This is a genomic window from Mesorhizobium sp. B263B2A (genome assembly GCF_020165775.1).
Lineage (GTDB): Bacteria > Pseudomonadota > Alphaproteobacteria > Rhizobiales > Rhizobiaceae > Mesorhizobium > Mesorhizobium opportunistum.
The window spans coordinates 54876-103679 of record NZ_JAIUIU010000022.1; the positions used below are offsets into that span (position 1 = coordinate 54876).

At 64.3% G+C, this 48804-nt stretch carries 47 protein-coding genes and 1 pseudogene (1 of these 48 cut by a window edge); 22 read left to right on the forward strand and 26 right to left on the reverse strand.

Features of this window, described 5'->3' with window-relative positions; translation table 11 throughout:
• Together LB568_RS26825 and LB568_RS26830 are read right to left on the reverse strand one after the other, a co-directional pair.
• Positions 1–68, reverse strand: the start of a protein-coding gene (locus tag LB568_RS26825) for a hypothetical protein (RefSeq protein ID WP_150111203.1). It extends 385 nt beyond the left edge of the window; 68 of the gene's 453 nt are visible here — the first part of the coding sequence; it begins with the start codon at positions 66–68; the stop codon falls past the left edge of the window.
• A gap of 81 nt (positions 69–149) precedes the next feature.
• Positions 150–1703, reverse strand: a complete 1554-nt coding sequence (locus LB568_RS26830; protein ID WP_224731701.1) for a WD40 repeat domain-containing protein — start codon at positions 1701–1703, stop codon at positions 150–152.
• Positions 1704–1863: 160 nt separating this feature from the next.
• Between LB568_RS26830 and LB568_RS26835 the strand changes: the two genes are divergently transcribed.
• Positions 1864–1962: a putative RiPP precursor gene (locus LB568_RS26835; protein WP_210160833.1), complete on the forward strand. Its 99-nt coding sequence runs from the start codon at positions 1864–1866 to the stop codon at positions 1960–1962.
• Between the two features lie 50 nt (positions 1963–2012).
• Positions 2013–2114 carry a hypothetical protein gene (locus tag LB568_RS26840; protein WP_013894328.1) on the forward strand — a complete coding sequence of 34 codons (102 nt, stop codon included), beginning with the start codon at positions 2013–2015 and terminating at the stop codon, positions 2112–2114.
• A 1-nt stretch (position 2115) separates the two neighbouring features.
• On the opposite strand, the gene LB568_RS26845 is transcribed toward LB568_RS26840, so the two are convergent.
• The 7 genes from LB568_RS26845 to LB568_RS26875 all read right to left on the reverse strand — a co-directional run bounded on the left by LB568_RS26845 (position 2116) and on the right by LB568_RS26875 (position 10694).
• Positions 2116–3309, reverse strand: a complete 1194-nt coding sequence (locus LB568_RS26845; RefSeq protein ID WP_013894327.1) for a hypothetical protein — start codon at positions 3307–3309, stop codon at positions 2116–2118.
• Positions 3310–3449: 140 nt separating this feature from the next.
• Positions 3450–4220: an exodeoxyribonuclease III gene (locus LB568_RS26850; protein ID WP_013894326.1), complete on the reverse strand. Its 771-nt coding sequence runs from the start codon at positions 4218–4220 to the stop codon at positions 3450–3452.
• 427 nt (positions 4221–4647) lie between these two features.
• Positions 4648–5331, reverse strand: coding sequence for an alpha/beta fold hydrolase (locus tag LB568_RS26855; RefSeq protein WP_013894325.1), 684 nt, complete (start codon positions 5329–5331; stop codon positions 4648–4650).
• Between the two features lie 88 nt (positions 5332–5419).
• Entirely contained in the window at positions 5420–6544 is a 1125-nt protein-coding gene (locus tag LB568_RS26860) for a tetratricopeptide repeat protein (RefSeq protein ID WP_013894323.1), read from the reverse strand.
• Positions 6541–7446, reverse strand: a complete 906-nt coding sequence (locus LB568_RS26865; protein WP_013894322.1) for a Ku protein — start codon at positions 7444–7446, stop codon at positions 6541–6543. Before LB568_RS26865 ends, LB568_RS26860 begins: the two co-directional genes overlap by 4 nt.
• A gap of 418 nt (positions 7447–7864) precedes the next feature.
• Positions 7865–10366, reverse strand: coding sequence for a DNA ligase D (gene ligD / locus LB568_RS26870; RefSeq protein WP_224731702.1), 2502 nt, complete (start codon positions 10364–10366; stop codon positions 7865–7867).
• A 103-nt stretch (positions 10367–10469) separates the two neighbouring features.
• Positions 10470–10694: a hypothetical protein gene (locus LB568_RS26875; protein WP_041164715.1), complete on the reverse strand. Its 225-nt coding sequence runs from the start codon at positions 10692–10694 to the stop codon at positions 10470–10472.
• A gap of 257 nt (positions 10695–10951) precedes the next feature.
• On the opposite strand from LB568_RS26875, the gene LB568_RS26880 reads away from it, so the two are divergent.
• Positions 10952–11266, forward strand: coding sequence for an EthD family reductase (locus LB568_RS26880; RefSeq protein WP_013894319.1), 315 nt, complete (start codon positions 10952–10954; stop codon positions 11264–11266).
• Between the two features lie 6 nt (positions 11267–11272).
• Here the strand turns inward: LB568_RS26880 and LB568_RS26885 are convergent, their stop codons facing one another.
• Genes LB568_RS26885 through LB568_RS26900 form a run of 4 tightly spaced genes read right to left on the reverse strand, consistent with a single transcriptional unit; the run spans position 11273 to position 16224 of the window.
• A complete protein-coding gene (locus LB568_RS26885; RefSeq protein ID WP_224731704.1) occupies positions 11273–12496 on the reverse strand; it encodes a GNAT family N-acetyltransferase in 1224 nt (407 codons plus the stop codon).
• Positions 12497–12508: 12 nt separating this feature from the next.
• Entirely contained in the window at positions 12509–13753 is a 1245-nt protein-coding gene (locus LB568_RS26890; protein WP_224731705.1) for a GNAT family N-acetyltransferase, read from the reverse strand.
• A gap of 3 nt (positions 13754–13756) precedes the next feature.
• Positions 13757–15058: a hypothetical protein gene (locus LB568_RS26895; RefSeq protein ID WP_224731706.1), complete on the reverse strand. Its 1302-nt coding sequence runs from the start codon at positions 15056–15058 to the stop codon at positions 13757–13759.
• Positions 15055–16224, reverse strand: a complete 1170-nt coding sequence (locus LB568_RS26900) for a glycosyltransferase family 4 protein (RefSeq protein WP_224731707.1) — start codon at positions 16222–16224, stop codon at positions 15055–15057. Before LB568_RS26900 ends, LB568_RS26895 begins: the two co-directional genes overlap by 4 nt.
• A 316-nt stretch (positions 16225–16540) precedes the next feature.
• Here LB568_RS26900 and LB568_RS26905 point away from each other — a divergent pair, with 316 nt between their 5' ends.
• Entirely contained in the window at positions 16541–17710 is a 1170-nt protein-coding gene (locus LB568_RS26905; RefSeq protein WP_224731708.1) for a DUF1972 domain-containing protein, read from the forward strand.
• On the forward strand, positions 17707–18978 hold the full coding sequence (locus tag LB568_RS26910) for a glycoside hydrolase family 5 protein (protein ID WP_224731709.1): 1272 nt from the start codon (positions 17707–17709) through the stop codon (positions 18976–18978). Before LB568_RS26905 ends, LB568_RS26910 begins: the two co-directional genes overlap by 4 nt.
• Before the next feature lie 200 nt (positions 18979–19178).
• Here the strand turns inward: LB568_RS26910 and LB568_RS26915 are convergent, their stop codons facing one another.
• A complete protein-coding gene (locus tag LB568_RS26915) occupies positions 19179–20510 on the reverse strand; it encodes a VpsF family polysaccharide biosynthesis protein (RefSeq protein WP_224731710.1) in 1332 nt (443 codons plus the stop codon).
• Position 20511: 1 nt separating this feature from the next.
• Positions 20512–22641 carry a GumC family protein gene (locus LB568_RS26920; protein ID WP_224731711.1) on the reverse strand — a complete coding sequence of 710 codons (2130 nt, stop codon included), beginning with the start codon at positions 22639–22641 and terminating at the stop codon, positions 20512–20514.
• A gap of 281 nt (positions 22642–22922) precedes the next feature.
• On the opposite strand from LB568_RS26920, the gene LB568_RS26925 reads away from it, so the two are divergent.
• Both LB568_RS26925 and LB568_RS26930 read left to right on the forward strand, forming a co-directional pair.
• Positions 22923–24425, forward strand: a complete 1503-nt coding sequence (locus LB568_RS26925) for a formyl transferase (RefSeq protein WP_224731712.1) — start codon at positions 22923–22925, stop codon at positions 24423–24425.
• A gap of 93 nt (positions 24426–24518) precedes the next feature.
• Positions 24519–25727, forward strand: coding sequence for an FAD-dependent oxidoreductase (locus tag LB568_RS26930; protein ID WP_181176879.1), 1209 nt, complete (start codon positions 24519–24521; stop codon positions 25725–25727).
• A 359-nt stretch (positions 25728–26086) separates the two neighbouring features.
• On the opposite strand, the gene LB568_RS26935 is transcribed toward LB568_RS26930, so the two are convergent.
• Positions 26087–26941 (reverse strand): sugar phosphate isomerase/epimerase family protein, encoded by an 855-nt coding sequence (locus LB568_RS26935; RefSeq protein ID WP_013894308.1) that lies wholly within the window; start codon positions 26939–26941, stop codon positions 26087–26089.
• Position 26942: 1 nt separating this feature from the next.
• Positions 26943–27995 (reverse strand): LacI family DNA-binding transcriptional regulator, encoded by a 1053-nt coding sequence (locus tag LB568_RS26940; protein ID WP_013894307.1) that lies wholly within the window; start codon positions 27993–27995, stop codon positions 26943–26945.
• Positions 27996–28127: 132 nt separating this feature from the next.
• Between LB568_RS26940 and LB568_RS26945 the strand changes: the two genes are divergently transcribed.
• From LB568_RS26945 to LB568_RS26955, 3 genes are all read left to right on the forward strand, one after another.
• Positions 28128–29159: a hydroxyacid dehydrogenase gene (locus LB568_RS26945; RefSeq protein WP_013894306.1), complete on the forward strand. Its 1032-nt coding sequence runs from the start codon at positions 28128–28130 to the stop codon at positions 29157–29159.
• A gap of 710 nt (positions 29160–29869) precedes the next feature.
• Entirely contained in the window at positions 29870–30613 is a 744-nt protein-coding gene (locus LB568_RS26950; protein ID WP_013894304.1) for a helix-turn-helix domain-containing protein, read from the forward strand.
• Between the two features lie 38 nt (positions 30614–30651).
• On the forward strand, positions 30652–31317 hold the full coding sequence (locus LB568_RS26955; protein WP_224731725.1) for a GntR family transcriptional regulator: 666 nt from the start codon (positions 30652–30654) through the stop codon (positions 31315–31317).
• Positions 31318–31383: 66 nt separating this feature from the next.
• Here LB568_RS26955 and LB568_RS26960 read toward each other — a convergent pair whose 3' ends face one another.
• Together LB568_RS26960 and LB568_RS26965 are read right to left on the reverse strand one after the other, a co-directional pair.
• Positions 31384–32385 carry an NADP-dependent oxidoreductase gene (locus tag LB568_RS26960; protein ID WP_224731713.1) on the reverse strand — a complete coding sequence of 334 codons (1002 nt, stop codon included), beginning with the start codon at positions 32383–32385 and terminating at the stop codon, positions 31384–31386.
• A gap of 87 nt (positions 32386–32472) precedes the next feature.
• On the reverse strand, positions 32473–33288 hold the full coding sequence (locus LB568_RS26965) for an oxidoreductase (RefSeq protein WP_224731714.1): 816 nt from the start codon (positions 33286–33288) through the stop codon (positions 32473–32475).
• Positions 33289–33393: 105 nt separating this feature from the next.
• On the opposite strand from LB568_RS26965, the gene LB568_RS26970 reads away from it, so the two are divergent.
• From LB568_RS26970 to LB568_RS26990, 5 genes are all read left to right on the forward strand, one after another.
• The gene (locus tag LB568_RS26970; RefSeq protein ID WP_013894300.1) at positions 33394–33981 is read left to right on the forward strand and encodes a TetR/AcrR family transcriptional regulator; all 588 of its coding nucleotides are present in this window, start codon (positions 33394–33396) and stop codon (positions 33979–33981) included.
• Positions 33982–34195: 214 nt separating this feature from the next.
• A complete protein-coding gene (locus LB568_RS26975; protein ID WP_013894299.1) occupies positions 34196–34501 on the forward strand; it encodes a hypothetical protein in 306 nt (101 codons plus the stop codon).
• Between the two features lie 149 nt (positions 34502–34650).
• A complete protein-coding gene (locus LB568_RS26980; RefSeq protein ID WP_224731715.1) occupies positions 34651–35175 on the forward strand; it encodes a DUF2306 domain-containing protein in 525 nt (174 codons plus the stop codon).
• 219 nt (positions 35176–35394) lie between these two features.
• Entirely contained in the window at positions 35395–37341 is a 1947-nt protein-coding gene (locus LB568_RS26985; protein ID WP_013894297.1) for an acyltransferase family protein, read from the forward strand.
• Between the two features lie 338 nt (positions 37342–37679).
• Positions 37680–38009: a hypothetical protein gene (locus LB568_RS26990; protein WP_013894296.1), complete on the forward strand. Its 330-nt coding sequence runs from the start codon at positions 37680–37682 to the stop codon at positions 38007–38009.
• Positions 38010–38074: 65 nt separating this feature from the next.
• Here LB568_RS26990 and LB568_RS26995 read toward each other — a convergent pair whose 3' ends face one another.
• Entirely contained in the window at positions 38075–38668 is a 594-nt protein-coding gene (locus LB568_RS26995; protein WP_041164146.1) for a DUF6456 domain-containing protein, read from the reverse strand.
• A 267-nt stretch (positions 38669–38935) separates the two neighbouring features.
• On the opposite strand from LB568_RS26995, the gene LB568_RS27000 reads away from it, so the two are divergent.
• Together LB568_RS27000 and LB568_RS27005 are read left to right on the forward strand one after the other, a co-directional pair.
• Positions 38936–39217, forward strand: a complete 282-nt coding sequence (locus LB568_RS27000; RefSeq protein ID WP_023767160.1) for a DUF982 domain-containing protein — start codon at positions 38936–38938, stop codon at positions 39215–39217.
• 57 nt (positions 39218–39274) lie between these two features.
• Entirely contained in the window at positions 39275–39631 is a 357-nt protein-coding gene (locus tag LB568_RS27005; RefSeq protein WP_224731716.1) for a DUF982 domain-containing protein, read from the forward strand.
• A gap of 98 nt (positions 39632–39729) precedes the next feature.
• Here LB568_RS27005 and LB568_RS27010 read toward each other — a convergent pair whose 3' ends face one another.
• Complete coding sequence (locus tag LB568_RS27010; protein WP_013894292.1) at positions 39730–40410, reverse strand: GcrA family cell cycle regulator; 681 nt, start codon at positions 40408–40410, stop codon at positions 39730–39732.
• Positions 40411–41001: 591 nt separating this feature from the next.
• Here LB568_RS27010 and LB568_RS27015 point away from each other — a divergent pair.
• Complete coding sequence (locus LB568_RS27015) at positions 41002–41706, forward strand: XRE family transcriptional regulator (RefSeq protein ID WP_013894290.1); 705 nt, start codon at positions 41002–41004, stop codon at positions 41704–41706.
• Between the two features lie 52 nt (positions 41707–41758).
• Here the strand turns inward: LB568_RS27015 and LB568_RS27020 are convergent, their stop codons facing one another.
• Positions 41759–42061, reverse strand: a complete 303-nt coding sequence (locus tag LB568_RS27020; protein ID WP_013894289.1) for a hypothetical protein — start codon at positions 42059–42061, stop codon at positions 41759–41761.
• A 170-nt stretch (positions 42062–42231) separates the two neighbouring features.
• Between LB568_RS27020 and LB568_RS27025 the strand changes: the two genes are divergently transcribed.
• The 4 genes from LB568_RS27025 (at position 42232) to LB568_RS27040 (ending at position 44455) form a co-directional block, all read left to right on the forward strand.
• Positions 42232–42594, forward strand: coding sequence for a hypothetical protein (locus LB568_RS27025; RefSeq protein ID WP_013894288.1), 363 nt, complete (start codon positions 42232–42234; stop codon positions 42592–42594).
• A 99-nt stretch (positions 42595–42693) separates the two neighbouring features.
• Positions 42694–43290, forward strand: coding sequence for a hypothetical protein (locus tag LB568_RS27030; protein ID WP_224731718.1), 597 nt, complete (start codon positions 42694–42696; stop codon positions 43288–43290).
• Positions 43287–43877 (forward strand): hypothetical protein, encoded by a 591-nt coding sequence (locus LB568_RS27035; protein ID WP_224731719.1) that lies wholly within the window; start codon positions 43287–43289, stop codon positions 43875–43877. Before LB568_RS27030 ends, LB568_RS27035 begins: the two co-directional genes overlap by 4 nt.
• The gene (locus LB568_RS27040) at positions 43874–44455 is read left to right on the forward strand and encodes a hypothetical protein (RefSeq protein ID WP_224731720.1); all 582 of its coding nucleotides are present in this window, start codon (positions 43874–43876) and stop codon (positions 44453–44455) included. The genes LB568_RS27035 and LB568_RS27040 overlap by 4 nt, the downstream gene beginning before the upstream one ends.
• Before the next feature lie 206 nt (positions 44456–44661).
• On the opposite strand, the gene LB568_RS27045 is transcribed toward LB568_RS27040, so the two are convergent.
• The 4 genes and pseudogenes from LB568_RS27045 to LB568_RS33870 all read right to left on the reverse strand — a co-directional run.
• Complete coding sequence (locus LB568_RS27045) at positions 44662–45960, reverse strand: hypothetical protein (RefSeq protein ID WP_224731721.1); 1299 nt, start codon at positions 45958–45960, stop codon at positions 44662–44664.
• Between the two features lie 147 nt (positions 45961–46107).
• Positions 46108–47121 carry an ABC transporter permease gene (locus tag LB568_RS27050; protein WP_013894283.1) on the reverse strand — a complete coding sequence of 338 codons (1014 nt, stop codon included), beginning with the start codon at positions 47119–47121 and terminating at the stop codon, positions 46108–46110.
• On the reverse strand, positions 47118–48203 hold the full coding sequence (locus tag LB568_RS27055; protein ID WP_412033931.1) for a sugar ABC transporter ATP-binding protein: 1086 nt from the start codon (positions 48201–48203) through the stop codon (positions 47118–47120). The genes LB568_RS27050 and LB568_RS27055 overlap by 4 nt, the downstream gene beginning before the upstream one ends.
• Positions 48198–48626 (reverse strand): annotated as a pseudogene (locus LB568_RS33870) (ATP-binding cassette domain-containing protein); the annotation flags it as partial. The pseudogene LB568_RS33870 and the gene LB568_RS27055, both read right to left, overlap by 6 nt.
• Positions 48627–48804 lie beyond the last annotated feature (178 nt).

Sequence of the window (48804 nt, forward strand, 5' to 3'; positions counted from 1 at the left end):
GCGCGATGATCCAGCACTGCAAAGCAAATACTACCGGCAATCCAGCAACAGCCGATCCACCAATTCATCCACGCACCATACAAGACCTATCGTTATTTAGGGATTAAACGGTCACTATGTCCGGCCATCGATGTCTTGACCTTTACACCTCACCCCGGCGCCCCCGCAAACAGCACCACGCCGTCGCCCCCCGTGGCCGGCCAATCCCTGATCGTCCGGTCATAGCCGCCGGTCAGCACCGTGCCGTCGGGAGCAAATGCCACCGCGTAGATCGGGCCGGTCTGGCTGTCGAACATGGCGATCTGGTTGCCGGTTTCCATGTCCCACAGCCTAGCCGTGCCGTCGAGCGAGCCCGACAGCAGGCGCTTGCCGTCGGCCGACAGCGCCAGCGTGTAGACGGTGCCCTCGTGACCCTCGAACCGCTTCACCTCGCGGCCGCTGTCGAGATCCCAGACCTTGATCGTCAGATCGCCGCTGCCGGTGATCAGATGATGTCCGTCGGTGGTAAACACGGCGCCGTAGGTGCCCTGCTCGTGGCCGTGCCAGCTGCGCAATTGCTTGCCGCTGTCGATGTCCCAGAGCTTGAGCGTGCCGTCGATGCTGCCGCTGAGCGCCTGCTTGCCATCGGGCGAGACGGCGACCGCGCTGATCGACCAGCCGTGCCCGGTCAGCACATGCAGCACGGAATTGTTGACGAGATCCCAGACGATGACGTTGCCGGTGTCGTGGCCGCTGACGGCGTGCTTGCCGTCCGGGCTGATCGCCAGCTTGTTGACGCCGCCATTCTGGCCGGACTGGAAGACATGCAGCACGGTACCATCGGCGAGTTTTCTCAGCACGATCTCGCCGTCGTCGCCGGCCGTCAGCGCGCTAACCCCGTCGGGCATGTAGAGCGCCGTGCGCGCCATGTCCTTGTGGACGCCGAGATTGCGGATCAAGTGCTTGCCGCCGACGTCCCACAGCTTGATGACGTGGTCGGTGCTGGCGCTCATGATCGATTGGCCGTCGGGCGCGACCGCCAGCCAGACGACCGCGTCGCGATGGCCGTCGGGCTGGGTTGGGGCCGACGGCGGCGGTGGCGGCAACGGCGCCACCGTGGGCGGCGGAATGACCGCGACCTCCGGCGGCGGCGCGGCGGGAGTCTGCGGTGGAGCGGGTGGCATCGGTGTCGACGGTGGGTTGGCGGCTACCGGTGGTGGAGCCGGAGGTGCCGGTTCCACGGCTGGCGGCGTGCTGGCGACATCCTGGCTCTTCGGTTCATCAGGCTTGGGCTCGGCAAGCCTGGGTTCATCAGGCTTGGGTTCATTCGCCTTGAGCTCGCTGGCCACCCCGCCGCCACCATCATGCCACGGGCCGAGCCGGTCAACAGCGAGCGCCGCCAGCACAACCAATGGCAAGGCAAAAAAGACCTTGCGAAGGCCAGGCCTGCCGGTCTCCCGCACCTCCGCCGTTCGGCCGAACAGAGGCGCGCTGGCAAGGTGCGCCGGCCGGCCTGGCAAAAGACCGGCCCAGAACAGCAACGCGCCGACAAGGCAGGCAAGTGCCGCCACGGAGAAAACCAGAAGCCGCAGGGAGGCCGCATCCTGCGAAACGGAGGCCCGACCCCAGGCGAGGGTAGCGACGAGCGGATAAATCCGCGCCAGGCAGCCGATGGCAACCGCGGCCAGCAGAAGCGCCAGCACCCTGTCAGCAAGTCTGTTCATCGCACCCTCCGCCCGTCCTTTCGAGCCAGATCATCAGCGACATCAATGCACCGCAAAAATGGCGGGAAAGCCCCGCGGCGGCGGCCTTCAGGCGAGCATGATTGACACCAGTCGGCGATGTGGCACACTTCCAAAGGGAATATTCTGGAGAGTACAAGCCTTGAAGAAGATTTATGAGCGGCCTGCTCTGGTCAAGAAAGGCAATTTGAAGTTGATCACCGCCTCGGTCAACGGCGGCGTGGTGGTTTCCGGGCGGTGACTTCGGAACGCATCTGATTTTTTGTGGCGAAATATTGGGGAGACGGAACCATGAAGAAGACCTACGCACGGCCTGCTCTGGTCAAGAAGGGCAATTTGAAACTGATCACGGCCGGGACCAACGGCACGGCCGTGACCTCGAACCCGCAATAGTTCAGCGCGTCAGCACCAAATCGTCCAGCACCATCTGCCAATGATGTCTCGTTGAAAGACGGACACGGGTTATTTCTCTGAGCATCGGGGCGTAGTGCAGAGGTGAAAGCGCCGATAGCGCCAGCGCATCGCTGGCCACCAGTTGCTCACCCAGCCAACACTCGATCAGCGCCATCTCCCCTTCCGACTTTAGCCATGCAGCGCTCAAAAGCACGGAGTGGAACCCGAACGGCGTCTCGCTCCAGAACTCGGCCGGGTAGCCACTGCTGGTATAAGCCACGTGGTCGCCCGAGACATTGCCGTTGACATAGCCTTCGCTGCCCTTGGTGTGGTCCTGCGCCATGGCGTTCAGGTTGCGCCATTGCAGCCCGGCATGGCCGCATGGGATCTTGCGGAAGCCTCGCCCGGTGACGTCGTCGAAGCCGATCGTGCGCAACGCCGACTTGCCAGGCAGCGTTTGCGGCGACATCAGCCCGAGATCGGTCGGATAGGGCGAAAGCGCAAGCTGCCGGTCGAGGCCGCCGCCGGCGATCACCACCGCGTCGGCCTCGTCGGCAAGCTCGAGCCGGAAGGCCGTGTCCGGCGCCAGCGCCCGCCTCTCCAGCTCTTGCCCGCTCGCCATCACCGACAGTGTCGCGGTGCCGTCCGCCGCCATCCTGCCGGCCAGGCTGCGCGGCGGCGCCAGGCCGACCGGCCTCGGCAGGTCCTGCGACACCAGACCGGTGGGCGAGCCCGGCTCCAGCCAGAAACGCTGCGATTGCGTCACGTTGGCACTGGGCGACCGCCATCCCGGTGGCACCGAAACCGAGAACCCGTAGGCGCCGGGTAAGCGGATCGCGGCATTGGCCGAAGATGTCGACATGGCAAAATTGGCAAAGCCAACATTGTTTGTCCTGGCGGAAGCGACAAAGCCGCCTTGCCCGTCGAACAGCCGCACCATGATACCGGCCATCGGCCGGTCGCCCACACCATATTTGCCGTCGCGGTCGACATCGAAATAGACAAAGGACGAGTAGTTGACGGTGCCGGTGCTGCGCCCCCAATCGCCGCGCACGGCATAATCGTTGGCCGGATCGGCCCGGCGAGCCGTGCGGCGACGGGACCGCGCTCGCCGCAACAGCCAGACGACGCTTGCCGCGACCGCGATGATGGCGGCGGCCGAGAGCATGATTTCGACGAGGCCGAAATCATGCATGGCAGATACGCTTCGGTCGGTGATCGCTGTCGATGTTCATGGACAACCAGTCTGCAGGAATACGCAACCTAGCTTGCGATACCGCCGCTGCACAGATGGGGCCGGCGGTGACCGCGTGGTGATGCCGCAAGGCGCGTGCTTCACTTCACCTCCACCCACACCGGCGCATGATCGCTGGCGCCGTCTTGGCCGCGCACGTCGCGGTCGATGCCGGCCCCTTTCAATCGGCGCGCCAGTGTCTTCGACAAAAGGATGTGATCCAGCCGCAGGCCCGCATCGCGCGGCCAGCGGTTCCGCCGGTAATCCCAGAACGTATAGAGCGTCTCATTCGGGTGTTTCTTGCGCAGCGCGTCGGTCCAGCCTTGCTCGAGAAGTGCGGCAAAGGCAGCCCGGCTCTCCGGCTGCACCAGCGCATTGTCGTCATAGGAGCGGGTGGCGTAGATGTCGCGCGGCTCGGGCACGATGTTGTAGTCGCCGGCCAGCACCACAGGCAGGCCGGTGTCGATGAGTTGTTCGGCATGTGCGTTGAGCCGCTCGTGCCAGGCGAGTTTGTACTGAAATTTCGGCCCCGGCCGCGGATTGCCGTTCGGCGCGTAGAGGCAGGCAATGACGATGCCGTTCACCGCCGCCTCGATGTAGCGGCTCTGCTTGTCCCCATCGTCGCCCGGCAAAGCATCGCGGGTCAGGATGGGCTCAGCGCCCCGCGCCAGGATGGCCACACCGTTCCAGGTCGGCTCGCCCTTCCACACAGCGCCATAGCCGGCATCGGCGAGCGCGGTGCGCGGAAACTGCATGTCGCGCGCCTTCAATTCCTGCAGGCAGACGACATCGGGTCTGGCGGCAGCCAGCCACGCCAGCAGGTTTTCGAGCCGGCTGTTGATGTTGTTGATGTTGAAGGTAGCGATCTTCATTGGGAATTTAAATGATGTCGATGGGAACCCTTCATAAAAAGAATAACATCGGGGAAAATTAGAGCTTCAAAAAGAAGAATTATCGAATATACCGCAGATTCAAATACTCCGTATGACTTGTCGAACATGACAAATATCGATGATACCCCGATAAAATAAACCACAACAGAGAACCGCTTGAACCGAATTATCTGATTTGAGTCAGACATAAACCAAAAATAATTCCTATATTCTTCTGAGTTATTCATTACAATATAAATGTATATAAGTGACAAAATGAATGATGCGTATTCGATAAATAGTAAATGACTTACGTCTAAATAGGACATCGCCGCAAGGAAGACGCAACATAAAATTAACAACGCCATTGCAAAGAAGGCGCTACCTGTTTGCAGCCTGCCTTTCCCATATACTATGTAGAGCAAAATTACCTCTTCTGATCTCTACCTGTACGAAAATCCGCTCGGTTGGCCAATGCGCGCGCCTCCCAATCCCTCACTGTCTCCGCCAGCGTCCTCAAATGATCGGCTGTCGAAAGTCCCGAAACACTCTTGCGCGGCTTCAGATCGTGGTCGCCATCCTCCAGCCAGACGACCTCGATGCTGTCGGAAAGCCCATAGCCCGCCACCTCGTCCGGCGTGCCGAACTCGTCGCGCGTGCCCTGGAAGATCAGCGTCGGTGTCTTCAGCCCGATGAGATGCTTTGTCCGCAACTGCTCGGGCTTGCCAGGCGGATGGAAGGGATAGCCGAGACAAACCAACCCGACGATCTCGCCCTTGGCGAACATCTCGTCGGCGACCATCGAGGCGACCCGCCCGCCCATCGACTTGCCGCCGATGATCAGCGGCCCAGTCACACCCCTGGCGCGAAGATCGGCGATCGCCTTGATGTATTCCGGGTTGACCGTCTCGGCGCGCGGCGGTGGCTTGCGATGACCGTAGCGGCGGGCCGCCATATAGTGGAACTCGAAGCGCGCGACCTGCAAGCCAGCGGTGGCGAGCGCCTTGGCGGTGGCGGTCATCGAAGGAGAATCCATCGACGCGCCGGCGCCATGGGCCAGCAGAATGGTGACGGGGGCGGTGTCGTGGCCGTCGAAGAGGAAGGTGGTCATGGGGTGAGTTCCAGCGCGACGGCGACGCAGCCGATCTCCCCCCTTGCGGGGGGAGATCGGCTGTTATCGCGGCCTTCGCCAATCATGATCATCCCGCCGTCCGCGCCAGCTGCATATCCACGAACTGCACGCCCTTGGCGGCCACCCCAGCCCATTCCGACACCGCATCAAGCTCCAGATAGCGCACCCAGAGCCGGCGTGCCTCCAGCAGATTGCCGGCGTCGAATTCCAGCCGGGCGAGGTTGAACACCGGGTCGGCATAAGTCTTGTCGAGCGCGATCGCCTTCTGCAAATGCCTTCGCGCCGAGGCCTCGCGGCCCTGCTCGCTCATCAGCCCGGCGAGGTTGAACCAGGCTTCGACGAAGGCCGGGTCGAGTTTTATGGCCCGGGCGTAGTCGTGTGCGGCCTCCGCCGCGTGGCCGCCGGCGCGCAGGCAGTTGGCGCGGTTGAAGGCGGCGATGGCGTCGCTCGGGTCGATGGCGAGGCAGCGCTGGTAGAGTATGGCGGCCCCGTCATGGTCGCCGCCCTCCTCCGCCATTTCGGCCTCGGAAAATAGTTCCTCCAGCGTGTCGTCGCCACTGGCGGCAGCGCCGAGATCGAACAGCAACTGCCCGTCGAGTTCGCTCTGGCCGCCTTCGAGATAGATCGCGTCGGGTCGGCCGTGCTGTGAACCGACATTGAGCGACTTGGCGGTCAGCGAAGCGACCGGACCGGATCGGTGCACGGAGCGCGCGATCGCCCCCCAAGTCGCGCCGCCGGCCACCAGCCCGGCATATTTGCGCGCCAGGATCAGGTCGCGGAAGGAATAGGGTTCCGCGTCATGCTCGAAGGCATCGAACAGCGAGAGCAGGTGAAGATCGGCGCCTGACAGCCGCGATTGCTCGATCAGCGATTGCCTGGACAACGAGGACGCCTCCGGTGCCGTCATCAGCCCGAGCAGGCGCAGAAAGCCGTTTTCGCTGATCAACGTTCGCCCAGCCACGCGCTCGGCGGCGACACGGCGCTCGATCTCGGCATCGCCCCCTTTCGTCAATCCGGCCTTGGCAAGAAGTGTACGGCCAAACACGACATGCGTGGTGCGCCGGGTGATGCCGCGCCTGAGCTGGCCGTGCTGGCGCTCGACCTCGCGCGCGGCGAGCCGGAGCGGAAACGCCGCCAGCGCGCCAACGGTGCCGAAGACGGCGCCTGGAACCGAAACGGCGGGTGCCGTCATTTCTTGCTCTTGCCGACCGCCTTCAGCAGATTGGCCTTCAGCGGATTTTCGGCCGCACCGCCCGCTGCCGCTTTCTTGGCGGCCGGCTTGGCGACTTCATCGGCCTTGCTCTTCGACTTGGCCGGCGGCTTCGACTGCGAAAGGCTGGCCTTCAGCGCATCCATCAGGTTGATGACATTGCCACGCTCGGGGGCTGCCGCGATGATCGGCTTGTGCCCTTTGAGCTTCTCGCGGATCATGCCCATCAGGGCGATCTCGTAGCGGTCCTCGTAATTCTTCGGATCGAAGGTGGTTTCCTTCTGCTTGATCAGCGCTTCGGCGAGCTCGAGCATTTCCGGGTCGGGCTTGCCCTCCGGGATATTGCCGAAATATTCAGCCGTACCGCGCACTTCGTTCGGGTTCCTCAAGGTGCACACGAACATGCCGTTCTCGCGCGCGCCGATCGTCACCACCCGCTCGCGGCTGGACAGAACCAGCCGCGCGATGGCGAGCTTGCCGGACTTGCGCATCGCTTCGCGCAGCACCGCGAAGGTTTCCTCCGCCATCGCGCCATCCGGCGCCAGATAATAGGGCGCATCCTGGTAGATGACATCGACCTCGTCCTCGTCGACAAAAGCCTCGATGTTCATCGTGTGGTTGGATTCGATCCTGACCGCGTCGAGGTCGGCGTCATCGATGATGATGTACTGCTTGTCCTCGTACTCGTAACCCTTGACCAGGTCCGAGCGCTCGACGAGCCCGAGTTCCGGATCGACCGGCTTCATGTTGATGCGGTTGTGAGTCTTCTTGTGCAGCTGGTTGAACGAGATGCGTTCGCTGGCACTGGTGGCGGGATATAGCCGCACCGGACAGCTCACCAGACTGAGCTTGAGATAACCCTTCCAACTTGCCCTGGGCGCCATGATACACTCCTACGCGGCCATGCACTGACAAAGAACTACAGCGCTTTCCGTCCGAAGGACGGTTGGCGCCGTGGAAATCCTACACCGACCCCACACGATACCGGCAAATCCCTGACGAAATCTTCCGGGACGTCTTTGAGGTCGTTGGGGAGAGAATAATTCAAATTGTCGGAACCGTCGATGGACTGGGCGAAACCATGCTCTGCTGGAGGGACAGCACCCCCCTCTGCCCTGCCGGGCATCTCCCCCGCAAGGGGGGAGATTGGATGTCGCGAATGCCTTCGCCAATCTCCAACATTGAAAAACTGGCACTACCGGCGACGCTGCCGATCTCCCTCCTTGCGGGGGAGATGGCCGGCAGGCCAGAGGGGGTGTGAAGGATCGCGACGCTTCTGACCTGCGCTCCTAGCTAGCAGCACTACCTTACCGGCTGGAACACCGGCAAATCCCGCGCGAACTCCTCGATCTCCGCCCAGGGATCACCCGACGTCTCCAACAACCCCGGCAGCGAGGAATAATTCAGATCCTGCGGCGCATCGATCGCCTCCAGGTCGCCCCAGCTCACCGGCGTCGAGGCAGGCAGGTTGGTGCGCGCGCGCAGCGAATAGGGGGCCGCCGAGGTGTGGCCGCGCGCGTTGCGGTGGTAGTCGATGAAGATGCGCTTCTTGCGGTTCTCCTTGCCCATGGTGGTGGTGAAGGTGTAGGGCGCCGTCGCCGCCAGATGGGTTGAGATGGCGCTGGTTGCCTGGTGCAGCTTCTTCCAGTTCTGCTTGCGTGTCACCGGAACCGTGATGTGGATGCCGTTGCCGCCCGACGTCTTGGCGAAGGGTACCAATCCCAGCCGCTCCAGTTCGCCCTTGATGTGGACGGCGGCCTCGACCACCTCGCGCCATGAAATCCCCTCGCCCGGGTCGAGGTCGAAGACGATCTGGTCGGGCTTGTCGAGGTTGGCGCGATGCGTGCCCCAGGTGTGGAACTCGACGACGCCGAACTGCGCCAGCGCGAGGTAGCCCTTGGCGCCTTCGACCGAGAGGTAGGATTTGGTCTCGCCCTCGGAATTGGTCGCCTCGAACGTCGCCACCGAAGGCGGCATGCCGGTGAAGGCGTGGCGCTGGAAGAAACAGTCCTTGGGCAGGCCGGTCGGGCAGCGCACCAGCGACACCGGACGGCCGAGAATATGCGGCAGCATGAAGTCGCCGACCAGCGCGTAGTAGACGGCGATATCGAGCTTGGTCGGCCCGGTCTTGCCGAACAGCCGCCGGGTCGGGTTGGTCACCCAAATGGTGGCGAGGTCCGCCTCCGAGATCAGCCTTTTGCGCTTGGCCGAAACCGGCGTCGACAAGCCGACATCCCGCAGGCCCCGGAACACCGCGTGGCGCAGCGCATTGTCTGATGTGCGGTTGGCATAGTGGATGTGGGCCGAGAACAACGGCTTCACCCAGTTCATCTCGCGCATGATCTCGCGCGGCACGCCTTCCGGCGCGGTCGCGCCCAAGGTCAGCGTCTCCAGCCGGGCGAGCAGGTCGGCGGCGGTTTCGGCATCGAAACCGGTACCGACCTTGCCGCGATAATGCAGCTCTCCGTCCTCGAACTCGGCAAGGCCAAGCGCGGCGAGCCCCTCGGCCGCGTCGGATATGGTGAAGCCGGCGATGACGAAATCCCCGGTCTGCAGCGCCTTGGTCTTGGTCCAGCTCTTGGTGCGGCCGCTCTGGTAGGTTGCGGTCGCCCGCTTCGAGACCACGCCTTCCAGTCCGAGCTCCGAAGCCTGGTCGTAAAGCCCCTGCCCCGAACCTTCGACATGGTCGGAGAACTGGATGGCGGAGTTGGCGCCCAGCCCGCCGAGCAGTTCGGCCAGCAGCGCCTTGCGCCGAAGGAGCGGCGCCTTCATCAGGTCCCAGCCATCGAGATGCAGGAGATCGAAGGCATAGAAATGCAGCTTGCTGCCGGCGCCCTCGGCCAGCGCATCCTGTAGCAGCGCGAAGCGGCTGATACCTCGGCCATCGAGCACGACGATCTCGCCGTCGATGATGGCCTCGCGGCAGGGCAGTTTGGCAAAGGCATGCGGAAGATCGCCATAGCGCTTCGTCCAGTCGAGGCCCGCGCGGGTCATCAATCTCACCGCTCCGTCGGTGAGATGCGCCATGGTGCGATAGCCGTCGAACTTGATCTCGTGCAGCCAGAGCTCGTTTGTGTTCTCGGCGAGGCCCTCGCCGCCCGGCGGCTTCGGCACCTGTGTCGCCAGTTGCGGCTCGATGCGGCTCAGCGCCCGCGCCTTGACCGCGCCGGGCAGCGTGGCCGGCTTCAGCGACCCGGGCTTGGGCGCGGATCTGGCCGCCGGTTTCGCGGCCGCCGCCAGTTCCTCGATGCGCAATCCGGATTTCACGCTTTCCGGCCGCGCTTCCAGGATGTCGAGTGCGGTATCGGAGGCAAGGTCGCGCTCCTTGAACAGCAGCCAGTTTTTCTTGTTCTCATCCTCGCCGGGCTTGGGCTTCAGCCTGGTCAGCATCCAGCCGCCATTGAGCTTTTCGCCGGCCAGCCGGAACTTGAAGGCGCCTGTCCCGAGGCTCTTCTCGACATCGTCCATCGGCGCCCAGGTGCCGGTATCCCAGACGATCATCGGCCCGCCGCCATACTCGCCCTCGGGGATGACGCCCTCGAAGTCGATATATTCGAGCGGATGGTCCTCGGTCTCGACGGCCAGCCTTTTGTCGGCGGGGTTGAGCGAGGGCCCGCGCGGCACCGCCCAGCTCTTCAGCACATCGCCGACCTGCAGCCTGAGATCGTAGTGGTCAGCGGTGGCGTGATGCTTGTGGACGACGAAGCGGTTGCCGTGAGCGGTGATCAGCCCGCCCGCCGGCTCCGGCGTCTTGGAGAACTCGCGCTTGGCGCGATAGGTCTTCAGTTTCGGAGACGTGGTCATGGCGTGGAGCGAAGTATGGCAACCAAGTGCCAGCGCCTCGTTCCGTGCTGTCCCGCCGGCATTTCAGATTTCCCAGCGTAGTGCGAAGAAACGGCAGTCACGCTCAATCGTCAGCAGCCGGCGTCAGCTCGAGCTCGGCCGGGGTCAATCCTTGCTGCAGCTGGCTCAGCCGGAACTCATCCACCCAATAGGCCTCGCCGTCGACCAGCACCCGCGCCCGGTAGGCGCCGTCCGAAAAGCTCTGCGCGGTGATGTAGACCTTGTGGCGGTCGAGCGCCTTGCGCACCGCGGCGCGCTTGGCATTCTGGCCGGTGACGGGACTGAACATGACGCTGCCCTCGGTCGCCCTGACACGCAACACGACCGCTCCCGCGGCCCGGCGACTGGCCTCAAGGATGACGGAGACGCACGGTCCTGTCAATTTCGCGCAGCTCAGCAGAGTTTTCCCAGGCTTTTGAAGAGGTTTGGGCCTCGGCCTGAATCAAAACATGAGACCGCTGTCGAAATCCGTTCCCTAGGAACGACAGTGGTGCGGCGGCGATGAACATCGCGGCGCCGATTACGCCAGACAATGGGAGCACCACAATGGCCAAGATGCTTGTCATCTACAAAACCCCCGCCGATCCGGCTGCCTTCGATCGGCATTATTTCGACATCCACGTGCCGCTGGCCAAGCAGCTTCCCGGCTTACAACGCTACGAGATCAGCCGGCGGCCGATCGTGAATGTCCTGCAGGGCGAGGTGCCCTACATCGTGGCGACGCTTTATTTCGACAGCCTGGAGGCCATCCGCTCGGCCTTTGCCAGCGAGACCGGCAAGGCCTGTGCGGTGGACCGGCGCAAATTCGCCGGCGACGATGACCTGGTGACGATGCTGCTTTTCGATACCGAGCCGCTATGAACCGGTTCAGTCCTTCAACCGCCGCAAACGGCGCATCGCGCCCTGCACGGCCTTGAACAGCCCTGGCCGGGAGCGAATGAAAAGCTCGGTCTTCCCGCGCAGCCTGATATAGGCCGTCGAGCCCCTGCCCCGCAGCGTTATCGGTATGCACAGCTCGGCCAGCGCCGAACTCGACGCGCCGATATGCTGCTTGTAGCCTTGGCCGCCAACCGACAGGTCGAAATAGTCGAGCCCTCGCGCACGGCTCCACATCATCAGCTTGCCGATCATGGTCAGGCCCGGCGCAGCGTTGGCGACCGCGTCCTGATCGATCCCGAGCAAAAGGGCGTGCATGGTGCCCTTCCTGATCAGCGCGTACATGACGGCGAGATAGTCTTGACCGGCACGCAGCCCGAAGACCCGCACCGATCCGTCGGCCAGGCCCCGCAGGGCCGCGTCGCGGTAGAAGTCGACGACCGGCGCCTGGGTCAGGAGGTCGAAACGCCCGAGCTCGCGAAACCGTTTCAGCCGCAGTTCGAGGAGCTTGTCGAAGAGTTCCTGCGTCAGCGCCGGCGTGTCGGCCTCGACCAGCGCGAGCCCGCCCATTTGTTCGAAGCGGCGGCAATGCTTGTGGAAATTCTTGGCGAAGGACGATTTGCAGATGCGCTTGACCAGCGTCTCCGGTTCGCCGTGCAGGGCGAGGCCCGAGGTGATCTGGATCGAATTGCGCGCCACCGAGAGCAGCGCCAGCGGATTGGCGGCGCCGTGAATCTGCTGCGGGATGCCCGCGATGTGGATGCGGTCTGCCGGCGGCAGAACCGAGCGGATAGTGGCCCAGGCTGCGTCAGCGCCTTGCGTGGTCCATTGTCTCTTGTCCGCCAGCAGCGGTGCCGAATAATCGCATACGCCGCGGCTCAGCCATTCGATCACAGTGTGGCCGAGTGCCCGGCGCCGCATCAGCGGCAACAGCATGACAGGCGCGCCGGTGGCGGCGTCGTTGACTTCGACGACGAGCAACTCGGCGCCCTTGGGCATCAGCCGTTTGGCGATCCCTTCCACCCAGGCAAGGCTCTGGTGGCCAGTACACAGGCCATGCGCCTCAACGAGCAGCCATAGCAGCCTTACGGTGTCGAAGCTGGTGTGCAGCCGGGCCGTAAAGCGCTGGGTTGCAGCAGCACCGGCGACAGTCGGAGAAGGCGAGCCATCGGGCAAATCCGCTGTCGGAGTCGTTCGCATCGCGTAGCTTGCCACATGCTTCTCCTGTCATTGCGGCTCGCTGGATCCCCCACGCAAACGCCGCAAGCCTCGCATCAGTCCCTGGGCCGCCTTGAGCAGCCTTGGGTTGGAGCGCACGAAGGCCTCGGCCCGGTTGCGGAACTCGATGGCAGCGCCCGCGACACTGCCCCGCATCGTAACCCCCTGGCGAAGCTCGGCCAGCACCGAACCCTTGGCGCCCATATGTCCCTTGTAGCCCTGGTTGCCGACCGACAGATCGAAATAATCGAACCGCCGCTCGCGCGCCCAGCCTATCAGCCTGCCCATGATCAAGAGGCCAGGTGAGACGTTGGGAACCGCATCCTGGTCTATCGCTATCAGCAAAGCGTGAACAGTGCCTTGATGAACGACCAGATATTGAGCGGCGATCAGAGCCTCGCCAACCCGCAATCCGAACAGCCGCACCGATCCGTCAGACAGGCCCTGCAGGGCGGCTTTGCCATAGAAATCGACAACCGGCTCTTGCGTCAGCAGGTCGAAACGGCCCATTTCGCGAAAGCGGTTGAGCCGCATCCGGACCAGACCGTCGAAGATGAGCTCGACCAGGGCGGGTGTGTCGGCCTCGACAAACTCCAGGCCGCCGAGCCGTTCGAGCCGGCGCCAGTCCTTGCCGAATTCCTTGACGAAGGATGGCCTGCACAGACGCTTGAGGACGGTTTCCGGATCACCGTCGATGGCGAGCCCATATGTGGTCTGCATGGAATCGCGCGTGGCCGCGAGCAAGGCCAGTGGATTGGCGACGCCGTCGATCCGCCGCGGAATTCCCGCGATGTGGACGCGGTCCGCCGGCGGCAGCACGGAGCGCACCGCCGCCCACGCGGCCTGCGCGGATTGTGCGGTCCACACGCTCGCGTCCGCCAGCAGCGGCGCCGAATAATCGCAGACGCCGCAGCTCAGCCACTCGATCACCCGATGGCGGAAGGCTGGCCGCAGCATCAGCGGCACCAGCATCAGGGGCGCGCCGGTCACCGCGTTGTTCACTTCGACGATGAGCGCCTCCGCGCCGGCCGGCATCAGCCGCGCCACGATCCCCTCGACCCAGGCAAAATGCTGGTGGGCGGTGCAGACACCATCCGCCTGGAAGCGCAGCCAGAGCGGTCTGACCGCCTCCAGGCTTGTGTGCAATCGCGCCGTGTAGGCGTCGTTCGCAGGGACAGCGGCGGGTTGGGAGACCTGTCCGTCGGGCAGGCCGTCCACCGCAGCAATTTGCACTGCCTCGCCTGTCAAATCCATCTCCTACCGCTTTGCCGCGGCGAACGGGACCGCTCGCCGCCACGTGCCCGGCCGGCTGTTGCGCTGCTGGTCTGGGTGCTCGATGTTCCACATGCGATGACGCACGAAATACCATGATGCCACGAGCACGAATGTCTCCGAGATCGCGGAACCCGCCAGCGACCAAGGCGGAGAGGCTATGGCCAGCAGGATCGCGATCAGCGCCAGGCCGACGATCGCGCCGCCCGTCGTGATGAACGCGACGATGCGGAAATCGCCGAGGATCTCGAGCACGATGCGGGGCATTATGTAGAGCATGATCGGGACAAAATTCGCGATCACGAACACTCCGATGAACCCCACCGAGGCATCCTGTAGGGCTTGGGATTTTATCATCGGCAAGACCGCCATGATGGCGCACCCATAGATCAGGCCGCCGAGCCCCATGACGAGCGACCAGATTTTTGCCTGCGCCCAGACACGGGCCGTTTCGTTGTTGCGCATCAGCTTCGCCAGCTCCGGCTGCGTCATGTTCACGAAGGCAAGACTGATGATGCGCAGCGGGGCAAACAGCACCAGCACCGCCGCCAGCGGAGCATAGGCTGCAGGCCCGGCAATGCCGGCGACCAACAGCGCCAGGCATTGGCCCTGGATGTTGGTGGTGGTGGCGCTGAAACCCGACCACCGCAGCTGGGGCCAGAGCCTTGCATAGCGCCGCCGCGTCGGCATGCGGAAGCTGATGCGGATCGTGCGGCGCGCCAGCCGAACCAGGACGACGATGCCAAACACATTCGCCGCGGCGAGAGCATAGAACACCGTCTGCAGCGCGCCCTGGGCGAACCAGATGGTGAACCCGGTCAGGACGGTGCCGGCGAAGGTGAAGGCGGCGTCGCTGATGGAGACGACCACCTGCTGGCGACGGGCGAAGAATGCCGTGCGCATGTGGCTGCGCAACGACCATGCGCCGACAAAGCAGCCGGCGGCGATGCCGCTCGGATCGCCCAGGACGCGCATCAGGATCGCGGTGCCAACGGCCATCAGCAGCGCCACCACCACCGCCGCCGTCCCGAAGGCGACATCATGGGCGTCGACGCCGGCGCTGTTGGTGCTTTTGCTCATCCAGATCGAGGCGGGAACTGCGGTGAGCGATCTGATGTAGGACAGGCCGACGCCGCCCATCACCATGCCAATGGCGAACAGGCCGTAGCCTTGTGCCGACAGCATGTGCAGCAGCGTCAGGTTGAGGGCAAAGTGAAAGCCGCTCTGCATCGCCTCGCCGCCGACCATCAGCACGAGGCGCCGCACCAGATGGCCCGGGAATCTCACGATCGTGTCTCCGCCTGGCGGCTGCTTGCCGCCTTGCCCGGCCTTGCTATGGTCGCCTTCAGCTTGTCGGCGGCGATCGCCGCGATCGCGGCCGCCGCGACCGGTTCGCTGAAGACCGCCTCGTAGCGCGCGCGGCCTGCGGCGACAAAACCGCGCCAGGCCTCAGGAGCAAGGATGATCTCCTGCAATTTCTTCGACAGCGCCGCTGCGTCGCCTGGCGGCACATGCCAGCCGGTCTCGCCGTCGCTGACCACCTCGACCAGTCCACCGATCGCCGACACCAGCGGCGGCCGGCCATAGGCCATCGCCTCGATGGCGACGCGGCCCAGCGATTCGGGGCGTCGCGACGGCACGGTGACGATGTCGGCCCAGCGATAATGCTCCGAAGGGTCGGGTATGAAAGGCAGGACGCTGACACGCCCGGTCAGGCCCATGCTACCGACCAGGTCGGCCAAGGCGCGCTCGCGCTCGACGCTTTCGAAGGCACCGCCGACCAGTCGCACCTCGATCCTCGACTTAAGCTCCGCCGGCATCGAGGCGATCGCTTCGAGCAGCACTTCCTGGCCCTTGATCCGGTTGATGCGGCCAAGCAGCAATACCCGCAGCGGGCGCTTGCCGTCATAGGTCATCGCTTCGGCCGCCGGCGGGCCGGCAACGCCGTTGTAGACGACGTGCGAGCGCGCGGATTTGGGCTCACCGAATGCGGCGCGGGTTGCGCGCGAGTTGAAGATGAGATCGGCATGGCTCCAGTGCATCAGGCCGACGAGGATCCGGCGCATGGCGCCTTCGGGAATTTCATGGATGTGCAGCACCGCCTTGCTGGGCAGGAAGCGGGCGGCCAACGCGTAATCGGCGACGATCGAGGTGTTGACGTAGGTGAGATCGCAATTCCTGAGCCGCCGCCATGCTCTCAGCACGGCAACCGGCAGTCGTGCCATCTCGACGGTGGCAAGGCGCGCGATGGCCTGGCGCCTCAGCACCCATAGCGGCTCGAAGACGATGCGGCTGGCATGCGGTTCGAGGATCCCTAGGATCGGGCCGCTGCGCGGCAGCACGACTTCGATGTCGGCGGACGGAAATGCCGCGCGCAACGCAGCGACGCTCTCCGCGAAGCTGCGGTCTGAACCATAGAGTTCATATCCCTGATGAACGCAGGCAATCCGCATCTTTGTATCCCGCCAGGTGCTGCACCATCGCATTGACTGACGGCGTGCAGAAACCGCTACGCAAAAATCATGCCTGGCTTGATCTGCCCGGCCGCCGGCCAACCAACCATTGCACTGCCTCGTTTCGATGCAGCTACGCACAGAAGGGTTGACCGAGAATGAAACAATCACCGGTCCAACACTGTTTTTTTACAACCCGAAGCGATGATCACCTGCCCAAACGCGAAGATTGTGGGATGGCACGGAAGTTGCCGGTCTCTAATTATTAATGCAGCAATTGCTAATATAAAGAACCTCTCTGAAAGCGCCAACAGCCATGAAATCGGAAAAGCCTTCCATCCTGATCCTGGGGACCCGCGGCATCCCCGCGGCCCATGGCGGCTTTGAAACCTTCGCCGAGAAGCTAGCGCTTTTTCTTGCCGGGCGCGGCTGGAAGGTCGGCGTCTACTGCCAGGAGGAGGTCGAGCGGGTCGACCGGAGGATGCGCACCGAAACCTGGCGCGGCATCGAACTCATTCACATCCAAGTCGCCTCGAAGGGACCGCGCGCGACGCTGGAATTCGATTGGCAATGCGTGCTCGACGCCGCCCGGCGGCCCGGCGTATGCCTGGTGCTCGGTTACAATGGCGCGGTCTTCCTGACCTGGCTCAGGTTGATGCGGCGCAAGATCATCACCAACATGGACGGCATCGAGTGGCGTCGCCCCAAATGGGGGCCGGCGGCGCGCGCATGGTTCTGGCTCAACGAGTGGATCGGCGCCTGGGCCTCGCAACGCCTGGTCGCCGACCATCCCGTCATCGCCGACCATCTGGCGACGCGCCGGCCGCGCAGTGCCATCACCACCATCGCCTATGGCGCCGACCCGGTGACGGCGGCACCGGAGGCGCCGGTTCGTGCGCTCGGCCTCGAGCCCGGCAAATACCTGATCTCGATCGCGCGCATCGAGCCCGACAACAACATCCTGCCGATCGTCGAGGCCTTCTGCAGCCAAAAGCGCGACATGAAGCTGGTGGTGCTGGGCACGCTCTCCGACGAAATCCCCTATCATGTCGCCATCCGCAAGGCGGCGAACGCCTCTGTGGTCCTGCCGGGCGCCATCTACGACCAGGCGACGGTGAAGGCGCTGCGGTATCACGCCCGCGCCTACCTGCATGGCCACACGGTCGGCGGCACCAACCCTTCGCTGGTCGAGGCACTGGCCGCCGGCAACATGGTGATCGCCCACGACAATCCGTACAACAGGTGGACCGCGGGTGCCGCCGCCATCTTCTTCAAGGATACGCAGAGCTGCGCCGAGCGGATGCAGCAGGCGCTGGAGGACGACACCCTGGTCAAGGCCTGCGGTGAGGCAGCGAGGACGCGCGCCCGCGAAGCCTTCCGCTGGGACGATGTCCTGGTCGCCTACGAGAACGAAGCCTACCGGCTGCTCGGCGTAACCGCTGCCGAGAGGGTCGCGATCGACCATCCCTCGGCCGGCGCGGTATGACGGGCTGGTCCCGACGGCGGGTTCTCAGGACGGCGCTGTCGCTGGCGCCGGCAGCAGTGGCGCTGGCGCCGCTTTCGTCGGCAACGCCCGCCCTCGCCGCCAGTGGCGAATGGCGCTTTCGCCGTGGCGTCAACGCCTGGCCCTGGTTTGCGCTGACGCGTGAATTTCCGGCACCGCGCACCGACTATGCCTGGCCGCCGTTCCAGTCGCAGCGGCCGGTGCCGACACCAGAGGATCTTCGCCGGCTACGCAAGACCGGGCTCGATTTCATCCGCCTGCCCGTCGATCCCGGTCCGTTCCTGGCGGCTGACGCCGCCACGCGCGGCAAGTTGCTGGACATGCTCGACGCGGCCGTCACCGCCACGATCGACGCCGGTCTCGGCATAATCGTCAACGTCCAGGCCAATGGCGCCACCCACTACTGGAACCCCGACCGCATGGTCTCCAGCACCGCCGCGCCCGCCTTCGATCTCTATCGCGCGCTGATCGGCGAGCTTGCCGGCAGGCTGGAGCGGTTCACGCCGGGCATGGTGGCGCTGGAGCCGGTCAACGAACCGCCGCAATCCTGCGATTCCAACGTCTGGTCGCAGATCCAGCTTTCCCTTCTGACGGCGGCCAGGGCATCGTCCGCGTCCTTGCCGATGGTCGTCACCGGCGGCTGCGGCTCGATGGTGAGCGGGCTGGCCGCGCTCGATCCCGAACCGCTGGTTCCCTTCGAGCCGATCCTGTTCACCTTTCATTTTTACGAGCCCTATCTGTTCAGCCACCAGGGCGCGCCGTGGATGCGCGAGCCCGTCTACCGCGCGCTGAACAATGTGCCATGGCCGGCCTCCGCCGGTTCGCTCGACGCGACTCTGGCCTCCGTCAGGGCACGCATGGCCAGGGATACCGAGACCTCCGAAGCGGACAAGAAAGCCGCCTATGCGGAAACCGAGCGCGTGCTGAAGGTCTATTTCGACGCCCGGCCCGACCGCTGGTTCATCGACAGATATCTCAGCCAGGCGCGCGACTGGGCCGACAGCCATGGCATTGCACCGGAACGTGTCGTCCTGGGCGAATTCGGCGCACTGCGCACCGACGCGCGTTATGTGGCAGCACCCAATCCCGATCGCGCCCGCTACATCGCAGATGTCAGGCAGAGTGCCGAGTCGTTCGGCTTCCCCTGGGCTTTCTGGGACCTCTTCGACGGCATGGGCATGATGGACGACACCACCCGCGCGCTCGACCCGGCGATGGTCGAGGCGCTTGGGTTGAGGATGCCAGAGTAGGCGTCTTTCTAAATACGGTTGAGTTCCTTGACGCCCCCCTCTGTCCTGCCGGACATCTCCCCCTCAAGTGGGGAGATTGGCGGTTTTGGCGCCGGCTCGTTGCTTTGCAACATAGGCGATTGGCGAAAGCCGGTGCAACATCCGATCTCCCCACTTGAGGGGGAGATGTCCGGCAGGACAGAGGGGGGCGCCGTAGGGCGCTACCTTCGCAACCCCGGTGCGCTCCGCCCCACCGCAACCCACGCCGGCCTGTACAGCACCAGCGCGATCGCCACGAACTTCGTCATGAGCGTTGTCTTGGACGCCAAGCTCTCGGAGGTGTTGAGCAGGATCAGCCAACCCAGCATCGGCAGCCAGATGCCGGGATGGCAGCGGCGTGCGACTTCGTGCATGAACAGGGTGAAGCCGAATAGCATCAGCAGGGTGAAGAAGGCGCCCTGGTAGAGGATCAGGCGGATGATCGGGTTCTCGATGCCCTGCTCGAGGCCGTTGATACGGCGCATGCTTTCGAGAAGATCGATATCGGGTCCGACGATCAGATCGCGCAGTTCCAGATGCTTGAAGAGCTCGAACATTTCGACGCGGGCATTGGCGCTGCCGCTGTCCGACACGAAGCGCTCGAGCAGTGCGTCGAAGAAGCCGTAGGAGAACAGCATGGCGAACACGACCGGCAGCAGCGAGGCAAGCATGACCGCGAGGGCAGCGCCGGGCAGGCTGATGCGTCCTCGCCGCAGGTAAGCCACGCCAGTGAAAAGCAAATAGATGGCGCCGAGAACAATCGTCGTCACCATCGCCGAACGCCCGCCGAACGCGACCAGCGCGGCGAATTGCAGCCCGACCAGCCCGAGCCGCATCGGCATCGACAGCGATCGTGAGCCCGAAAGCAGCGCCAGCACATAGATCGAGGTGATCGTGGCATTGGCCAGCGGATGCCCCTGGAGGGCGGTCGAGCGCAGGTCGGAAACGAACACCTCGCCGTCGAGCCGGTAGGGGAAGATCAGCGTCTTGGTCGCGAATTCGAACAGAGCCAGCAGTGCATTCGCCGTCATGATCGCATGAACGACCGTCTGCATCCGGGCGAAAGTCCGTTCGTCGTTCTCGCTCAGCATCATCACCAGCAGCGCCGGTGTCACGAACGTATCGATCATGCCGGCCATGCCGGGGCGTTGCCTGACGATGACGATGATCAGCAAAAAGATCGAAATGACTGCCAGCAATGCGCTGGCCGGCCGCCTGTCGGCGACATGAATGGTGTAGCCGACCGGGTTGCCGAATGTGCATGAGCGCCAGACAAACGCCAGCACCAATACATAGGTGGACGGGTGGATCTTGGTCGCCGGATTGCCGATCAGGCCGTCGTAATTGTAGCCCACCAGCCATAGCATGCCGCCCGAGACGGCGAACAGCAACGCCACCGTCGCGACCAGTCCGAAGCGGGTCACCCAGTCTACGGAGTTGCCGGCGCGGGGCGCGGCGGCTTGACCAGCTTCTGTCCAGCTGGCTGCCGGGTTGGTGGCCCGGACGGCAGCCATGTCAGGCCGCCTCGTCGACCAGCATCGCGCCTGTCGGCAGCCGCCCCATGACGGAAATGGCCTGCGTGGCTGCCGTGACATCGCGCATCGGTGTCGAATTCAGCGTGGCGACGAGCAGGATCTCGTCGACCATGGACACCAGCGGCGAGGCGTTGAGATTGTCGGCCAGCGCGCCGCCATCGATGACGACGAGCTCGAAGCTGCGGCTCGCCTGGGCCAGCATGTGCTGCGCGAAATAGACGCCCTGCGCCTCCTGGAAGACCGCGGTCGGCCGACCCCTGCTCAACACCGCGACATTGCTGCCGGGCCTGTACTGGCTCAGCGCCTCGAAGGCGTATTCGCCGCGCAGCACGTCGAGCAGGCCGGGTTGCGGGTCCTTCTGGTGGCTGCCGGCATTGACATCGATGAACAGGACGCGGCTGCCCCGGGCGGCCGCTGCATTGGCGAGCAGGCGCGCCACCCTGCCGCGCTGCGCGGCGTCCTCGGGCGGCGACGTCACCAGGATGGACGGCACCAGCGGCCAGTTCGGCGGACGCCGGCCGGAAGAGAACATGCGCCGGAGCGCCAGCCCCGCGACCGCATCCATCTTCTGGCTGGCCGGTGCGGCCGCGCCGCCGAAAGGCCACCAGCGGCGGCCGCCCGACTTTGCCGGCAGCACACCCAGCACCGGGGCTTCGATGGCCGATTGCATCTGGTTGCTGGAAAGCACCGTCGGCGAGGCATATTCCGCGATCAGCGCCAGGCCGGTGCCCAGGCCTAGGCCGCCGAAGATCGCGCCGACAAGCAACAGAGCGAGAGGCGGCCAGCTCTTCTTCAGGGCGGGCATGGCCTTGGAGATGATGCGCGCATTGGTGCTGTCGACATTGACCTGCTCGCGCGTTTCCTGCGCCCGCTGCAGATAGGTGGCGTAGACGGAGCGCAGCGCCTCGAGATCGCGCTGCAATTCGCGCAGCTTGACCGAGGCCTGGTCGGTATCGAGCGACTTGCTCTTCATGCCGGCGACCTTGGCTTCGAGCGCCTGCTGGTTGGCCAGCGCCCGCTCGTAGTCGGTCTCGGCGGCGGCGCCGATGCGGCCGAGTTCACGCGCGATGAGCGCACGCGTGTCGCGCAGCTGCTGCTGCGCCGCGATCATCGAAGGGTGGCGTGGCCCGAGTTCCGTGCCGAGCTGCGAAACCTGGTCGACAAGCGTTGCCTCCTGCGCCCGCAGGCTCGAAATCACCGAGGAACGCATCGCCTCGGAGGTTGCCTCCGGCGCACCGCCGGACCTGCGCAGTTGGTCGACCTGCGCCTTCAGCGTCGCGGTGCGGCTCTGCGCCGCCGAAAGCTGCGTGTTGATCTCGGTCAGTTCCTGGTCGCTGACCAGATTGCCCGCCGCCATCACCATGTTGTTGGCGGACTTGTAGGCCTCGACGGCGTTTTCGGCCTGCTGGACCCGCTTGCGCTGTTCTTCCAGCCGCGCGCCGATGGAATCGGAAGCATCCGTGGCCATCTTCGCGCGCGCGGCGGCCTGATCGGCCAGGTAGGCCTGCGCGATGGCATTGGCGAGCTTTGCCGCCTTGTCGGCGCTCTTGGCCGTGACGATCACGTCGAGGACCAGCACTTTGTCGGCCCGCTTCACCGCCAGGACCCGGCGCAGCGCATCGAGCGTCTTCCCCGTCTTGTCGGTTTCGGCCGATCCTGAACCTAGCAAGCCGCCGAGCAAACGGCTCAGTAACCCGCCCTGCCCGTTAAATTCGGGATCCTCGGTCAGGTTGGTCGCCTGGATGGCCCTGAGCAACACGCCCGTCGATTGGACGACGCTGACCTGGCTTTCCACGATCGTGATGCCGCCGTCAGGGGGAACACGGCTCGGATTGACGTCGTTGTTGACCACCTGCAGGTCTTGCGGATCGATGATGATTTCCGCCACCGAGCTATAGAGCGCTGGCGTGAACAACCCATAGAGCAGTGTCACGAGGGTGAGCAGCGCGGCGGTCGCCAGGATAAGGAAACGGCGGCGCACCAATATGCGCTTCACGTCACCGAGTTCGACGGTCGAGGGTGCATAAGACGCCGCCGGAACTGCCTCCGGAGCATATTGCATCACCTCGGGAGCGTGTTGTTGCGGCATCGAGAGCAGGGATGATTGCAAGGGTCGCTCCGACAACACTCCATCTGCCTGCAAAGATCAAATTGCGGCGTGGTTCTAGCTATTCCTCCAACTGTTAAAACACTGTTAATTATATTGGGAAGTCTTAAGATTTTTGGCACGAAGTTTGCGTAGTAAAGGCACGGGTGTGTTGACACGGCGCGGGCGAGCGGGAAGCGAATGGAAATGGGGCAGATTTTCACCCGACCCCGCCCGTCCGGCAATTTCTCATGCCCAATTTTCGATCAGCCAGATACCGAACGTCAGAATGCTAGGGGTGCGACATGCAGGTGAGCCTGCGCCTGGACAGCGAGGGCCTGCGTGCCTCTCACCTGAACCTGCTGCAGCGCCTGGCGGCGCTGGCGCAGGTTTCCGTCGACGTCAGGCCAGCCGAAGGCGGCATTCCAGGCAGCGCCGCGGCGCTGTTTCAGCTTGAGACGGCCATTCATCGCCTGCCCGCCAACGGGCTGGCCAAACGCTTGCCGCTTTCGGCGCTCGCGCCCTACCAGGCGACGCAGCCCTCCGCGTCACCGGACCTGGTGATCGACCTTTGTGGTGACGTGCAGCTGGAAGGAACACGGGTCTGGCGCGTCACCTATGATAGCGTTGCCGGCGAAGCCGCGCTACTGGCGCTGATCCTCGACGGCCGCACGCCGACTGCCCGCATCGAGGAGAATGACACCACTATCGCCGAAGGACGCCTCGGCACCGAATATGGCGGCATTGCGCTTGCTTCATTCCAGGACATGCTGGCGCGCACGGCAAGCCTGATCCTGGCAGCAATAACGGGGGCGACGCGGGCCGCCTTGCCGGTCCTGCCCGAGCCAGCGCAGGCTGGCGTCCCACCGCAAATACCCTCTACCGCCAAGCTCGGCGTCAGGGCGGGCAAGGCGCTGGCGCGGCGCATCGTCCAGAAAATCTACCACCTCTGCTACAACGCCCCGCACTGGAAGGTCGGCTGGCGCGAGACCGGGGGGCGGGATCTGTTCGACCTGCGCGCGCATCCGGCAACCGGCTGGCAAGTGCTGCCCGACGACGGCAGCCGCTTCTACGCCGATCCGTTCCCGATCCTTTACCAGGGAAAGGTGACCCTGTTCGTCGAGGACTATATCCACCGTCTCGGCAAGGCCATCATCTCCGCCGTGCCGTTCGGCCCGTCAGGCCCGGTTGGCCGACCGGAGCCGGTGCTCGACCTGCCCTACCACCTCTCCTACCCCTTCGTCTTCGAGCGCGACGGCGAGGTCTGGATGGTGCCGGAAAGCTGCGCCAACCGCACGGTCGATCTCTACCGCGCCACCGCCTTCCCGGGCGGATGGGTCAAGGAAGCGACGCTGCTGTCCGACATCGTGGCCAGCGATGCCACCCTGGTCGAGCATGGCGGGCGCTGGTGGCTGTTCGCCACCGTCCGCGATGGCGGCGGCGCGTTCTCCGACGCGCTGCATCTGTGGTCGGCGCCCGACTTTCGCGGGCCGTGGACACCGCACCCCAAAAATCCCGTGCTGATCGATATCGCCTCGGCGCGGCCGGCGGGCCGCATGGTCAAACGCGGCAACGACCTGCTGCGCCCCGTGCAGGACTGCCGCAGGAGTTACGGCGCGGCCCTTGGCATCGCACGCATCGCTCACCTCGATTTGAACGGCATGGAGCAGGTTGTCGAGACGGTCTTAACCCCTGGTGCGCTATGGAGTGGCCGCAAGTTGCACACGCTCAACGAGGCGGGCGGCCTGGAATTCATCGATGGCTCGGCGATCGCGCCGCGCTGGAAACAAGGAGGCGGCCGTCATTGACCCTAAACATTGTTACTACCAGCCACTCCGCTGGTTGCTTGAGGTTGATTTGGCTCGGCAAGATATTTCCACCACGGATTGTGGATACGAAAGATGACCAGCGGAAAGGGCAGTGAAATGACGATCGCCGAGGCTGACGCGGCCGAAGTCGACGTGGCGATCGTAGGCGCCGGAATGGCCGGCACCAGCCTGGCAATGCTGTTGGGAAAAGCCGGACGCAAGGTGGCGCTGATCGACCCGCACCGCGTTCATCACGACGAGTTCCGGGCCGAGAAGATCGGCGCGGATCAGATGCAGCTGTTCGAGAAGCTCGGCCTCGACAAGACCGTCATGCCGCTCGTCACCCCGTTTTCCGATCTTTATGTCTTCCGGCTCGGCCAATTCTTCGCACGTGAAAAGAAGTGGGAATACGCATTTTCCTATGGCTCGCTGATCAACGGCCTGCGTGACGCCTTGCCGCCGCAAGTGCCATTGACGGTTGGTAAGGTAACCGAGGTCTCGACCGGACCGGACCGGCAGCGGCTTGTGCTGGCCGATGGCTCCGTCATCAATGCCCGCCTGCTGGTGGTGGCCACCGGCTACAGCGAAGCGGTGCGGCGCGCCATCGGCGTGGAACGCATCGAGGAATCGAAGGCGCATTCGCTCTCGATGGGATTCGACCTCGCCATCTCGCCGCGTGATTGCGCCTATCAGGCCATCACCTGCTACGGCAGGCGCGCCGAGGACCGTGTCGCCTATCTCACCATCTTTCCGATCGGCAACAAGATGCGGGCGAACATGTTCGTCTATCGCACCGTCGCCGAACAATGGACGAGGGATTTTCGCGCCGATCCGCAGAAGATGCTGTGCGAACTGATGCCCGAAATATCGGCGCAGTGCGGCAACTTCGAGGTGGCAAGCCCCGTCGAAGTCAGGCAGATCAATCTGAGCACGACGCAAGGCCACCGCCGCGACGGGGTCGTCTTCATCGGCGATGCGTTCTGGACGACATGCCCGACGCCGGGCGTCGGCATCGGGCGGGTCATGGTCGATGTCGATCAGCTCCATTCGGTCCACATTCCGCGCTGGCTGGAAACACCAGGCATGGCGGCTGACAAGATCGACGCTTTCTATGACGACCCGGTCAAGGTGGCTTCAGATGTGGCCGGCATGCGTGTAAGCGTCTACGCCAAGCGGATCACCACCGAAACCGGGCTGGAATGGCGCGTCCGGCGCCTGCGCAACAACACCGCGCGCCAGCTGATGATCATCGGCCGCAAGGTGCGCCATCTGGGATCACGGCGGCAGCCCGGCATGGCGTGAGCGGCTCCTGTCTCGCAGTAAAAGGCGGCGAGGTGTCTTTCCTTCTCCCGTCCCTACGGAGCTCCCCTTGGTGTCTCAGGATGCGTCACGCCATCACCAAAAGCAAAAGGCGCGATCGACCGATCGCGCCTCGCATTTCGAAAGGCCAATGCGCCAAGCCGCTCAGGACGGCTGCTTCGAACCTGGAGACAGGGTTGACTGGGCTATGACGGCCGAAAGCCGTTCACGTTTCTGCCAGCTTGGCTTCTCGTATTTCTTCATCCGATAATGCCCTCCGCGTTGAACACCGCGCCAGAAGAACCGCTTCGCCACGTCGTGTCAATCGTGTCAGGATAGACTCACAGCTTCGATCGATGACCTCACCCCAGCTGCAGTCCCGCCTTCCTCGCTTCCTCGCGCAGGAATGGCAGCCCTACACCAATCACATCGTCGGGATTTTCCGCCACCGGCCGCCACACGGCGAGCCCGCCGGCAATGTCGACATCGACATGGTTCATGCTTTCGAGTGTGATGGCGCCGCTATAGCCAATGTCCGATATGGCCTTCATGCAGGCCGCCCAATTGAGCATGCCGCGCCCCGGCACGCCGCGATTGGCTTCCGAGACATGGACATAGCCGAGATACGGCGCCGCCGCCCGGAAGCCGGCCTCGAAACTCTCCTCCTCGATATGCATGTGATAGGTGTCGAGATGGATGAAGATGTTGTCGGCGCCGACGCGCTCGATAATCTGCGCCGCGTCGATGCCGCGGTTGATCAGATGCGTCTCGTAGCGGTTGCAGGGCTCGATGCCGAGCTTCAGCCCATGCTCCCTGGCGGCCCTGGCCGCGCGGACCAGGAACCGGCACATGCCGTCGATCTTTTCTTCGGTCGGCGCGCGTCCGGACGTCTTGCCGATCGTGCCATAGGTGACGCCGCCAAGTGCTCCACTGCCCACTGCTTCGCAGACCGCGAAGGCCGGCTCGAGGAAGGCCAGCGCCTCGTCCGGCCGTGCAACCACGTCGAGTGAAGCCGGCAGGCCAAGCGACGGAATAAGCTCGACATTCCAACGCTCGGCGAAAGCGCGCGTGCGCAGAGTGTCGATCTCTTCAGGGCGCAGCAGCGGGATTTCCAAAAGGCCGATGCCGAGCCCCTTCAGCCGCTCCATCTGCGGCTCGATCAGGTCCAGATCCCAGACCGGCGCAATGGCAAATGTGTGCAGTCCAAAAATGTTCATCTCAGCCTTCCCCGGAATGCGGGACGTTACCTGGCGAGCCAACGGATTCCCGCATCAAGACCCGGCAAGGCTCGAGCCGCGCCGTCGGCGGCCCCTCCTTGCCTTCAATCCTGGCGAACAGCGCATCCATCGCATGGCCGGCGATCTGGCGCACCGGCTGCACGACGGCGGCGATGGCCGGCCATGTCACCTGCATCCATTCGGCGTCGTCGAAGCCGATCAGCGAAATGTCGTTGGGGCAATGCCAGCCACGCCGGCGGAATTCGGACAGCGCAACCAGCGTGCCCTTCAGGAACAGCGAATAGACGGCTGTCGGGCGTTCGCCTTTTGCAAAATAGTCGCGCAATTGTGCCCGCAGCGGTTCGACATCCGTTTCGGCGAGCACGACATCGATGCGCACATCCGGCGCCAGTTTGAGCGCCGTGGCGCGAAAGCCATCGAGGCGGGCGCGCACCGTCGCCGCCTGTTCGCCGAGGCCGACCACCAGTATGTGACGATGACCCTTGCCGAGAAGGTCGCGCGCCACCTCGGCACTGGCCGCGGCACTATCGGCGGAGACCGTATCGAAGGCGTCGTCGGAGAGCACACGGTCGATCAGCACGCCGGTCATGCCGTTGGCCTTCATGAACGCGGCCGCCGGGCCATGCTCGTTGCGCACCGGCGCCAGCACGACGCCGGCGACCCGCCAGTCATGCATGCGGGCGAGAATTTCTGTTTCGCGCGCCTCGGATTCGCGGCTCGACGCCGCCACCAGCGTGTAGCCGCGCTGCTCTGCCAGGCTTTCCAGTTGGGTGACCATCTGGCCGAAGAATTCGCTTTCGAATTCAGGCATGATGGCGCCGATGATGCGGCGCTTGGCCCGGCGCATGTCGGAGGCCAGCGGATCGACGCGGTAGCCCAGTTGCTCGACGGCATCGAAGACACGCTGCGCATTTTCCGGCTTCACCGTGGTGACGCCGGCCATGACCTTGGAAACGGTGGCCGCGGACACACCGGCGCGGCTTGCCACGTCGTGGATCGACGGACGCCGCTGCTGGGCCTGCCTGTACACCATTATCGTCCTCCAGGCCCCGCATTTACCTGCTTTCGAAATAAATAAATCGATTTTTCGCAGTTGTAAATCGTTTCACTGGCGGTATTTTGCTCGCCGAGAAACGCGATGAGGATCGCGTCGGGAGGAATCGTCATGCCGAACAAAGATTTGCCGCTGGTCATCAGCGCGCCGGAACCACGCACGCTCGAGCTGATCTTCACGCCGCCGCAGTTGGCACGTCTCAAGGCGAACTACCGCGTCGTCGAGACGACCGCCGACGGTGTCGCCAAACTGCCGGCCGATGTTTTGGCCGGGGCTCGCTACATAATCGGCCAGCCGCCGATCTCGCCCGAGACGCTGGACGCCATGAAGGCGCTGCGCTGCGTCTTCAATGTCGAGACCAACCTCATCAACAACATGCCCTACGAGACGCTGTTTGCCCGCGGCATCCATGTCGTCACCACCGGTCTCGTCTTTGCCGAGCCGGTGGCCGAGCTTGGCCTTGCCATGGCGCTCAACCTTGCCCGCAACATCGTCGATGCCGACCTCGCCTTCCGGCAGGGCAAGGAGCTATGGGGCGGCGACGGCAACCTGACGGCGCGGCTGCTTTCAGGCGCCGATGTCGGCATCATCGGCTTCGGCGATCTCGGCCGCGCGTTGAACCGCCTGCTGTCGGGTTTTCGTACCCGCACCAAAGTGTTCGATCCCTGGCTGCCGCCGTCGATCCTGATCGACAACGGCGTCGAGCCGGCCTCGCTCGACGACGTACTGTCGCAGAGCGACTTCGTCTTCGTCGTCGCCTCGGTGACCTCCGAGAACCAGGGCTTTCTGGGCAGCCAGGCCTTCGCCAGCATGCGCAAGGGCGCCGCCTTCATCCTGCTCAGCCGCGCTGGCGTGGTCGACTTCCCCGCGCTGATGGCGGCGGTCAAGAGCGGCCACATCGTCGCCGCCAGCGATGTCTTCCCCGAGGAACCACTGGCGCAGGACCATCCCGTCCGCGCCATCCCCGGCTTCCTGCGCTCCGCCCACCGCGCCGGCGCGCTCGACATCGCCTTCAAGCGCATGGGCGACATGGTGCTGGAGGACATGGACCTGATCGACCGCGGCCTACCGCCGCTGCGCTCCAAGCGCGCCGAGCGCGAGACGGTGTCGAGGATGCGCTCGAAGCCGGCGGACAGGAACTAGGCCAAGACGCGGCAAGCAGACCGACGAGAACGAGATCACGGCCACGACCACCGGCTTTGCGGCTGCTGTGCGCACGCGGCCCGGATCGCGACAAGGTATCGAATTTCACGCCGAGATGCCCTGCCGCTGGAACCTTTCTCCGGCCTTTGCGTTTTCCAGGCGGATCGTCTCCCATTCGATCCGTCACTCCTCCAATCAACACCCCGCCAGGCCTCGCCTGGCGGGCGTCTCTTTATTTTAGGGGCGACTTGACAACAACCGGACGCAGGGGCTTACGTCAGGCGTATCGGGGCATGGGGGATTCAAATGAAAAAGACCTACCAGAAGCCGCTTCTGGTGAAGCGCGACAGGCTGTCGGCCGTCACCGCGGTCGCCTGTCCGATCTCGGTATGCCCGCACTGAATCGAAGACTTGGCGATCGAAGACTGGCACTGGCCGGCTGTAGAAAACCCGTTTCCGCGAGGTAGCAGGCTTCTGATGGAACGATCGTTCCGCTGCGCGGTTCTTTAAAGACAGCCGGGCGAAGGCGAGCCCGGTCTACTCCAGAAGGCCCGCCACGAGTCGCGTCGGTGGCGGGCCTTTTCGTATTGGCCTGCCCGTCGTGCGGTATTGGTCGAAGGTCCCCATTCGCGGCAGCACGATCTTGTGCGAGATTGAGGAAATATAAGCAACTTCTGAATAATGGTTCGGACGTCTGTCGGGGCGGTGTCGTGCCAATCCGCAAGAATCTTGCCGCAAATCTCAGACGCTTGGTCAGCGGCCATGCGTCGGTGAGCGCTGTATGCCGCGGATTGAACATGAACCGCTCGCAGTTCGAGCGCTACCTGCAAGGCAAGAGCGTGCCCAACCGGGCCACGGCGCGACTGATCTGCGACTATTTCCGCATCGAGGAGGATGAACTGTACCGGGCGCCGGACGTTGCAACGCCCGGACATCCTGCCCTGCCGCCGCTCCACCAGAAGCTCTACGAGAACATGGTGCAAGGCCCTTCTCCCGCCATCGCAGGCGGCACCTACTTCACCTATTTTTCGGTTCCCGACCGTCCCGACCTTCTGATGCGGTCGGTCACCTTCGTGCGGCGCGAGGCCGAACTGGTGACCTTCAGGCGCGTGACCCGGTGGGCCGAAGGCCATCGCCAGGGCGGAGCGCAGGCGCCGGGCTGGCACTATGGCGTGGCGATCTCGCGCCTGAACTGGATCTATTTCGCCGGCATCAACCGCCGCCAGACCGGCGAACCGTCGATCGTGGCCGTTCAGTGGGCGCCCTTCTCTGAACCGGTCCTGGTCGGCAACGCCTTCATTCTGACTGCGGCGGGGCCGGTCTGCGTGCCGGTCATCATGCGCCAGCAGGTTGGCAGGATCAGCCTGAGGCAGGCGCTGCAGATGTCCAGAATGGTCAGCCTCGATGACCCAGGCGTCGACCAGCTTGTGGTAAGCCTTGTGCGTGAGCGCTAGAGTAGCATTGCTGGCCAATGAGAACACAAGGGTTCGCGATGCTCAACGCCTTCGACTATGGCGGCAAGGAAGCCGATACAGTGCATGCGCTGGAGGAGGACATCATCTTCGGCCGGCTGGCGCCGGGTGAGCGGCTGGTCGAGGACGTGCTGCTCGCCCGTTTCCCTGTGTCTCGCCACACCATCCGCCAGGCGCTTTACCAGCTGGAAAAACTCGGCATCGCCACGCGTGAGCGCAACAAGGGCGCCATGGTGCGCAGGCTTTCACCCGACGAGGTGCGACAGATCTACGAGGTGCGCGAAATGCTGCAGCGCCAGGCCGCGCTGATGATCCGCTTGCCGGCCAGCGATGCGCTGATCGCGGAGCTGATGGAGATCCATGAGATCTATGGCGGCCATATCGATAACGGCTATCTGCGCGGCATCCACGAGGCCAATGACCGCTTCCACCTCACCATGTTCTCGGCCTGCGGCAACGCCTATCTCGTCTCCTCGATCGAGCACTACATGCGCCTCAGCCTGCCGGTGCGAGCCAATTCGCTGGCCGACAGGGAAAAGCTGGACATCTCGCGAAAACACCACTGGATGATGATCGAGGCGATGAAGCGCCGGGACAATTGGGTGCTGGCGCAGCTCTGCGTCGACCATCTGCAGCCGAGCAAGACGTTTTATCTCCAGGAGATCGAGACCGCGCCGGCCGGCTGAAGCAACGCTTTCGTGCCCGCAACTGCGCAAAGACAAGGAGGCAGAGCGGTTCGCCGAACACTCTCTTTATCTGATCTTGACGACGACCTTGCCCTTGGCACGCCCGGTTTCGACATAGGCCAATGCCTCGTTGGTGTTCTCGAACGGAAAAGTCCGGTCCATGACGGGCCGTATGATGCCGGATTCGATGAGCGACGTGATCTTGCCCAGCTGATCGCCCTGCGCCCACATGAACAGGAACGAATACCCGACACCAGCGCGCCTGGCCTTGCTGCGTATGCCGCGGCTCAGCAAGCGCAGGACCAGCTTCAGGACCATGTTCAACCCCTGCTTGCTGGCAAATCCGGGATCCGGCGGACCGGAAATGGAGATGAGTTTGCCGCCCGGTTTCAGCACATGCAGGGATTTTTCGAGCGTCTTGGCGTCCTGGCTGTTCAGGACGACGTCGTAGCCTTGCAGGACGTTCTCGAAATCGTCTTTCTTGTAGTCGATGACGATATCGGCTCCGAGGCCTTTCACCAGATCGGTACTCGCCGCGCTCGCTGTCGTCGCGACGATCGCACCGAGATGCTTTGCAAGCTGGATGGCGAAGGTTCCCACGCCACCGGAACCGGCCTGGATAAACACTTTCTGGCCTTTCTTCAGCCCGGCTGTTTCGACCAGAACCTGCCAAGCGGTCAGGCCCACGAGCGGAATCGAGGCGGCTTCTTCCATGCTGAGGTTTTTAGGCTTCAGCGCCACGTCGGCTTCATCCATCGCGATAAATTCGGCGAATGCGCCGATCCGGCCGTCGCGCGGCCGGGCATAGATCTCGTCACCGGGCTTGAATTTGCGGACTTTCGATCCGACCCGAACGACGATCCCGGCCACGTCATGGCCCAGGATGAAGGGCGGGCGATAGGGCAAAATCAGCTTGAACTCACCATCCCGGAGCTTGGAATCGAGAAGGTTTATACCGGCGGCGTGAATTTCGACCAGGACATCATTGCCCCGCAACGCGGGCTCCGGCATTTCGGCGAGCCGCAGGGCACCCTTCTTTTGATACTTGTCGACAACAAAGGCTTTCATCATGTTTTCTTTCTAAAATGATTTCGATGGCCGGCGCGAAACAGACCGGGCTTGCGTGTCGCACATGCGTTAAGTCACTCGCTTCGTTCAGACAGGCAGGCGAAATTGCTTGCGCAAGATTTTGTCGAACATCGCGGCCGGCGCGAACCGGCGCAGCATGCTGACCTGTCGCGCTGCCTGGCCGGCGGTGTAGCGCCGCCGCGGATGCCTGTCGGTCGCGGCCCGCAGAACCACCTTCGCCACGACGTCCGGGGGATCCGCCTTGGGCATCACGTCGCGAAGCAATGCCTCGAGCCTTGCGCGCGCCTCATCATAGTCCTGCAGGACGGAATCGGGCTCGAATCCGTTCTGGTCGAACACGGTGCGCACGAATGCCGGTTCGATGACCGAAACTCGTATGTTGAAGGCGCGTACCTCGTGGTCGAGCGATTCCGAATAGCCTTCGAGCGCGTGCTTGACGGCTGAATAATGGGCCGAATACGGTGCCGGGACCAGTCCCAGGATCGAGCCGATATTGATGATGCGCCCTTCGCCCAGCCGGCGCATCGACGGCAGCACCGCGTGGGTCATGCGCATGACGCCGAACAGGTTGACGTCGAACAGGGCCTGCGACTGCACGACAGAGGATTCTTCCGCGCCTCCCAGCAGCCCGACACCGGCATTGTTGACCAAGAGGTCTATCCGGCCGGTCTTGCCGAGGACAGTTGAGACCAGGGACGCGACAGACGCGTCGTCGGTCACGTCGCAAACCAGCATCGATATCCCGTTCGAACTCTGGCTGGACGCCTTGCGGCTGGTGCCGAAGACAGTGAAGCCGGCGCGTGCCAAAATCTCGGCGCTGGCACGGCCAATTCCTGAGGAGGCGCCGGTCACCACAGCGGTCTTTCCCGAATTCCGGTTCATTCTAAAGGCTCCAAACGTAAGGTCTTGCCTGTGATCGGCAATTGAATTATGATCGTAATATCACATTATGCTCATAATGCAATAGGAAAACGGGAAGGAACCATCATGCGCTATGACAAAGGCCGGAAGGATGCATCACGCAGCCGGATCATGGAGGTCGCTTCCCACCGCTTCCGAGGCGACGGCATCGCCGCCTCCGGCTTGGCCAGCATCATGAGCGACGCCGGGATGACGAACGGCGCCTTTTATCCGCACTTCCAGTCCAAGGCCGACCTCGTGCGCGAGAGCGTGGCCTCGGCCCTGGAGGCTCAGTCGCAGCAATTACAGGAGGTGCTTGCCTCTGGTGGCCTGGAACTGGCCCTGGCGTTGTATCTGTCGCCCGAGCACCGCGATCATCCGCAGACCGGCTGTGCTTCCGCCGCGCTATTACCGGAGATCGCGCGTCAGCCGCCGGAGACACGCGCTTTCTACACCGAAAGGCTGCTGACCCTGGTGCGCCAGTTGGCGAAGGACCTGCCGCCGGGCATCCGTGATCCGGAAGGCGCGGCGCTGGGCGTCTTCGCCGCGCTCATCGGCGCCCTTCAATTGGCCCGCGCGGTGGAAGGAACGGAATTGTCGGACCGCATTCTAGCGGCGGGAGCCGATGCCGCGCGCACGCTGGCTCAACCGCAGCCGAAGGGCGAAGAATACTAGAACTGGAATGGCGGCTGTCAGGCGACAACATCCCGCGCGCTGGTGCCACGGCGATCACTTGCAAACGAACGAAAAAACCGTCGAAAGGTTTCCAAAATATATTTCGATAAATCCCCACCGCTTCCGGCATGTCATCGGAACTTTCCCTATCCTGACCCCGTTCCGAACCTGACCGTTGCTATACGGTCATAAGGCAACAGGGAAGGATCCTACCATGAACATCAAGATGATCTGTTTTGGCGCCATGACGCTCTCGATGGTCGCTGGCTCGGCTCTTGCCGCAGGCAATACCGGCACGTCCGCTCTCGACGACCCGGCCAAGATGCAGCCCTTCTACACCGACTCCAGCATGAAGACGCTGCGCAGCAATGATGACTTCGTCAAAGCCTGGAAGGCCCTGACGCCGGAAGACCAGACCGCGATGATGACGGCCTGCGCCGACGAGGCCAAGAACGCCAACCCCACCAACACCCATCCTGAATTCTGCAGCAGCGTGAAGCTGAATGGCGGCAGCAAGTAACGCAGCCTATCGAGCAGGAACAGCCCCGTTCGCGGGGCTGTTCCTGTTCCTCTGACAGCCGGAATGTCGAGCGGTCCCGGTCACGCCTTGCCGCGGCTTGCCCCTCCGGCACCGCGTCGGCCATAATCCGCATCTCGCGGAGAACACCGATGTCGCTCACCCCTTTGCTCCACGCATCGCCCGTCATCCAGCTCCATGCGCTGATCGCCGTCGCCGCGTTGCTGCTCGGCGCCATGCAGCTCTGGCGCACCAAGGGCGACCGGCTGCACCGGGCACTCGGCCGCGTCTGGATGGCACTTATGGCAACAGTCGCCATCTCCGGCCTGTTCATCTGGACGATCCGGCTGTGGGGTCCGTTCAGCCCGATCCACCTTCTGTCTCTGTTCGTGCTGGTGATGCTATGGCGCGGCGTGCGCGCCGCGCCAGGCGGCAACATTGCCGCGCACCGCCGCATCATGCAGGGCACTTACATCATCGGCCTCGCCATCACCGGGCTTTTGACCTTCATTCCCGGCCGCACCATGTACTTCGTCGCCTTCGGCCCGGAAGGCGCAACGCCTGGGAAACTGGCCGTCTTCGCCGCGCTTGGCGTCGCGGCGGCGGGCGCGGGTCTCTATGCCGCGCGCAGTGCCAGGACAGCGAGCGAGCTCCCGCCCGCGCCGACACGGAACTGACCCGGGCGAACCGGTTCCGGGACAATGTGGCAGCCTAGTCACAGGCGTCGATGAGCCTTGCCCCTTCGCCGCCGCCGCGCGCTCGCCGGCAGGTCATCCGATCCATTCCCGGCGCCTCCCCTTTTTGGCCATGTTGCGCTGCGAAAAATTTGTTGCATTGCGATAGCAACCGGTCCGGCCGACAATGGCAATGGGCTGGGCTTGCACGAAGGAGGCCTCGTGTCGGCATCGTTCCGGCCAGACATACAAGGGTTGCGCGCGCTCGCCGTCGGCGGCGTCGTTGCCTATCATTTCGGCGTTACGGCGCTGCCCGGCGGCTTCGCCGGCGTCGACATCTTCTTCGTCATTTCCGGCTGGCTGATCACCACGCATCTGATGCAGGAGATCACGGAGACCGGCAGGCTCGACCTCTGGCGCTTCTATGCCCGCCGCGCCCGGCGCCTTCTGCCCGCCGCCCTGTTCGTCATCCTGGTCACGCTGGCTGTCGGCTACTTCATCCTGGCGCCGCAGGAACAGGCGCTCTATTCGCGCGGCGCCATGTATGCCAGCGCCTACGCAATCAATCTGTGGCTACTGCGCTGGTCATTCGACTATTTCGCCGCCGATGCCTTGAGCAACCCCTTCATCCACTTCTGGTCGCTGTCGGTGGAGGAACAATTCTACCTCGTCTGGCCGACGCTGCTTCTGCTCGCCGCCTGGCTGCGCCCAGGCCGGCGAACCGCCGTGGCGGTGATCGGCGTGGCCGGCCTCGCCTCTTTCGCCGCCTGCCTGTGGCTGACCAGGCTCTCGCCGGCCTGGGCCTTCTATTTCTCGCCGCTGCGCGCCTGGGAGTTCGCCGCGGGCGGCCTGGCAACGCTGGCGCCGACGGCCTTGTGCCGGCCGCAACTGCGGGCCGCGCAGGGCTGGCTCGGCCTGGCGCTGATCGCGGCGGCCTACCTTTGCCTAAGCGAAGACCTGCCCTTCCCCGGCTGGTACGCTCTGTTGCCGGTTGCCGGCACGGTGCTGGTGCTGCTGAGCGGTGCTGGCGAACAGGAACTGACAGGCTGGCGGGCGCCCGCCGCCGCACTGTCGCTGCCGCCGCTGCAATGGATCGGTGCGCTCTCCTATTCGCTCTATCTCTGGCACTGGCCGGTGATCGTCTATGCGCAAATGCTGGTGCCGGATCTCAGCGCGCCGCAGCGCCTCGGCTGCGGCGCCCTGGCGCTGGCACTGTCGGTGTTCAGCTACCACCTGATCGAGAACCCGGGACGGCGTTTCGGCTGGCTGACGGCGGGCGCCCGGGCATTGGCTCCCGCGCTGGCGCTAACGGGTGCCGGCATGGCGGTTGCCTATGCCAACGCGCATCTGGCCACCCGCAACATCGACCCCGCGCAGCGCGGCATCGAGCAGGCGGCCGAGCAGCCCTCCACGGCGCGCGCGCTCGACAAGAGCTGCCTGCTCGATTTCAACACGGTGAAGCCGAAACCCTGTGCGTTTGGCCCGGCCGACGCCGCCCACACTGTCGTGCTGTTCGGCGATTCGCATGCCGACCACTGGTCGACGCCGCTGGTCGAGGCGGCCAAACGCAACGACACCAAAGTGGTCACCTACCTCAAATCCTCGTGCCGCGCCTCGCGGCTTTCGACCTTCAACGCCGTGCTGAAGCGCTACTACACCGAATGCGACGCCTGGCGCGAACAGGCGATTGGAGAAATCATCCGCCGCAAGCCGCGCCTGGTGGTGATCTCGGAATTCTCGATCGGCAATCTGACCCGCGACATGCCCGACGCCAGCCGCGAAGCCGAGACCGCGCGCTGGCAGGCCGGCCTGCGCTCCACCTTGCAGGCCTTCAGCCAGGCCGGCGTCGAGACGGCCGTCATCCGCGACACGCCGATCAGCGACAGCTTCGCCGACTCCTGCGTGGCCCGCGCCCTGTGGTGGCGCGAGGCACCCTCGCGCTGCGACACGCCAAGGGCCGAGGCCGCCAATGACGGGGTGGCGGCGGCCGAGCGCGCCGTGGTGAAAAGCGTGCCCGGCACGCTCTATGTCGACCTGACCGACCGCTTCTGCGGCGCCACCGAATGCCACGTCTTCATCAACGGCAAACTCGCCTTCCGCGACCGGCACCATCTGGCGACAGCCTTTGCAAAAACGCTGGAAGGACCACTGGAGAAGGCGCTGTTTTAGGGAAGTGGAAGAGCGCTCTTTCCTTCTCCCTGTGGTCGAGCGTTACGCGCATGGGAATATGGAGGCAGCCAAACCTTGGGGGGCATGTTGGCCTCTTGATCCACATCATAACCTTCGCAGTCGGCCTCGTCGTGCTGCGTCGATCTCGGCTGCCAAAGCCAACCGAAATCGACGCGGATTGGGCTCGCTAGCCAAGACACGTTTCTGAGCCGCCCCCCTCACCGCCCCATTGCATCGGTCGCTCCGGTGAACGCCTGGTTCGTCACAGCTGGCGAATTTTCGGAACGAGGCTGCATCTCGGGAGTTTATATTAGGCCAACCTTGAAAAGGAGGTAGCCATGAAGAAGCTCCTACTCGTCTCGGTTATCGCCATTGCTTCGGCGGCGGCGATGATCGCCCCGGCGGATGCGCGCAGTCACGTTTTTATCGGCATCGGCGGCGGCTATAACGATTATTACGGCAACGATTATTACGATGGCTATGGCGGTTATGGCAGTCGCTACGTCTATAGCCCCTACGACGACGACTACGACAACGGCTACAGGCCGGGTTATTTTTATCGGCACCACCGGGGTTATTCCTACAGGCACCACCGTTGCCACATCGAAGTGGTCAGACACTGGCGCCACCACCACAGGATCGTTGAGGAAATCCGCGTCTGCGGCTGACCTGACCTTCTGAAACTGACCCGGCCGGCATCTGCCGGTCGGGTGTTTGCGCCGTTATCGCACGCTCACCGCCCCATCATCATCCCGTAGTGCACCGCCAGCAGATCCAGCCCCACCTTCAAGAGCTTGGTCACAACGTCCCGGCCCTCGTCGGTCTGTTCGGCCAGGCTCTTGATCGACCCGCCGGCACAGCAGACCTTTTGCACCACGGCGGCGACCTCCCAGTGGCCGAGCGCCCTTGTGGCGGCGGCGTTGGCGCGGCCGGCGTCCAGCACGCTGTCGGCAATGCCGCCGCCCTGGCGACCGCCGTCGACGCGTTCGGTCCAGCGCATGGGCTTGACGCTCGCCTGCTGGCTGCACTGGAAATCCTCGCGGTAGCGCTGGCCGGCCTCACGCTGCTGGCGCGACAGCGAGGTGATGCCCGTGAGCGGATCGACATTGCGCACCCGTACGATGCCGCCGGTGGAGGTGAAACCGTCATTCGACACCTCGTAGACGCGCCGTGCCTCCTGCGTTCCGGCGTTCAGCCGCTTGCGGCCGAAGGCGTCATCCCTTAGCGCGAAATCATGGCCGACCTCACGGCGGATGCGCACCTGCTCGGCCTCGCCCTTCGGCAGTTTCGGCACCTGCGGTTTGGCGGCTTTGGCTTTTTTGGGCATTGGTTGGCTCCTTGGGGTTCTTGGGGTGGTTGAAGAGGCTGGCGGGATGATCATCCCGCCGGCTTCGCGAGCGCTTGCGCCCCACGCCTCGCCACCGGTTCGCGCGGTGGAGAAGGACATCGTGTCGCCGACGAAATCGGAGACGGGGAGTGGCGTGAACGGCCGTTCGCTCATGCCCGCCTCCGCGCCGCGCTCATGGTCACGGTTGATGGAACCAGCCTCCAGCCCGCACGTTGTTTCGCGTCGATTCCAAGGAGAGAATTGCCGATGACGGCCTTCATGCCCGTGACGCTGCGCTTCTGCGACAACAAGACCATGTTGGTCGGCTCGGTGGCCGATGCCGCGACGGCGCTTCGGCAGCAATGGCCCGACAAAACCTCGCCCGGCTATCTCGACGCCGCACGGCTGGTGCGGCTGGCGGTCGAGGGCAGTTGCTGCCCGCGCACCGCCTTCGAAGCATTCATCCGCGCCGCCGGGCAGCAGGGCATATTGGTGGCCAGGCGCAGAAGCCGTGCGCATGACTGGCTGGACGCCGCCGCCCGCCCGTGAGGCAGGTCCGACCGCCATGCAACCGCCTGCTGGTGTCGCGCGTTTATGAGCGTCGGCTTGAAAGCCGCGCGCACTGCACGACCGAAGGTGAACGCCGTGGGTACGATGAAAACCGGAGTGCCGCTTAAAGTATGCCTGGACGGCCATGTCGAGGAGATCGACAACGTGGCCGACGCCGCCGATTTCCTGCAACGCTGGCCGATCGAGCGGCGCGGCCACGTCTATCGCAGCGCGCTCAACGCCTGCAGCGCGGCTATCGCCGCGCAGATATCGGAATCCGATGCGATAAAAGTGTTCACAGGCTTTGCCCGTGTCGCCGGCATTTTGGTTGGAGACAACGGTCCAGCGATGACGCTGGAGGCCCGGACAGCGCAAAGCCGCCTGCCCAAGCAGGGACGGCAGATGCCGAAATAGGGCGGCGAGAGTTCGTTCGTGTCGGGCTTGTTTCATTTGAAATCCTCAAATCCGCCGGCTGGCGGACACCTGCACGATTTGCGTTCGCGTCCCTTCGGTCATCCGGGCGTTACCCCGCAAACCCGCCGCTGGAATCGCGCTTGGTGATAGCTGCAATAGCTTTTCAGCGCCTTGGTGCCCATGCCGCAGCACAGCATGTCGGCGCCCGGCCGCCCGCCTGGTGCATCCTTCTCGGGGTCTTCCTCCAGCGCCATGTCCAGCGGTGCGCGGCAGCGGGAAAACAGGCAGTCGATGAACCGCATCGCCACGCCATGCGGCTGACGGCCGATGGGTACGCGCTGCGGCGCTGGCACCTCCAGGCGATAGGCCTCGCCATCGGCGATCAGCATACCCACCTCGCGCACCAACCGACGCGTCGGGAGCCAGGCCGGCGAAGGATCAGGCCTGGTCTGGATTTTGCGAGCGGCGCCGCCCCCGGCCATTTGTGCGTCGGGCAATTTTTCCACGGCAACCTTGCCGGTTGCCCTACTCTTTTCCCGCGTTCGGCCTTGTCGCCTGCTCTTCACCGCAACCCGCTTGACGCTGGCCGGCGGTCCCCCGCGGTTGGCAAAGCCGACCGCACCCAGCATGGCGTTGCGGTGGACGATGCCGATGATGGCATTGCGCGAAACCGGGCTGCCGCGCAGCGCACTGAACGCGGCGGCGATCCTCGAGGCCGAAAGCCCCTCCTTCAGCCAGCGGGCGATCTCCTGCAGTTCGGCGTCTGTATAGCTTGCCATTTCCAGGCTCCATCCAAAGATCCGCCTTCGGCCACGCTTGAAAGCGCGCCGTCGGCCAGGCGTCAGGGTTCCAGCCCGGTCTGGGCCGCGGTCAGGGTGTTCGATGCGAACGCCGGCTTCTCGCCGGCGATCAGCCGAAGCGGATCGATTGCCCGGCGAGGCGCGCAAGCCGCGCCTCGGCCGTCTTTCTATCGGAGGCGGACACCGCCCTGCCCGTTGCGGGCTCCAGCAGGATGACGGTGCCGTCCTGCGTGCGGATGCAGGATCGCCCGGGCAGGACACATGCGTCGAATTGGGGGCCGGAGCCGAGGGGAGCGGCGACTCCGGCCGTTCCGGTCGCCGCTGACGGGCGGACCGGACCCGAGGCTGGTGCAATCAAGCACGGGGCCTCGGGCTTCACTCCGGCCGGGGAGGAGGACGGCCGGAGCGGAAGGGAATGGCTGGCGACTTCAGCCGCCGGAAGCGCCTCGCAAGAGGCCGGCGCTACCGCGCCATCGAAGCTGGACAGGTTTTGCATGACCTGATATAAGCATAACTCGAAAATTGATGCAAGCCATTCTTTCATAGACGAGAGCAGCTTTCATCGCTCACATGGGTGCCATGGCAAAAACGGAACTGTCGATCAAGGTCGGGGCGGCGATCCGCCAGGCGCGCAAGCAACGCGGCCTTGTCATGCGCCACATCGCCGAGCACAACGACACCGATGTCGCCGCCGTCGGCAATTGGGAAACCGGCCGCAATCTGCCCAAGACCGAGAACCTGTTGAAGACCGCCGCCTTCCTGCGCGTCGACCCAGTCGCGCTCGGCCAAGGGCAGGTCGTCTTCCTCGACGATGCCGGTCCGGTGGCCGACGCCGAGATCGTCACCGATGCCGGGCCCCTGCCCGCCGGACCGATGGACATCGAGCTTCTGGGCGCGGCCGTAGGCGGCGACGATGGCGACTTCACCTTCAACGGCGAGGTTGCCGGCTACGTCCAGCGCCCGCCCGGTATCGCGCATCTGCGAAAAGTGTTTGCACTACACGTGCTTTCGGATTCCATGGTGCCGCGCTACGAGCCCGGCGAAATGCTCTATTGCGGCGGCCGCGATGCCGTCCCCGGCGACCATGTGGTGATCGAGACCTTCCCGGAAGAGAACGAGCGCAACGGCAAGGCCTTCATCAAGAAGCTGGTCAAGCGCACGGCGGGCGAACTGGTGGTCGAACAGTACAATCCGCCGAAGACACTGACCTTCAACCGCTACGCCATCAAACACGTATGGCGGGTTATACCGCTCAAGGAATTGCTGGGGTATTAGGCGGGGCGGTTCTTCCTTCTCCCCTTGCGGGAGAAGAACCAGCGCCCCTCCATCAAGCCCGCCTCGTCCCCTCCAGCGGCACCTCGCGGTCGCTCAGCATTTGCGCTTCGCTGCGGACACGCTGGCGCTCGTCGATGAACGCGGCCTGGATCGACACCGCCGTACCCGGCAGCCCGTCGGCGCGACAGGCGGAACACACGATGCGACCCGAAAGCACAGCCAGCGGCGTGTTGCCATTCACCCCGAACCGCTTCAGCTGATCGACCCGCCACCACCTGTTTCGGCCGCAATCGGTGCATTCGACGGAGATCGAAGCGACCTGCGCCATTACTGCTTCCCTGCCCGGCAATGCCATCGCCCCTCCTCGTCTTTTGTTCGTGATTTGTTCTTATATTCCTGCGTTTTGCACGGAGAGTCGAGTCGCACTTTCAAGACTTTCCCAAAAGTTTCCCTTCTCCATATTTTTGAGTTATGCTTATATAAACTTGCAGATGCGAGTCGCCTGCCACAGATCCGGGAGCTATGATGGATGACGCCGATTTCGCCCGCGCCTGCGGCTACACCGGCGACAGTCCTGCCTTGCTCCAGGCCTTCGAGGCGATCCGCCGCAACGGCATCGCGCACGCCCGACAGGATCATCTCAGGCGCAAGGCCGTCATCGACGACCTGAAACAGTCGGAGCTCTTGTTCCTGGCCGCGATAGGCCCGGCGCTGACGGCGCAAGAAGCCATCGAGGACACCGCCCATTTCATCGCCTGCTGGCGCAACATGCCGCGCTGGCGCCAGGAGCGTCGCCTGCCCGATCTGGTCCGGGCCAGGCAGCAGCGGCTCGTGGCGCGCTTCTTCCGCCGCTACGCACACCGTCTGTGGGCGCTCGAAGCAGCCTGAGGCAGGCACGCCTGGACCAGCCATTTGCGGGTTCCATCAGCCGTTTTTTCTTTCTACATTGCCTGCGGGTGGCTGTTCGTTCGACGTGCATAGTTTGGAATGTTCAAGACTGCCCGTTCAAGACTTCAGACCTGGATAACGGCCGGCGCGGGAACCATTGCCGCCCTATTCGTCGCCGGCCTGATGGGAGCCTTCGGCGCCCTGCCCGCCCACGCACCGCCGCAACTGCCACCGGACACCGCCATCGATGCCGGGCGCTGGCGCGTGCAGCCGGTGCACGCCTATGTCAGCCATGCCAAGGTTTATGGCGTGCCCTTGAAGCCCGGCCAGAAGGCGCTGGTGCTGGAAGTCGACATGACCAACCGCACCGCCCAATCCGACAAGGCCTATTTCGACGTCTTCAAGCCGGACGGGATCGACCTGCCCGGCGGTCAGCCGATGGTCGCGCTGACCCGTGATGCGACGCTGACGCCGGAACTGCACCCCGGCATGACCGAGCGCATGGCCTATGTCTGGCCGTTGGCCGGCGACGCGGCCGTCCCACCAACGCTCGCCTTCGGCATTACCGCCGAGATCTTCAAGCCGCGCGACAATCTCTACGGCACGCCCGGCTGGTACAATCCCTACCGGCTCGGCACCGTCACCTTGCCGGTCGCCGATGTGCCGGCGACCGAGACGCCGGGGAGCGGATCATGAGAATCCGCGTCCTCGGCAATCTCGTGATTCTCGCCGCCACGGTCGCGCTGAGCTATGGCATGCAGGTCTCCAAGCCGCGTTATGCCGACCTCACCGCGCCGATCCCGGTCGATGGCGCCATGCACGACACGGTGCGGGCACGCAGCTTCGATGTCCGCCTGGACAAGATCGTCTTTGCTCGCAAGCTCAAGACCAACCAGTTCGGCCAGGAGAAGCTTTTGACGACCGGCGGCCTGTGGGCGGTGGTGACGACAAACCTCGCCGCCACCGGCTCCTCCACCACGATCGCCGACGGCACCTGGCAAGGCCCGACCGGGCTGCGCTACCACCAGACGGAGCGGCTCGGCTATCGCCAGGACATGCCGCCGCATGGTGTCGATCCGGGCCTCGAAAAACGCGGCCTGTTCGTCTTCGAAGTGCCATCCGACCAGATCCGCGGCGCCAGGCTGCTGATCGCCTCGCGCCGGTTCGGCCCGCTCGACGCCCAGGCCCGTATCAGTCTCGACGCCGTGCAGACCGGGGCAGACGGTCAGCCGGCCGACATCGTGCCGGAATTCGATCTGGACGCGCGGCAAGGTGGAACATGACCGCCGTTTCCACCAATGAGGAGCCAGCCACCGCCACCGACGCGCAGGCCGAGAAAAAATGGCGCCGGCTCAGCCTGGCGGCACTTGCCATCCTGCTGCCGCTGACGCTGGCCGAGACCGGCTACGACAGCGTGCGCGCATGGCTGCGCGGCGAGGATCTCGTCGCCAGGGATGTCGACTTCGGCCAATCCGTGCCGTTCGGCGGCAGCGACTGGCGGCTGGCCGACCTGCGTGGCGGCAAGGCCGGCCGCTTGCCCGACCACGCCTTCGCCGTCATCGCCACCTTCTCCGTGACCATAGGCGACACCGACCTGCAGAAGCAGTGGCTGGGCTGCAAGCTGATGCTGACCGACGCCGCGGGGCGCCGCTGGCTGCCCCACTTCATCTCGGGCGTCAGCCTGCCGGACGGCGTCATGAATTGCACCTCGGCGATCTTCTCAGGCGCCAGGAAGGGCGACGTCATCACCATCGGCGACATCTTCATCGTGCCCGAGGATGCCATCAAGACCATCCGCCCCGCCGTCGGGCTGAGCAGTGAGCGACCCTGGTATCTGCGTTTTCAGCGGCCGCCGAAGTAGCTACTTTCTCCCCGTCACTATACGGGGAGAAATGCCCGGCAGGGCAATGAGGGGCAGCGCCAACGCTTCGGTAAACGGCTGATTTGCCAAATGTCGCTGTCAGCGCCGGCTTGCATATCCAAGCTCAATTCTTTCGCGTCGGCGCCGCCCCTCATCCGCCTGCCGGCACCTTCTCCCCGTATAGCGACGGGGAGAAGAACGCTCTTCTACGCCGCGTCAGCCTTTACCGTCCCCGTCCCCTTCGACAGCGAAAACGCCGTCTCCAGCACGGCGGCGAGAAAGCAAATCCGCAGCGGCTCGATCAGGATGCCAGTGGAGGAATCCTGGAACGGACTGCCGAACAGCAGCGTCACGCCGCGCGAGAAGATCTGCCAGACATCGAGCTCGTGCGGGCCGATCAGCCGCGTCGCGCCCAGCCACAGCCAGGCGGCACCCCAGTCGAGCAAGCGGTAGCCGACGACCAGCGTGCACAGAAGCACCAGGCTCGAGCTCACCGTCAGCCGCACGCCGTTGGCGATCGGCAGGTAGCGCGAGCGGTAGCCCTTGACGAAATGCTCGACGAAGTCGCGCAGGAATTTCGGCAGGCCGGCATAGCGCTGGCCGAACCGCTCCAGCCGGCCGTGCACGCGCATCAGAGCGGCGTCGTCGCGCACATCATAGCCATAGATCAGCGCCGCCATGACCAGCCAGATCAGCGGCAGCAGCATGTAGAAGAAAAGGTTCACCGCGACCGTCGACGGCGCGATCGAGGTGATCTCGACCGGCACCACGGGTGCCGCCGTCGCCATCGGCACCGGGCCCGTCAGCCCGTCGACCGACGCCTGCACGGCCGACCAGAAATTGCGGCTCAACAGCCATTGCAGCGCCGAGTCCTTCCAGCGGCTGATCACGTAAAGACCGACGAAGATCCAGTTGGTCTCGCAGATCACCACCACGATCTGCCAGAACGAAAGGGCCTTGGTCTTGCCCTGCATGAATTTGGCCAGCCGGCGGATCAGCCAGGACACCGCCACCGAGACCAGCAGCCAGCGCGAATCGAGCACATCGAGCACATTGGCGCTCTGGCCGAAATCGGCCTGGTCGAGCGTTTCGCGCGAATATTGCCGCACGATGTCGCCAAGGAACCCCCATGCGGCGTAGTAGGCGAAGAACGGCAACAACGCGATGGTGATCATGCGCACCAGCCGCGAGCCGCGCCGGTCCGCGGCATTGTTATGGCTGTCGGCGGTCGCGGCCTTGTCCGCGCTGCGCTGCGCGGCAAGCACATTGGGCAGGCCCGGCCGCAGCACGTGGAACATCGCCACCGTCACCACCAGCCGCGCCAGCGCCACCAGCGTCAGCATGGCGAGCCCGGCGAAATGATTGGCAAGCGCCACCTTCGCCGCCAGTTGCAGCAGGATATCGCCGGCCAGCACGCCTGCCAGCACCAGCGCGACGAGCTGCGGCCAAAACCGCCGCAGCAGCGTAAAACTCAAGCTGATCGGTCTGATGATGTCGGCAAACATGAGGCTCTCTCACGATGCCACCCGCCCCAATTCTTTCTAGCAAAGGACGGTTTTATTGCAAGGAATGCGAGGGAGCCTCCTGGCAAACTGCATGGCGAGACGCCCCCCTCTGACCTGCCGGACAGAGGCCCAGGCGCAAACCTCTCCTCACCGCCTCACCCGCGACTTAAGCCACCTATCGAACGCCACCGCCAGGATCAGGATCAGCCCGATCACGATGCTTTGCGTGTAGGACGACACGTTGTTGAACTGCAGCCCGTTCTGCAGCACCCCGATCAGCGCCGCGCCGACCACCGTGCCGCCGACCGAGCCAATGCCGCCGAACAGCGAAGTGCCGCCGATGACGACGGCCGAGATCACCGTCAGCTCGTAGCCGATGCCGGCAACCGCTTCCGAGGAGTTCAGCCTGGCCGACAGCACGAAGGCGGCAAGCCCGGCGAAGAAGCCGACGATGACATAGACCGAGACCAGGATGCGGTCGACGCGCAGGCCGGACAGCCGTGCCGCCTCGGCATTGCCGCCGACGGCATAGACGGCACGGCCATAGCGCGTGTAGCGCAGCACGATGTGGCACAGGATCGCGGCCGCCGCGAAGATCAGCGCCGGCACCGGCACCGGGCCGATCAGCCCGGTGCCGAACCAGCGCATCGAAGCGTCGAAGCCCGAGATCGGGCCGCCGTTGGAGATGGTCAGCGTCAGCCCGCGAAACACCGTCAGCCCGCCCAGCGTGACGACGAAGGGCGGCACTTTCAGCCTTGTGATGGCCAGGCCCTGCACGCCGCCGGCCGCCGCGCCCACCACGACGGCGGCGAGCAGGGCGGCAAACCACCCAAACCCTTGCGTGCCCGAGGTCGACAGCGACAGCGTGTTGGCGGTGCCGCCCTTGGCGACCACCGCGGCGACCATGCCGCAAAAGGCGAGCAGCGAGCCGACCGAGAGATCGATGCCGGCAGTGAGGATGACGAAGGTCATGCCGAGCGCGATCAGCCCGGTGATCGAGATCTGGCGCGTGATGTTGAACAGGTTGATCGGGTCGATGAAGCTCGGCTTCAGCACTGTGAAGACGACCACGAGTGCGGCCAGGAACAGCAGCGGCCCGAAGCTCATCAGCAGCCGCGCGAAGTTGATGCCGCCGCGCTCGTTCTGTTCCGTCACGCTCATCGTGCCCGCCCCTCGTCTCGCATCTGCCCCTCGTCCTGCCCTGAACCTTGCTTGTCGAGCGCCATCAGTTCCATCAGTTTTTCCTCGTTCGCCTCGACGCCCGGCATCTGCCCGGTGATGCGGCCCCGGCGCATGGTGACGATGCGGTCCGACACCGCCAGCACCTCGGGCAGTTCGGACGAGATCATCATCACCGCGATGCCGCGCGCTGCCAATTGCACCAGGATTTGGTGCACCTCGGCCTTGGCGCCGACATCGACGCCACGCGTCGGTTCGTCGACGATCAGCACTTTCGGGTCGCGTGCCAGCCAGCGCGCCAGGATCACCTTCTGCTGGTTGCCGCCCGACAGGCCTTCGATCGCCTGCTCGGCCGAAGCCATGCGGATCGACAGCATCTTGCGGAAACCGGACAGCGCATCGCGCTCGCGTCGCTCGGCCATGAACCCAAAACCGTTGCTGAAGCGGCCGAGCGAGGCGACGGAGAAATTCGGCAGGATGCCAAGTGCCGCAAAGATCGCCTGGTGCTTGCGGTCCTCCGGTACCAGGCCGATGCCGAGCGCGATGGCATCCGCCGGCGAGGCCGGCGCGATTTGTCGGCCGTCGAGCGTGATGGTTCCCGCAGCGATCCGGTCGGCGCCGAAAATGGCGCGCGCCAGCTCGGTGCGGCCGGAGCCGACGAGGCCGGCAACGCCAAGGATCTCGCCTGCCTTGAGGTCGATGTCGACATCGTCGAGCACGATGGCGTGCGGCGCCTCGGGGTCGCGCACGGTGCGCAAACCGCGCACCGACAGCACGACATCGCCGGCCACCGCGCGCTGCGCCGGCCGCGCATAAAGCTCGGAGGCCGCGCGGCCGACCATCTTCTCGATGATCCTTGGCAGTGCGATCGGCCCGCCCTGGCGGTCGAGATGTCCTGCCAGCCTGCCGTCGCGCAGCACGGTCATGCGGTCGCAAATAGCGGATGCTTCTTCCAGCCGGTGGGTGACGAACATGATGGCGACCTTGTCCTGTCGCAGCCGGTCCATGATCGACAACAGCCGCTGCACCTCGGTTTCGGTCAGCGCCGAGGTCGGCTCGTCCATGATGATCAGCCGGCTTTTCAGCGACAGCGCACGCGCAATCTCGACCAGCTGCTGCTCGGCCACCGACAGCGCCGACACCGGCGTCATCGGGTCGATGGAGAGGCCGACGCGGGCGATGATATCGCGGGAATCCCGCTCCATGCGCTTCCAGCTCACCAGCCCGAACGGGCCAGTCGGCGCGCGGCCGATGAAAATGTTTTCCGCCACCGTCAGCGTCGGGATGAGGCTGAGTTCCTGGTAGATGGTGACGATGCCGAGCCGCTTGGCATCCTGCGGGCTCGACGGCTGGTAGTCGGCGCCATCGAAACTGATATGGCCGCTCGACGGCGGCATGACACCCGACAGGATTTTGAGCAGCGTCGATTTGCCTGCGCCGTTCTCGCCAAGCAGGCCGAGGATTTCGCCGGGACGGATGTCGAGCGAGACATCGCTCAACGCGGTGACCCCGGAAAAATGCTTGTTGACGCCTTGGACGGCGAGCAGGACGGGTGGTGCGGCTTCAACTGGCAAGGGTGGCTCTCTCGACAAAAGTTCCTCTCGACGTCAGCGCTTGAACACCCCCCTCTGTCCTGCCGGACATCTCCCCCGCAAGGGGGGAGAT

Excerpts from the sequence above, each read along its gene's own strand:
- LB568_RS26830 (WP_224731701.1), bottom strand. The coding sequence starts at position 1,703 with ATGAACAGACTTGCTGACAGGGTGCTGGCGCTTCTGCTGGCCGCGGTT.
- LB568_RS26840 (WP_013894328.1), top strand. The coding sequence starts at position 2,013 with ATGAAGAAGACCTACGCACGGCCTGCTCTGGTCAAGAAGGGCAATTTG.
- LB568_RS26845 (WP_013894327.1), bottom strand. The coding sequence starts at position 3,309 with ATGCATGATTTCGGCCTCGTCGAAATCATGCTCTCGGCCGCCGCCATC.
- LB568_RS26850 (WP_013894326.1), bottom strand. The coding sequence starts at position 4,220 with ATGAAGATCGCTACCTTCAACATCAACAACATCAACAGCCGGCTCGAA.
- LB568_RS26855 (WP_013894325.1), bottom strand. The coding sequence starts at position 5,331 with ATGACCACCTTCCTCTTCGACGGCCACGACACCGCCCCCGTCACCATT.
- LB568_RS26860 (WP_013894323.1), bottom strand. The coding sequence starts at position 6,544 with ATGACGGCACCCGCCGTTTCGGTTCCAGGCGCCGTCTTCGGCACCGTT.
- LB568_RS26865 (WP_013894322.1), bottom strand. The coding sequence starts at position 7,446 with ATGGCGCCCAGGGCAAGTTGGAAGGGTTATCTCAAGCTCAGTCTGGTG.
- ligD (WP_224731702.1), bottom strand. The coding sequence starts at position 10,366 with ATGACCACGTCTCCGAAACTGAAGACCTATCGCGCCAAGCGCGAGTTC.
- LB568_RS26875 (WP_041164715.1), bottom strand. The coding sequence starts at position 10,694 with ATGTTCAGTCCCGTCACCGGCCAGAATGCCAAGCGCGCCGCGGTGCGC.
- LB568_RS26880 (WP_013894319.1), top strand. The coding sequence starts at position 10,952 with ATGGCCAAGATGCTTGTCATCTACAAAACCCCCGCCGATCCGGCTGCC.
- LB568_RS26890 (WP_224731705.1), bottom strand. The coding sequence starts at position 13,753 with ATGGATTTGACAGGCGAGGCAGTGCAAATTGCTGCGGTGGACGGCCTG.
- LB568_RS26900 (WP_224731707.1), bottom strand. The coding sequence starts at position 16,224 with ATGCGGATTGCCTGCGTTCATCAGGGATATGAACTCTATGGTTCAGAC.
- LB568_RS26905 (WP_224731708.1), top strand. The coding sequence starts at position 16,541 with ATGAAATCGGAAAAGCCTTCCATCCTGATCCTGGGGACCCGCGGCATC.
- LB568_RS26910 (WP_224731709.1), top strand. The coding sequence starts at position 17,707 with ATGACGGGCTGGTCCCGACGGCGGGTTCTCAGGACGGCGCTGTCGCTG.
- LB568_RS26915 (WP_224731710.1), bottom strand. The coding sequence starts at position 20,510 with ATGGCTGCCGTCCGGGCCACCAACCCGGCAGCCAGCTGGACAGAAGCT.
- LB568_RS26925 (WP_224731712.1), top strand. The coding sequence starts at position 22,923 with ATGCAGGTGAGCCTGCGCCTGGACAGCGAGGGCCTGCGTGCCTCTCAC.
- LB568_RS26930 (WP_181176879.1), top strand. The coding sequence starts at position 24,519 with ATGACCAGCGGAAAGGGCAGTGAAATGACGATCGCCGAGGCTGACGCG.
- LB568_RS26935 (WP_013894308.1), bottom strand. The coding sequence starts at position 26,941 with ATGAACATTTTTGGACTGCACACATTTGCCATTGCGCCGGTCTGGGAT.
- LB568_RS26940 (WP_013894307.1), bottom strand. The coding sequence starts at position 27,995 with ATGGTGTACAGGCAGGCCCAGCAGCGGCGTCCGTCGATCCACGACGTG.
- LB568_RS26945 (WP_013894306.1), top strand. The coding sequence starts at position 28,128 with ATGCCGAACAAAGATTTGCCGCTGGTCATCAGCGCGCCGGAACCACGC.
- LB568_RS26955 (WP_224731725.1), top strand. The coding sequence starts at position 30,652 with ATGCTCAACGCCTTCGACTATGGCGGCAAGGAAGCCGATACAGTGCAT.
- LB568_RS26960 (WP_224731713.1), bottom strand. The coding sequence starts at position 32,385 with ATGAAAGCCTTTGTTGTCGACAAGTATCAAAAGAAGGGTGCCCTGCGG.
- LB568_RS26965 (WP_224731714.1), bottom strand. The coding sequence starts at position 33,288 with ATGAACCGGAATTCGGGAAAGACCGCTGTGGTGACCGGCGCCTCCTCA.
- LB568_RS26970 (WP_013894300.1), top strand. The coding sequence starts at position 33,394 with ATGCGCTATGACAAAGGCCGGAAGGATGCATCACGCAGCCGGATCATG.
- LB568_RS26975 (WP_013894299.1), top strand. The coding sequence starts at position 34,196 with ATGAACATCAAGATGATCTGTTTTGGCGCCATGACGCTCTCGATGGTC.
- LB568_RS26980 (WP_224731715.1), top strand. The coding sequence starts at position 34,651 with ATGTCGCTCACCCCTTTGCTCCACGCATCGCCCGTCATCCAGCTCCAT.
- LB568_RS26990 (WP_013894296.1), top strand. The coding sequence starts at position 37,680 with ATGAAGAAGCTCCTACTCGTCTCGGTTATCGCCATTGCTTCGGCGGCG.
- LB568_RS26995 (WP_041164146.1), bottom strand. The coding sequence starts at position 38,668 with ATGCCCAAAAAAGCCAAAGCCGCCAAACCGCAGGTGCCGAAACTGCCG.
- LB568_RS27000 (WP_023767160.1), top strand. The coding sequence starts at position 38,936 with ATGACGGCCTTCATGCCCGTGACGCTGCGCTTCTGCGACAACAAGACC.
- LB568_RS27010 (WP_013894292.1), bottom strand. The coding sequence starts at position 40,410 with ATGGCAAGCTATACAGACGCCGAACTGCAGGAGATCGCCCGCTGGCTG.
- LB568_RS27015 (WP_013894290.1), top strand. The coding sequence starts at position 41,002 with ATGGGTGCCATGGCAAAAACGGAACTGTCGATCAAGGTCGGGGCGGCG.
- LB568_RS27020 (WP_013894289.1), bottom strand. The coding sequence starts at position 42,061 with ATGGCATTGCCGGGCAGGGAAGCAGTAATGGCGCAGGTCGCTTCGATC.
- LB568_RS27025 (WP_013894288.1), top strand. The coding sequence starts at position 42,232 with ATGGATGACGCCGATTTCGCCCGCGCCTGCGGCTACACCGGCGACAGT.
- LB568_RS27030 (WP_224731718.1), top strand. The coding sequence starts at position 42,694 with ATGTTCAAGACTGCCCGTTCAAGACTTCAGACCTGGATAACGGCCGGC.
- LB568_RS27035 (WP_224731719.1), top strand. The coding sequence starts at position 43,287 with ATGAGAATCCGCGTCCTCGGCAATCTCGTGATTCTCGCCGCCACGGTC.
- LB568_RS27040 (WP_224731720.1), top strand. The coding sequence starts at position 43,874 with ATGACCGCCGTTTCCACCAATGAGGAGCCAGCCACCGCCACCGACGCG.
- LB568_RS27045 (WP_224731721.1), bottom strand. The coding sequence starts at position 45,960 with ATGTTTGCCGACATCATCAGACCGATCAGCTTGAGTTTTACGCTGCTG.
- LB568_RS27050 (WP_013894283.1), bottom strand. The coding sequence starts at position 47,121 with ATGAGCGTGACGGAACAGAACGAGCGCGGCGGCATCAACTTCGCGCGG.
- LB568_RS27055 (WP_412033931.1), bottom strand. The coding sequence starts at position 48,203 with ATGGACGAGCCGACCTCGGCGCTGACCGAAACCGAGGTGCAGCGGCTG.